Genomic DNA, 56,651 nt, shown 5'->3' on the forward strand with positions numbered 1-56,651 from the left:
GCCCTCGCCCGCGCGGCCCAGCCCGACTCGCCCGAGCCCGCCTGGACCCACGCGGCCCTGATCTCGGACGGCCGGACGGCAGACCCCCGGCGCCCCGCGGCGGTGCCCCCGGCCGGCACCGCGAGGCCCCTGCCCGTGCCGGGAACCGCGCGGTCCGCGTCCGTGTCCGGGTCGCAGGGCCCGTACCCGTTCACGGCATGACCCGCGCCAGATAGGGCGCCGTCACGCTGCCCGCCGTCCGGGCCACCCGCTCCGGCGGGCCGGCCGCCACGATCCTGCCGCCCCGGTCGCCGCCACCGGGGCCCAGGTCGATCACCCAGTCGGCGCCGGCGACCACCGTCATGTCGTGCTCGACCACCACGACCGTGTGCCCGGCGTCGACCAGCCCGTGCAGCCGGTACATCAGCACCTCCACGTCGGCCGGGTGCAGTCCGGTCGTCGGCTCGTCCAGCAGGTACAGCGTGTGGGCCCGGCGCCCGCGCTGGAGTTCGCTCGCCAGCTTGATCCGCTGTGCCTCCCCTCCGGACAGCTCGGTGGCTGGCTGGCCGAGCCGCAGATAGCCGAGGCCCACGTCGAGCAGGCTGCTCAGGCTGCGGGCGGCGGCCGGGGCGTCCGCGAAGAACTCGGCGGCGGCCTCCACGGTCAGGTCGAGCACCTCGGCGACGGTCCGTCCCCGGTACGTCACCTCCAGCGTCTCGGGGTTGTAGCGGGCGCCGCCGCAGTCCGGGCAGGGCGCGTACGTGCTCGGCAGGAACAGCAGCTCCACACTGACGAACCCCTCGCCCTGGCAGGTCTCGCAGCGCCCGCCGGGCACGTTGAAGGAGAACCGCCCCACCCCGTAGCCGCGCGCCCGCGCCTCCTCGGTGCCCGCGAACACCTTGCGCACGACGTCGAACAGGCCGGTGTAGGTGGCCAGGTTGGACCGCGGGGTGCGTCCGATGGGCCTCTGGTCGACCCGGACCAGCCGCCCGGCACCCGCCGGACCCTCCGTCAGCTCACCGATGAGCGTGGACTTTCCGGAGCCGGACACACCCGTGACCGCGGTGAACGCGCCGAGCGGGAACTCGGCCGTCACGGCACGCAGGTTGTGCCGGCTCACCGGCCCCACCTGCAACCAGCCGTGCGGTTGCCGGACCTCACGCGCCGGACCGGGTGCCTCGTCGAAGAGGAACGCGGCCGTCGCCGACTCCTCGACGGAGGCCAGCTCCGCCACCGGGCCGCTGTACAGCACCCGCCCGCCGTGCTCGCCCGCACCGGGGCCCACGTCCACCAGCCAGTCGGCGCCGCGCACGACCTCCAGGTGATGCTCCACCACGAACACCGAGTTGCCCGCGGCCTTCAGCCGGTCCAGCACGGTGAGCAGTGCCTCGGTGTCCGCCGGGTGCAGACCGGCGGACGGCTCGTCCAGCACGTAGACGACACCGAACAGCCCGGAGCGCAACTGCGTGGCGAGCCGCAGCCGTTGCAGTTCACCCGCCGAGAGGGTGGGGGTGGACCGGTCCAGGCTGAGGTAGCCGAGGCCCAGCTCCACCACGGGTGCGATGCGGGACTTCAGATCCTCGGTGAGCACCCGGGCGGCCGCCGTGCCGCCGTCGAGCAGCGCGGCGAGGTCGGTCAGCGGCAGCGCGGCCAGTTCGGCGATGGTCCGGCCGCCGAAGGTCACCGCGAGCGCCTCCGGCCGCAGCCGGCTGCCGCCGCAGACCGGACAGGGTGCGCTGGTCAGGAACCGTTCGGCCTTCGCCCGCAGAGTGGCCGACTTGGTGTCGGAGTACGTCTTCAGCACGTACCGGCGGGCGCTCATGTAGGTGCCCTGGTACGGCCGTTGGATGCGGTCCGCGTCCCGGACCGGGTGCACGGTGACGACCGGCTGCTCGTCCGTGAACAGGATCCACTCCCGCTGCTCGGCGGGCAGGTCGCGCCAGGGCCGGTCGACGTCGTAGCCGAGGGTGTCGAGGATGTCCCGCAGGTTCTTGCCCTGCCAGGCGCCCGGCCAGGCCGCCACCGCGCCCTCGCGGACGGACAGCGAGGGGTCCGGGACCAGGAGTTCCTCGGTGGTGTCGTGCACCTGTCCGAGACCGTGGCACCCGGGGCAGGCGCCGGCCGCCGTGTTCGGCGAGAACGCGTCCGAGTCGAGCCGTTCGGCGCCCGCGGGGTACTCCCCGGCGCGCGAGTACAGCATGCGCAGGGAGTTGGAGAGGTTGGTGACCGTGCCCACCGAGGAGCGCGACGTGGGGGCCGAACGGCGCTGTTGCAGCGAGACGGCGGGCGGCAGCCCGGTGATCTCACCGACCGCGGGCGCCCCGACCTGGTGGATCAGCCTGCGCGCGTAGGGCGCGACCGACTCGAAGTACCGCCGCTGCGCCTCGGCGTAGATCGTGCCGAACGCCAGGGAGGACTTGCCGGAACCGGAGACGCCGGTGAACACGGCCAGTACGTCCCGGGGGATGTCCACGTCGACACCCCTGAGGTTGTGCTCACGGGCGCCGCGGACGCGGACGTACGGGTCGTGGGGGCTGTGCATCGGGGAACTCTATCCGTCCCCGTGCGCCCCTACTGCGGAGGGTTGCCGCGATCCTGCGGCCGGGTGCCGAACTCGTCCCGCAGGGTGTCCTGCCCGGTGTCGACCTGGGACCGGTACTTCTTCCCGGTGCGCTGGTCGACGTAGTCGCCGCCCTTGTCGATGCCCTTGTCGGCCATGCCCTCGTGGCCCTTGAGCATGCCCTTGATCTTGTCCATGATGGACATGGCAGCCCTCCTCGTCGGTTGAGGCTCGCCCTCCCAGGTTCACCGTCCGCGCCCCGCACCGCATCTCGAGCGGCTCAGCGGGCCGCCGTGAGGAGCCCGGCGAGCCGCCGGTAGGAGTCCAGCAGGGCCGCACGGTCATGGGTGCTGGTGGTGACCAGCACCTCGTCGGCGCCGGTCTCCTTCAGCACCGTCTCCAGCTCGTGCGCGACCCGGTCCTCGGTGCCGGCGATGTGCCCGGCGAGCCCGGACTCGTACAACTCCCGCTCCCTGGCGGTCATCGCCCGCGCCTCGACCGACTCGGCGGGGAGCAGCGGCGGGAACGTGCCGTGCGTGCGCGAGTACGCCATCGACCAGGCCTCGGGCACCAGCAGCCGCCGGGCCTCCGCCTCGGTGCCGGCGACCGCGACGGTGCCGGAGATCACGACGTACGGCTCGGACGCCCAGCGGGAGGGCCGGAACAGGGAGCGGTACCGGTCGATGCCGCGGAGCATCCTCTCGCGGCTGCGCAGATCGCCGATGACCACGGGCAGACCGGCGAGCGCCGCGATCCGCGCACCCTCGCCCATGGCCAGCACGAACGGCGGCACCGTCAGCCCGTCCGCCGGGCGGGCGCGCACCCCGGCCGGTGAGCTGCCCGTGAACCAGCCCAGCAGCTCGCCGAGCTGCGCCGCGAAGTCCTCGGCGTCGCCCTTGTCCCGCCCGAGGGCCTTGCGCACCCCGTCCGTGAACCCCACGGACCGGCCGAGCCCCATGTCGATCCGCCCCGGGAACAGGGCCTCCAGCACTCCGAACTGCTCGGCCACGACCAGCGGCCGGTGGTTGGGGAGCATGACCCCGCCGGTGCCGACGCGGATCGTCCGGGTGGCGGCGGCGACCGCGGCGGCCAGCACGGTCGGCGCGGAACCGGCGACCCCGGGCACACCGTGGTGCTCCGACACCCAGAAGCGGTGGAATCCGAGCGCCTCCACCTCCCGCGCCAGCGCGACGGTGTCCCGCAGCGCCTCGGCGGGCGGCCGGCCCTCCCGGGTACGCGAACGGTCGAGGACGGAGAACCGGGTCCGGGCGATCACTGAACTGCTCACACACGCTTCAACGCCCTGGCGGGCCGGTGATTCCCGAGGACGTCCGACGGCCGCCCCGGGCGGCAGCCCGCACTAGGGTGGCCCGTGTGACCGACAGCAGCACGCGTCCGCTCGCCGTGTTCGATCTCGACAACACCCTGGCCGACACCGCTCACCGGCAGCACTTCCTGGAGGGCCGGCCGCGTGAATGGGACGCGTTCTTCGCTGCCGCGCCCCAGGACCCGCCGCTCGCCGAGGGGGTGGCGCTGGCCGTCGAGAGTGCCCGGGAGTGCGAGGTCGTCTACCTCACCGGCCGTCCCGAGCGGTGCCGTCAGGACACGCTGGCGTGGCTCGCGGACCACGGTCTGCCCGCGGGACGCGTGTACATGCGCCGCAACGCCGACCGCCGGCCCGCCCGGTTCACCAAGCTGGAGATCCTGCGCCGGCTCGGCCGGGACCGGGAGGTCCGGGTCCTGGTCGACGACGACGAGCTGGTGTGCGACGACGCCGAGCGCGCCGGGTTCACCGTCGTGCGGGCCCGCTGGGCCGGCAGGTCGGCCGCGCTGGAGGACGCGCAGGAGCGCGAGGGCCGCACCTGAGGCCGCAGCGGCGGCTGCGGGCGCCGGGCCGGCTCAGTCGCCGTCCTCGATGCGGAAGCCGACCTTCAGGCCCACCTGGTAGTGCTCGATCCGGCCGTTCTCGATCTGGCCGCGGACCTGCGTCACCTCGAACCAGTCCAGGTTGCGCAGGGTCTGGTCGGCTCGGGCGATGCCGTTGCGGATGGCCTGGTCGACGCCCTCGTGCGAGGTGCCGACGATCTCGGTGACCCGGTAGGTGTGGTTCGACATGCGGGTGCTCCTCTCGTCTCACGCCGTACTCCACCGTGCCGTATCGGCGCTCCGCCCGCACGGCGTCGCCCACGCGGCGTCGGTACCCCTTGACCCTCCGCATTGGTCCATACCAAAATCCAGGACACCCGTACGAGCACCCGTGCTCGTCCCCCCACGCCGGGCCCCCACCCCTGTCCGCACCACCCATGCCAGACAGAACAGGACCCCTCGTGAGACAGCGTCTGCTCGCCCTCATCTGCGTCACCGGCTCCCTCGTCAGCGCCTGCGGGATGCTGCCCGGCGGACACGAGCGGAAGACCGTCACGGTCTGGCTGATGAAGGACAGCGCGTCCAGGGACTTCCTGCGGCGATTCACCGAGGACTTCGAACGCACCCACGAGGACCTGCGGTTGGACATCCGCATCCAGGAATGGACCGGCATCGTGGAGAAGGTCCGCGGCACGCTCAAGGAGGACTCCGAGGGCGGCCCGGACGTCATCGAGGTCGGCAACACCCAGGTGCCGCTCTACGCCGACGGCGGCAGGCTCGTGGACCTCACGCTGGAGTCCATGCGCGACTGGGGCAAGGAGAAGTGGCTGCCCGGCCTCGCCCAGCCCGGCAAGGACGGCAACAAGCAGTACGGCATCCCCTGGTACGCGGCCAACCGTGTGGTCATCTACCGCAAGGACCTGTTCGAGCAGGCCGGTGTCACGGGCCCGCCCAGGACCCGCGACGCGTGGCTCGCCGCCACCGAGAAGCTCGACACCGGCGGCAACCAGGGCATCTACCTCGCCGGACAGGACTGGTACACGCTCGCCGGCTTCATCTGGGACGAGGGCGGTGACCTGGCCCGGGAGAAGGACTACGCGTGGCGGGGCACCCTGGACACACCGGAGGCGCTGCGCGGCATGGACTTCTACCGGCGGCTCCAGGCGCTGGGCGGGGGCCCCGTGGACGCCGACGAGGAACACCCGCCCCAGGCCGGGGTGTTCGCCCGCGGCAAGGTCGCGCAGATCATCGCCGTACCCGGGGTCGCCCAGTCGATCGTGCGGCAGAACCCGGAGCTGAAGGACAAGCTGGGCTTCTTCCCCGTGCCCGGCACGGGCGCCGGCCGGCCCGGCACCGTCTTCACCGGTGGCTCCGACCTGGTCGTCCCCGAGAACACCGACGACCAGTTCGCCGCGACCACCGTCGTCGCAGCGCTCACCGGCGCCAAGTGGGACACCGAACTCGCCCGCACGATGAACTACGTGCCCAACAAGACCACGCTGGCCGGTGCGGTCGCGGGCGAGGAGGGGGTCGCCGCCATGGCCGCGGGCGCGGCGCACGGCCGGGCGACCCCCAACACCCCCCAGTGGGCCGACGTCGAGGCCGACAACCCGATCAAGGAGTACATGACCCGGGTGCTCGAGGGAGCGGACCCGGCGACCGAGGCCCGCCGGGCCTCACGCGAGATCACCGGGGCGCTCGCCCCGGACGTGAACTGACCCGGTGGACCGCGCCCACCGGGCCGGGCTCACGGGACCTTCACCGGACCGGTTCATGGACCCGGTTCACGGGTCTGGGTTCACCGGGCCGGGTTCACGGGTCCGGGTTCACGGCAGCGGGTTCACGGCAGCGGGTTCACCGGGCGACGCTGAGCGACAGCGCGAAGCGGCCCTCCGCGTCCGTCCACCAGTGGGTCAGATCCAGTCCCACGGCGGCCAGTTCCGCGGTCACACCCTCCTTCCGGAACTTGGCCGAGACCTCGGTGCGCAGGTCCTCGCCCGCCGCGAAGTCCACGGCGAGGTTCAGCGCGGGCACCTTCACCGTCTGCGCGGTACGGGAGCGCAGCCGCATCTCGATCCACTCCCGCTCGGCGTCCCACAGGGCCACGTGGTCGAAGGCGTCCGGATCGAAGTCGGCGCCCAGTTCCCGGTCGACGACGGCCAGTACGTTCTTGTTGAACGCGGCCGTCACCCCGGCCGCGTCGTCGTACGCCCGGACCAGCACCCGCTCGTCCTTGACCAGGTCGGTGCCGAGCAACAGCCCGTCGCCCGGCGCGAGCAGGGAGCGCACGGAAGTCAGGAACCCGGTGCGTTCGGCGGGCAGCAGGTTGCCGATCGTGCCGCCGAGGAAGGCCACCAGCCGGGGCCCGGGCGTGGCCGGCAGGGCCAGCGGGGCGGTGAAGTCGGCGATCAGCGCATGGACGTCGAGGTCCGGGCGCTCCGCGACGAGGGCCTGACCGGCCTGGGTGAGGGCGCTCTCGCTGACGTCGACCGGGACGTAGGCGGCGAGCGGGAGCGCGTCGATCAGATAGCGGGTCTTCTCCGAGGAACCCGAGCCCAGCTCGATCAGCGTGCGGGCACCGCTCGCGGCGGCGATCTCCCCGGACCGGGCGACGAGGATCTCCCGCTCGGCGCGCGTGGGGTAGTACTCGGGCAGCTCGGTGATCTCATCGAACAGTTCGCTGCCGCGGGCGTCGTAGAACCACTTGGGCGGCAGCCACTTGGGGCTGTCGGTGAGGCCGTTCAGGACGTCGGCGCGCAGCGCGGCGTCCGTCGCGTCCTCGGGGAGGGTACGGGTGACGTGCAGGGGGCTCAACGACAGGGCTCCTTCGGTGAGGGGGGCGCTTCCGCCCGGGCGGGGCCGACGGCGGGAACGGTCGCCGGATCCTCCAGCGGGGCGAGCAGCACGCCGGCGCGGCTCGCGGTGAGCACGGTGCGGTCGGGGACCTCCTGCCAGAGGGGGTCGTCGTCGTACGGCTCGGAGGCGACGACCGTGCTCCGGCCGGGCTCCGTGCGGTACCAGAGGGTGTCGCCCCAGGCGGTGGCGGTGACGGTGGTGCCGTCGGTGAGCAGGAGGTTCAGCCGGGAGGCGGGGGCGGCCCGCGCGAACCGGCGGACCGTCTCGCCGAGGGCCCGCTCCGGTTCCTCCCCGCAGCGCAGCAGGTGCAGGACCAGCGCCCACACGAACGCCGAGTCGGTCCGGGCCTGCAACGAGAGCAGTTCGACCGGGGGCAGCGCGGGCACCAGGGGTGCCGCCGAGTCCGGCCAGCCCGCGATCGCGCCGTTGTGGCTGAACAGCCACCGGTCCGCCGCGAACGGCGCCGCCGCGGCCTCCGCGTCCGCCCCCGCGAGGGTCGCGTCCCGTACGGCGGCGAGCACGGCACCGGAGCGGACGACCCGGGCCAGGTCGGCGAAGGACAGGTCGGCCCAGATCGGCCCGGCCCGCCGGTAGCGGGCCGGCACCGGATCGTCCGGGGAGTACCAGCCCACCCCGAAACCATCGGCGTTGACCGTTCCGTACCGCTGCCGCCGCGGTGCCCACGACTGCCGGAACAGGCTGTGCGCAGGCTCCACCAGGTACCGGCCCAGCGGTGCTTCCGGTCCCAGGTAGGCGAGGTGACGGCACATCAGCAGGCCTCCGAGCGGGCGGTGCGGAACCCGGAGAAGATCTGCCGCCGGACCGGGTAGTCCCAGTTACGGAACGTGCCGCGGCAGGCCACCGGGTCCACGGCGAACGAACCGCCGCGCAGCACCTTGTGGTCGGAGCCGAAGAAGACCTCCGAGTACTCCTTGTACGGGAACGCCCGGAAACCCGGGTACGGCAGGAAGTCGCTCGCCGTCCACTCCCACACGTCGCCGATCAGCTGCCGCACGCCGAGCGGTGACGCACCGGCCGGATAGCTGCCGGCGGGGGCGGGCCCGAGGTGCCGCTGGCCCAGGTTGGCGTGCTCGGGCGCCGGGTCGGCGTCCCCCCACGGGTAGCGCATCGAGCGGCCCGTGGCCGGGTCGAAGCGGGCAGCCTTCTCCCATTCCGTCTCGGTGGGCAGCCGCCGCCCGGCCCAGCGGGCGTAGGCGTCCGCCTCGTACCAGCACACGTGCACCACCGGCTCGTCGGGCGGCACCGGCTCCGTGAGCCCGAACCGGCGCCGGAGCCACTGGCCGCCGTCCCGGCGCCAGAACAGCGGGGCGGTGATGCCGTGCCGCCGGATGTGCGCCCAGCCCTCCGGCGACCACCAGCGCTCACCGTCGTAGCCGCCGTCGTCGATGAACGCCTGGTACGCCGCGTTGGTGACCGGGGTGGTGTCGATCCAGAACGGTGCCACGTCCCGCGGATGCGCAGGGCGTTCGTTGTCCAGCGCCCACGGCTCGACGGAGGTGCCCATGGTGAACGGGCCGCCGGGCACGAGGACTTCGGCCGGGCCGGTGAACGGCGGGGCCGGCTCCGGATCCGGTGCGGTCAGGGCCCGGGGCCCCTTGCGCAGCTGATGGGTTATCAGCATGGTCTCGTCGTGCTGCTGTTCGTGCTGGGCGATCATCCCGAAGGCGAATCCGGCCTCGGTCAGCCGGGTGCCGCGGAAGTCCGCCGTCTCCAGCAGGTCCAGCGCCCGGCCGCGCACCTCGGCCGCGTACCGGCGGGCCTCCTCGGGCGGCAGCAGGGGCAGCTTGGGGCGCTCCGCGCGCGGGTGCTCGAACGCGTCGTACAGGCCGTCGATCTCGGGCCGCATCGCGTCCCGGCCGCCGACCGCCCGCAGCAGCCACAGCTCCTCCTGATTGCCGATGTGCGCGAGGTCCCACACCAGCGGCGACATCAGCGGGGAGTGCTGCGCGGTGAGGTCCGGCTCGCCGACGCAGGTGGTCAGCAGCGTGGTGCGGTCACGGGCGGTCGTCAGGGAGGTCAGCGCGCGCTTGCGCAGCGCCTCGGTGTCCGTCCCGGCGGTCTCGGTCTCGGTCTCGATGTCGGTCTCGGGGGCGGTCATGTGCGGACGTCCTTCCTCCCGTGGGCGGTGCGGGTGCCCCCGGCCGGGGCCGGCCGGGACCGGGGCGGATCCAGGGCGGGCAGCCGGTCCAGCAGGTCGTCGGCCGGGCAGCGGCCCCGGGCGACGTGACGGTCCCGGTAGGCCGCTACGGCGTCGATGACCCGGGGGGTGGCTCCGAGCCGGGGCAGCGCCTCCAGGGCCGCCCCGAAGCAGATGCCGGCGGCCTCGCGCAACTCCGGGTCGGCGAGCCCGAGCCGGGCCGCGTCGACCCACAGCGGGTTGTGCGGGGCGGGCCGGTTCAGGGCCCGTTCGGCCAGCGGTTTCACGGTCCGGTACGCGGTCTCGGCGGCATGCGGATCGTCGAACAGCGCCGCCGTCACCGCGAGCGGCACGATCCAGCCGTCCTCGCCGGGCTGCGCGTCGATCATGCGCAGCTCCAGGTGGCCGCGCGGCCGGACCGGCGGGAACAGGGTGGTCAGGTGGTACTCGAGGTCCGCCCGAGTGGGCGGCCGGGGCGACCCGGAGCGGGTCCACTCCCGGAAGGTGAGACCCTCGGGCACCTCCCAGGGCCCGCCGTCGTCCCGGCGGACGCACATCACCGGTGCGTCCAGCACATGCCGGGCCCAGGCGGCCCGTGGCTCGGCGTTCAGCGGGGGAGCGCCCGCCCGGCCCGCGCCGATCTCCGTCCACCGCAGCTGCCGGGTGGACTGCCAGCCCGTGGGACGGCCGCCGCTCAGCGGGGAGTTGGCGAACGCGGCCACCAGCACCGCGCCCAGCTGGTGCGCCAGCCACCAGCGCCGGACGTGCCCCAGCGGGCCGGGCTCCTCGTGGCCGGCGTCCACGCAGACCTGGACGGAGGCCGAGGCGCACATCATGTGCCGGCCGGCCGGACCGGTGCGGTCCAGGCAGACCTCCATGGCGTCGTAGCGCGGTGCGTGCAGGAACCTGCGGGGCGCGTGCCAGGGGTCGTGGCCGATGCCGGTGAGGCCGAGACCGTCCTCGGCGAGCACGGCCCGGACGGTGTCCAGGTCGGCGGAGACGGTGTCGACGCACTCCATCAGGGAGGCGGCGGGCGGCGAACTCAACTCCAGCTGGCCGCCGGGTTCGACGGTGAGCGCCGACCCCAGGGGTACGGTCCGCAAGGTGGCGTAGACCGCTTCGAGCCGTTCGGCTGTGACGGGGAGCCGCGGCAGCTCCAGCGAGTGGACCAGCCACTCCAGCTCCACACCTAGGGCGCGGGGCGGCCCGGTCTTGAAGCAGATGCCCCGGACCAGGGCCTCCACCTCGGCCTCGGTGACGGCGGTGCGGTGGCCCGTACAGTCACCGCCGTTCTGTGATTCGGACATGTTTCGGGATCCTCCAGAGAGTCCACCGTTCCACCGGCCCGGCAACGGATGATCCGGACCGGCACTCGTCCCACCCAAAACCCTCGCGCCGATTCGCACAAGGGTGCGCACCCCAACGTTCCGGATCGGTCACATCCGTTTCCCGCTGCGTTTCCGGAGCGTTCCGGGGGCGGGAAACTCCGTTGCACAGCATCACCAGCATCACCCAGGATGCCTGCGTGAGCACGACGAGCACGGCGGAGACCGCTCGGGCCGTGGTCACGGCGTCCACGGGGGTGGTGCCGTGAGCGCGCGCCTGCGCGGGATCGCCGCCAAGACGGAACGGATCGTGACGGCGGGCCGGTACCGGGCGCCGGACGGCCGGGAGGTGCCGGTCGCGGAGGCGGTCCGGGCCGCACGGGCGGGCACCCGGATGTTCGGTCCCGCCCCGGTGCCGGTCGAGCCGGCGGCCGGGCGGGACACCGTCTTCGAGGTCACCGGAGAGAGCAGCCTGGAGGCGGCCCGCCGGCTGGCCGACGCCCCGGTCGCCGTCCTGAACTTCGCCTCGGCCCGGAACCCGGGCGGCGGCTACCTCAACGGCGCCCAGGCCCAGGAGGAGGCCCTGTGCCGCGCCTCCGCGCTCCACACCTGCCTGCTCGAGGCCCGTGCCTTCTACGACCACCACCGCGCCGACCGCGACCCGTTCTACACCGACCGCGTCATCCACTCCCCGGCCGTCCCCGTCTTCCGCGACGACCGCGGCCGGCTGCTTCCCGGCCCGTACCCGGCGGGTTTCCTGACGGCCGCCGCCCCGAACGCGGGCGTGATCCGGCGTACGGCCCCGGAACGGGCCGCCGAGCTGCCCGGCGCCCTGACGGTGCGGGCGGAACGCGTGCTGGAGACCGCCGCGGCCCACGGCTACCGGCGGCTGGTGCTCGGCGCCTGGGGCTGCGGCGTCTTCCAGAACGACCCGGCGCAGGTCGCGGGCGCGTTCCGGGCGGCGCTGGGACCCGGCGGCCGGTTCGCCGGCACCTTCGGGCACGTGGTGTTCGGAGTGCTGGACCGGACCCCGGGCGCCGCGGTGCGCGAGGCGTTCGCACGGGCGTTTCCCGAGGCCCTGAGCGCCACCGACCGGGCCAGGGCGTAGCGCCGTGGCCGGCCGCCCTGCTCCGGGACGCGGGCCGGTCAGGTCCAGCCGTAGCGCTCGTGCAGCCGCTGTCGGACCAGGTTGAACCGCATGCGGTCCAGCGCACAGGCCTCGCGGCGCATGCCCTCCTCGTGCAGCCGCAGCACCCGGCCCACGTTCACCCAGGAGTCACGGCCCGCCCGGTCCCACGGCCCGCTGCCGATCGCCACCCACTCCCGGGCGCCCCTCGCGCCGCCCTCCCGCTCGGCGTCGTGCCGCTTGCTGGACAACTGCACGGCGAGGAAGGTACCCGCCGCCTCCCGGGCCACGACCAGGACGGGGCGGTCCTTGCCCCGGCCGTCGTTCTCCTCGAACGGCACCCAGGTCCACACGATCTCGCCGGGGTCCGGGTCGCCGTCGTGGGCCGGGGAGTACTCGGTGCGCACCCGGCCGACCTCGCGCGGGGCGGCCTCGGTGGTGGCGTGCGGGCCCCTGCGGCCGGGGACGTCCTCTTCGGTAAACGTGCTCACGCGGGCACCCTAGTGCCCCACCTCCCGGGCGTGACGGGCACCTGCCGCCCCCGGCCCGTCGACACGCAGGGCCGGGGCCCTGGTGAGGGACCCCGGCCCTGCGTCACCGCTTGCCGTCAGCCCTCCTGATCCACCCGTACCTTCTGCGGCGGTGGCGCGGCCACCCCGTTGGGGGACGGCGAAGCGCCGTTCAGGGACTGCCCGTTCTCGCCCATCGTGGCGAGCAGCTTGCGGGCCAGGCCCAGCCCCGTGCCGCCCATGGTGAGCGCCTTCGCGAACAACTCGCCCATGCCGTCGGCGCCGTTGAGCAGCACCATGTTGTCCACGTTGCCGAACGCGGAGGCGCCCGCCTGGACGATCTCCGGCCACTTCTCGGCGAGTTGCTGGGCGACGACCGCCTCCTGGTTCTCGGCCAGGGCCGCGGCCCGCGCCTTGATGGCCTCCGCCTCGGCCAGACCCTGGGCCCGGGTCGCCTCGGCCTCGGCCAGACCCTTGGCCTGCGCGGCGGCGGCCTCGGCCTCACCGGTGGCCCGGGTGGCGGCCGCGCTCGCCGCACCCCGGGTCTTGGTCGCCTCGGCCTCGGCACCGGCGGCGGCCTTCACCCGGGTCGCCTCGGCCGCCGCCGCCAGCTCGGTCTCCTTCGCCCGGGCCTCGGCCGCCGAGATCCGAGCGTCGCGCTCGGCCTCGGCCAGCGTCCGCGTCTCGTACGCCCGGGCGTCGGCCGGCTTGCGGACGTCCGCCTGGAGCTGCTGCTCCCGCCGGTGCGCCTCCAGTTCGGCGACCCGCGTCTCCTGGACGACGACCTCCTGCCGGGCCCCGGCCGCGGCGAGCGGGCCGGCCTGCTGGGCCTTCGCCGCCGCCTTGTCCCGCTCGGCCTGGTAGCCGGCCTGCAGGATCTCGCTGTCCCTGATGGCCTCCGACATCCGGGCCGCCGCCTGCTGCTCGGCCTCGGTGGCCAGCCGGTTCGCCTCCGCCTGCGCGATGCGCGCGTCCCGCTGGACGGCCGCCGCGTGCGGCATCGCCAGGTTCTGGATGTAGCCGGTCGGGTCCTCGATCTCGTGGATCTGCAGCGAGTCCACGATCAGCCCGAGCTTCTCCATCTCCGTGCCGCAGGCCGCCCGGGTCTGGCCGGTCAGCTTCTCCCGGTCACGGATCATGTCCTCGACCGTCAACCCGCCCACGATGGACCGCAGATGACCGGCGAACACGTTGTGCACCCGCTCGGACATCAGCCTCTGCTGGTCCAGGAAACGGCGGGCCGCGTTGGCGATCGACACGAAGTCGTCGCCCACCTTGAAGATGACCACGCCCCGCACCTTCAGCGGAATGCCCTGGTGCGTCACGCAGTCCACTTGCAGCTCGGTCTCGTTCAGATCCAGCGACAGCTTGCGCACCGCCTGAACACCGGGAAGCACGAGCGTGCCCCGCCCGGTGACGATGCGGAAGCCCATCCCCTCCTCCAGGCCCTCGGTGCGGTGCTTGGACCCGGAGATGACGAGCGCCTCGTTCGGCTCGGCGACCCGCCACATCATCTTGAACAGACCGATCAGGACGAGGACGGCAACGACTACCGCCCCCGCAACGACGCCGACCATCATCGGCATACGCCCCCTTTGCATGGTGCCCGTTCGGCACCGAACGAAGGGAGTGTGCGCCCGCCCGGGCGTGCGGTGAAGACGCCGGCGAAACCTTGTTGCAATCTTGACGCGCGCCCCCTCACCTGTGGGTACGCGCGCTCAACTGTCGTACGCCGCCGTGACGTAGACGGTCCTCGGCGGCAGGTGCTCCACCACCATCACCACCGTGCCCGGGGTGATCCGGGCCGAGCCGTCGGCCGGGTGCGCCAGGAAGTGTTCCGCGCCTCCGCGCACCCGCACGATCACCTCGCCCACCAGACCGGGCCCCACCGTCCCGGTCACCCGCCCCATCAGCCCGACCATCGACGCGTCGCCCATGGCCCCAGCGTACGGGCGGAACGCCGTCACGCGGCCGGCCGGTCCGCGTCCGCCCGCTGCGGCGGCCACCGTTCGTGCCAGCGCAGCTCCGCCTCCAACTGGGCGGCCAGCGACACCAGCAGGGGCTCGCTGCTGGCCGGGCCGAGCAGCTGCGCGCCCACCGGGAGACCGGGGCCGGCGAACCCGGCGGGCACGTTCACGCCCGGCCAGCCCAGCACGTTCCACGGCCAGGCGTACGGGCAGGCGGCGATCATCGCGCGGTCCGTGGCCAGTCCGCCCAGCCGGGCCAGGGCGCCGATGCGGGGCGGGGGAGCGGCCGTCGTCGGCGCGAGGATCACGTCGTACGACCGGAAGAACGCGCCGATCCGCCGGTGCAGCACCGTCTCGGCGCGCCGGGCGATCCGCAGCGGGGCCCCGGCGAGCAGCCGGCCGAGCCGCGCCGCGCCCCGGGTGCGCGGGTCGAGCAGCGTGGGGTCGGGGGTCTGACGGACCCGGTCGGCGATCCCCGCGGTGGCCCGTGGTACGAAGGTCAGCCCGATCTGCCCGTACGGCGGATCGGCCTCCTCGACGTCATGCCCCAGTCCGGCCAGCTTCTCGGCGAGTTCGAGGATCCGGGCGCGGATCTCCGGGTGCAGCCGGGCCGGTACGGCGGTGAACGGAGGCTTCAGGGACAGGGCGATGCGCAGCCGGCCCGGGTCGCGGCCGACCGCGTCGGCCACGGTCAGGGCGGGTGGCCGGTGCGGGTCCAGGTCGTGGTTGCCGCTCGCCGCGTCCAGCAGGAGGGCGGCGTCGGTAACGGTACGGGCGAGGGTGCCGTTGACGGTGATGCCGTGGAAGGACTCGCCGTGCGGCCAGGTCGAGATGCGGCCCCGCTGCGGCTTGATGCCGATCAGATGGGTCCAGGAGGCCGGGATGCGCACCGAACCGGCGCCGTCCGAGCCGAGTGCGGCCGGCACCAGCCCCGCGGCGACGGCCGCCGCCGAACCGCCGGAGGACCCACCGGGGGTGTGCCCGGTGTGCCAGGGGTTACGGGTCTCCCCGAAGGCCGGGCCCTCGGTGAACGGCCACTGCCCCAGCTCGCACGTGTTGGTCTTGCCGACGATCACCGCCCCGGCCGCGCGCAGCCGGCGTACCGCCTCCCCGTCCGTGGCCACCGGCGGAAAATCACCCGGACAGCCGAACGCGGTCGGCTCACCCGCCACGTCCATGTCGTCCTTCACCGCCACGGGCACGCCGAGCAGCGGGCGCCGCACACCGGCCGCCAACTCCCGGTCGGCGGCCTCCGCCTCGGCGAGCGCGGCCTCGGCGCGCACGATCCGGAAGGCGTTCAGCGAGGGCTGTGTGGCCTCGATCCGGGTCAGCGCCTGCTCCACCAGCGCACGGGAGGACACCTCCCCGTCGGCGAGGGCACGTCGGGTGTCCGCGAGGCCTGCGGCACGGTCGGGTGTCATGGGGGGAGCACCTCCGGGAGGCTCCGGGCACGATGTCTACCGAACGGTAACGTCAGATCGGGGCCGGCGTACGGGTTTCGCACAGGTGTCTTGCGGAAGCCGGTGCCGGCCGGCGGACCTCACTGCGCGAGCAGCCGGCGCAGCCACCCCGCGCGTGTCGCCCGGGCCGTGCGGGACAGGGCCGCCTCGGGGGCGAGGTTGTCGAAGCCGTGGCAGCCGCCAGGCCAGACGTGCAGCTCGGCCACCCCGCCGGCCCGCCAGACGCGGGACGCGTAGTCCACCACCTCGTCCCGGAAGGTCTCCGCCGAACCGACGTCGAGGAAGGCCGGGGGCAGCCCGGAGAGGTCGGCGGCGCGGGCGGGGGCCGCGTACGGGGAGACGTCGGGGCCGGCGCGGCGGTCACCGAGCAGAGCGGTCCATGCGGTCTCGTTGGCGGTGCGGTCCCAGACGCCCCGGCCGGCCATCTGGGTGCCGGAGACGGTGTCGTTGCGGTCGTCCAGCATCGGGGACATGAGCACCTGGCCGTGGATCCGCGGGCCCCGCCGGTCCCGGCAGAGCAGGGCGAGCGCCGCGCAGAGGCCGCCGCCCGCGCTGGCGCCCGCGACCACGATCCGGTCCGGGTCGCCGCCCAGTTCCTCCGCGTGCTCCGCGGTCCACGACAGCCCGGCGTACGCGTCCTCGACCGGTGCCGGGTGCGGGTGTTCGGGCGCGAGCCGGTACTCCACCGACACGACCACCGCGCCCAGTTCCCGTGCCCAGGCCAGCGGCTCGGTCACGCCGGCCCGGTTGGTGCCGGCCACCAGTCCGCCGCCGTGCGCGTGGTAGATCACCGGCAGGGCTGCCGTGGCCGGGGCAGACACCGGACGGCACACGAGGAGGGAGACGTCCGGTGCGCCCTCGGGCCCGGGAACCGTACGGTCCTCCGTCTCGAACGCACCGTCCAAGGTGAGGTCGAACAGCTCGACGGCCGTGCCCTCCCGGGCGGCATCGAGGTCGGCCAGGGTGAAACCGGGCGCGAGCACGCCCCGGAACCGCTCCAGCTCCGCGGCGACTTCCGGATCGAACGGCGGAGGGTCCAAGGCCATCGCTTCTCCTCCCGTGTGACGGCGTCCCCTGTGCGGTCATGATCCGCGTGTGCGGTCATGACCCCATTACCCCGTCGCGGACGAAGTGCGACCCACCGTCCTGATCAGGCGTGCCGGGGGGCGGCGCGGGAGTACGGCGAAGGGCCGGAGCCCGTGGGGCTCCGGCCCTGCAAGGGACCCGGGGGAGAGAAGGCGGCGCCGGCTCAGGGAGCGGGGCGCCGGCGGACCCACGCGGGTCAGGCGCCGGCGCACCCCTGAGGGCCGGCCCTCTCGGTCCCTTGGCGTCAGGCCGCGGCGTTCTCGCCCACGGTGCCGTGCAGACGGGCCACGACCTCGGTGAGCTGGGCGGCGACCTCGGTGTCGTCGATCGGGTGGGTCTCGGCGAAGCGGGTCAGGGAGCCGGGGATGGACAGCTTGATGTCCTCGATCACCTTGCCGCCGGCGACGCCCACGGACTTGCGGGCCTCGTCCTGGGCCCACACGCCGCCGTACTGGCCGAAGGCGGTGCCGATGACGGCGACCGGCTTGCCGCCAAAGGCGCCGGCACCGTACGGGCGCGACAGCCAGTCGATGGCGTTCTTCAGGACGGCCGGGATGGTGCCGTTGTACTCGGGCGAGAAGAGCAGGAAGGCGTCGGCGCCCTGAGCGGCTTCGCGCAGCTTCACGGCAGCGGCCGGGACGTCGCCCTCGACGTCGATGTCCTCGTTGTAGAACGGCACGTCGGCCAGGCCCTCGAAGAGCTCGACCTCCGCGCCCTCCGGCGCGAGCTTCACGGCGGCCTCGGCGAGCTGACGGTTGTGCGAACCGGCGCGGAGGCTGCCGACGAGCGCGAGGATGCGAACAGACATGGGAACTCCAAGGGGCTCAAACATCGCAGTGACGATCCGGACCGGGGTCCGGATAGTTTGTATCACCGTAAGCGGACCGCGGTCCAGTTTTGTTCCCGATGCTTTACGCTGTCTTCATGTCCAGCGCTCTGCCGCCCTTCCCGCCTCAGAAACCTCTCGACGTGTCCCCCTTGCTGGAGGTCGGCACGGCGCCCGGGGAACCATGCCTGCGTGCCGACGCGGCGCGCAACAGGGCCCGGCTGCTGGACGCCGCCGCCCGGCTGATCGCCGAGCACGGGGTGGCCGGCGTGACCATGGAGGCGGTGGCCGCGGCGGCCCAGGTGGGCAAGGGGACGGTGTTCCGGCGCTTCGGTGACCGCACCGGGCTGCTGATGGCGCTGCTCGACCACTCCGACCGGCAGTTGCAGGCCGACTTCCTGGGCGGGCCCCCGCCGCTGGGGCCCGGGGCGCCCCCACTGGAGCGGCTGCGGGCGTTCGGCCCGGCGGTGCTGTACCGCTCGGCCGAGCGGCTGGACCTGCAGCTCGCCGCCCAGCCGGAGCCGACCCGCCGCTTCTCCCACCCGGCGGTCCAGGCCCTGCGCATCCACGTCGTCATGCTGCTGCGGCAGATCGTGCCGCACGCCGACTGCGAGCTGCTCGCCCAGACGCTGCTGGCCTCGCTCGACCCCGCGCTGATCCACTACCACACCCGGCAGCGCGGGATGCCGCTGGAACGGCTGGCGACCGGCTGGATCGACCTGGTCGACCGGGTCACCGGCGCCGGGCCGCACCGCTGAGCCGCGGTCCGGCGCCCGGCCGCCCTACCGAGCCCTGCTCCGGCGCCCGGCCGCACCGCTGAGCCGTGCTCCGGCGCCCGGCCCCCTGCTGAGCCGTGCTCCGGCGCTCCGCCGCCCCGCTGAGCCGTGCTCCGGCGCCCGGCCGGGCTGATCGGCGGCGGCGGCCTGCGCCGAAAGGTTCCGGTGGGTGACGGTCCGGCGCCCCGCCCGAGCCGGGACCCCGTGCCTCTGCCAAGATGCGGTCTGTCATGGTGCAGATACCGAACACGCCCACGAGCGCCGACGTGGCCCGCCTGGCAGGCGTCTCGCGTGCCACCGTCTCCTACGTCCTGAACAACACCAGCGCCGTACGGATCAGCGAACCGACCCGTCGGCGGGTGCGCGAGGCCGCCCGGGAGCTGGGCTACGTGCCGCACGCCGCCGCCCGCAGCCTGCGCGCCGGCCACAGCCGCATGGTCCTCATGCCCGCACCGGCCGTCCCGGTCGGGCCGCTCTACGCCAAGTTCCTGAGCGAACTCCAGTGGGCGCTCGGCCGCCTCGACTACACCGTCGTCCAGTACGGCAGCGTCGGCCTGCAGGGCGACGAAGCCGCCCGGGCCTGGGCCGAGTTGCGGCCGGTGGCCGTCCTGGTGCCCGGTGCCGGCGTCGGCCCGGAGGGCGTCGCCGTCCTCAAGCGGTCCGGCGCCCGGGCCGTGGTGACCCTCGGCCCGGAACGCGTCGACGGAGCGCACGCCCTGCTGATGGACCACGACGCCGTCGGCCACTGCGCGGGCGCCCACCTCCTCGCCCGGGGCCGGCGCCGGATCGGCGTCGTCGTGCCCGGGGAGCCGGGCCTGGAGCCCTTCTCCCGGCCCCGGCTCGCCGGAGTCCGCCAGGCCCTGCACGGCACGGACGCGACCGTCACGGAGCTGCCGCTCGCCTACACCGAGGAGGCCGCCGCCGAACTGGCCGCCCGCTGGACGGGGACGGGCCTGGACGGGGTGTTCGCCTACAACGACGAGTACGCCATGCTGCTGATGCGTGCCCTCCAGGACGAGGGCCTGCGCATCCCGGAGGACGTGGCCCTGATCGGCGCCGACGACCTGATGCTCGGCCGGCTGCTGCGGCCCCGGCTCAGCACCGTCCACATCCGGCTGCCGTCGGGCCGCGACCTCGCCGAACTCGTCGACCGCGCCGTGCGCGACCCGGGAGCGGAGCCCGAGGTGCACACCGTGCTGGGCGCCACGGTGGTCCCGCGCGAGTCCAGCTGAGCCGGCCCCGGACCCCGCACGCTTCGCTTTCCGACCACCACCGCCACCGCTGCCGCGGCCGTCACTGCTCCTGCTGTGCCTGCTCCTGCGGCGCCTGCTCCTGCTCCTGCGGCGCCTGCTCCTGCTGGTCGGCGATGCTCTTGCGGACCTGGTCCATGTCGAGGTTGCGGGCCTGGCCGATCAGGTCCTCCAGCACCGGCCCGGGCAGCGCGCCCGGCTGGGCGAAGACCGCCACCTGGTCACGGACGATCATCAGCGTCGGGATCGACTGGATGTCGAAGGCCGCCGCCAGCTCCGGCTGCGCCTCGGTGTCCACCTTGCCGAACACCAGGTCCGGGTTGTCCTGGGCGGCCTGCTCGTACACGGGCGCGAACTGCCGGCACGGCCCGCACCAGGACGCCCAGAAGTCGATGAGAACGAACTCGTTCTCGGAGACCATCTGGTCGAAGTTCTCCTTGGTCAGCTCCACGGTGCTGGTCATGGCGTGATTCCCGCTTCCTGGTGTAGGGGGTGTGCCGCTGGCGAGAACACGGCCGCCGGGCCGCCTATTCCACCCGTGTCCGCGGTGTCCCGCGCGCGTACCCCCTGTGGCCGCCGCGCACACCACCCACCAGACTGGCCCCATGACGGATACGGAATCCAACGTGTACGACGTCGTGGTGCTCGGTGGCGGTCCGGTGGGGGAGAACGTCGCGGACCGCACCCGCGCGGCCGGCCTCACCACCGCGCTCGTGGAGAGCGAACTGCTGGGCGGCGAGTGCTCGTACTGGGCCTGCATGCCCAGCAAGGCCCTGCTCAGGCCGGTCATCGCCCAGGCCGACGCCCGCCGTCTGCCCGGCCTCGCGCAGGCCGCGCAGGGCCCGCTCGGCACCCCGGCCGTGCTGGCCCGCCGTGACGAGTTCACCTCCCACTGGAAGGACGACGGCCAGGTCGCCTGGCTGGAGGGGACCGGCGCGGACCTGTACCGCGGCCAGGGCCGGCTGGCCGGACCGCGTACCGTGACCGTCACCGGCCCCGACGGCACGGTCAGCACCCTCACCGCCCGGCACGCCGTCGCCGTCTCCACCGGCACCCGCGCCCAACTGCCCGACCTGCCCGGACTCGCCGAGGTGAAGCCCTGGACCAGTCGAGAGGCGACCAGTGCCCAGGCGGCCCCCGGCCGGCTGATCGTCGTCGGCGGCGGTGTCGTCGCCACCGAGATGGCGACCGCCTGGCAGGCGCTGGGCTCCCGGGTCACCCTGCTGGTCCGTGGCAAGGGCCTGCTCAACCGCATGGAGCCGTTCGCCGGCGAACTGGTCTCCGAGGCCCTCGCCGAGGCGGGCGTCGACGTCCGCACCGGCACCACGGTCGAGTCCGTCACCCGCGAGAACGGCACGGTCGTGGCCGTCACCGGCGCCGGCGACCGCATCGAGGCCGACGAGATCCTCTTCGCGACCGGGCGCGTCCCGCACACCGACGACCTCGGCCTGGAGACCGTCGGCCTGGAACCCGGATCCTGGCTCGACGTGGACGACAGCCTGCTCGTCACCGGCACCGACTGGCTGTACGCGGTCGGCGACGTCAACCACCGGGCCCTGCTCACCCACCAGGGCAAGTACCAGGCGCGGATCGCGGGCGCCGCGATCGCAGCCCGGGCCGCCGGCACCCCCCTGCTGGACGAGGCCTGGGGCGCCCACGTGGCCACCGCCGACCACCACGCCGTACCGCAGGTCGTGTTCACCGACCCCGAGGCCGCAGCCGTGGGTCTCTCGCTGGCCGAGGCGGAACAGGCCGGGCACCGCGTCCGCGCCGTCGACGTCGAGTTCTCCTCGGTCGCGGGCGCGGGCCTGTACGGCGACGGCTACAAGGGCCGGGCCCGCATGGTCGTGGACCTGGAGGACGAGGTCCTGCGCGGGGTCACCTTCGTCGGCCCCGGTGTCGGTGAACTCATCCACTCGGCCACCGTCGCGGTGGCGGGCCGGGTCCCGGTCGGCAGGCTGTGGCACGCGGTCCCGTCGTACCCGACACTGAGCGAGGTGTGGCTGCGGCTCCTGGAGGCGTACCGGGACAACTGAGCGGCGGTCTACGGCAGTTCGAAGCCCAGGGCCTCGGCCGCCGCCTGCGGCGCCGGCTGGGCCCACAGGGCGGCCACCGCCTCGTCGGTCGACAGCGAGCGCAGTTCCGCGCGGTCCAGGTACAGCGTGCCGTCGAGGTGGTCCGTCTCGTGCTGGACGATCCGGGCGGGCCACCCGGTGAACACCTCGTCCAGCGCGCGGCCGTGCTCGTCGGCGCCGCGCAGCCGCACCTCGGCGTGCCGGGCCACCACCGCCTGCCAGCCCGGCACGCTCAGACAGCCCTCGAAGAACGCGGCCCGGGCCGTGCCGACCGGCTCGTACACCGGGTTGACCAGCACCCGGAACGGCTGCGGGACCCGGCCGCGTACCAGCGCGACCTCCTGCGGCACCGGCGCCGGATCCTCGATGACCGCGATCCGCAGCTCCACACCGACCTGCGGCGCGGCGAGACCCACACCGGGCGCCGCGTGCATGGTGACGCGCAGGGCCTCGACGAACCGGGCCAGCAGCGCGGGCCCCAGCTGGCCGTCGTACGGCACGGTGGCGCGCCGCAGCACCGGCCGGCCGGCCGCGACGAGGGGCAAGGGACCGCCGGCGGCGAGGAGTTCCTCGACCCGCTCGGCGAGCGGTGTGTCATCACGGGGAGGTGCCATCGCGTCAGCATGCCACGGGCCCCCGCCCCCACCTGTGGCACAGGTCACCAACACCCCGGGGAACTCCATCCTTTCGCGGACCGACTACTGGACCGCCGTCGCGTCCGCGCCGACGGTCCGCCCACCGTACGAGTCCCCGGAGAAACCCGCCGATGACGACCGCTCCCCCGACCGCCCCGGCCGAGGCGTCCCGCCCCGCCGCCCGCAGCCGCTGGGCACCCCTGCGCCCCCTCGTGCTGCGCCTGCACTTCTACGCCGGCGTGCTCGTCGCGCCCTTCCTGCTGGTCGCCGCCGTCACCGGCCTGCTGTACGCCGGCTCCTTCCAGGCCGAGAAACTCGTGTACGACCACGAGCTGACCGTCCCCGTCGGCGAGCGCGAACTGCCCGTCTCCGCCCAGGTGGCCGCCGCCCGCAAGGCCCACCCCGAGGGCACCGTCGCGGCCGTGCGGCCGTCCCCCGAGGCCGGCGCCACCACCAGGGTGCTGCTCTCCGGCGTCGCGGGCGTCGACCCCGGACACACCCTCGCCGTGTTCGTCGACCCGTACACCGGCACGGTCCGCGGGGCGCTCGAACAGTACGGCTCCACCGGTGCGCTGCCCCTGCGCACCTGGATCGACGAACTGCACCGCGATCTGCACCTGGGCGAGACCGGCCGGCTCTACAGCGAACTGGCCGCCAGCTGGCTGTGGGTCATCGCGGGCGGCGGCCTCGTGCTGTGGTTCTCCCGGCGCCGCGCCCTGCGCAAGGTCCGCGGCACCAGCGGCCGGCGCCGCTCCCTCGGCCTGCACGGCACGGTCGGCGTCTGGACCGCCGCCGGGTTCCTGTTCCTGTCCGCGACCGGCCTGACCTGGTCGGCGTACGCCGGCGCCAACATCGACGAGCTGCGCACCTCGCTCGGCCAGGCGACCCCGTCCGTCTCGGCGGCCGTGGCCGGCGGCGAACACGCCGGTCACGGCACGGGCACGGCGGGCGGCGGCACCGCCGGGCACGGCGTGGGCCTGGACAAGGTCCTCGCGGCGGCCCGGGCCGAGGGCCTCGGCAACCCGGTGGAGATCGTGCCGCCCGCGGACGCGGACAGCGCCTACGTCGTCAAGCAGGTCCAGCGCAGCTGGCCCACGAAGGCGGACGCCGTCGCCGTCGACCCGGCCACCGGCCGGGTCACCGACGAACTGCGGTTCGCCGACCACCCGGTGCTCGCCAAGCTCACCCGCTGGGGCATCGACCTGCACACCGGCGTCCTCTTCGGCCTCGGCAACCAGATCGCCCTCGCCCTGCTGGCGCTCGCCCTCGTGCTCCTCGTCCTGTGGGGCTACCGCATGTGGTGGCAGCGCGGCCGGGGTTCCGCCTTCGGTCGGCCGATCCCGCGCGGGGCCTGGGCCGAGGTGCCGCCCCACGTCCTCGTACCGGCCCTCGCCGCCGTCGCGGTCCTCGGCTGGTTCGTGCCGCTGCTCGGCATCCCGCTGGCCGGGTTCCTCGCCGTCGACATCGTCCTCGGCGAGATCGCGCACCGGCGCGGCCGGCGCAGCTACGGGAGTGCCACCGGCGTGAAGTAGCGTATGGCGGCACGCCGGTGGAGGTGAGCCGGCGAGTGAGCCGAAGGGGCTCTCCAGGCCGGCTCCGGTGTCCCTGCGGCGCATCCACGCCGGCTCGGGTGTCCCTGCGGCGCATCGGGCCGGAGCCAGGGCCGCCGGAGGCAGAGACAGGGAGGGCGGACGGGACGGGAGGACGGCCGGGCCCGTCGGCGCGGCCAGGGGGAACCGGAGGGCCAGGTCCTCGGTGCCCTGCGCGAGGCGGACGGCCCCGTCGGCGCGGCCTGGGTGCAGCAGCGCTCCGCGGGCGCCCCGGCGCCGACCCTCCCGGCGCCGGTGGCCACCGGTCCGGTGCCGCGCCGGGTGGCCGCGCTGCTGGCGCCGCCACCCGCGGCCCGTAACTGGCCGTCGGCGTTCACCTCGGTCGGTCTCGCCGCCTGGGGCGCCGCCGCCGGTGCCCTGGTGTCCGCGATGTCGTCGGCGAACGCTGCCGTCACCCTGTTCCTGATCCTGCACACGGCGACACCCCTGTGACGCGCGGGGACGGTTGAGACGCACCGGGGCCCGGTCCCCGCCAGGGAACCGGGCCCGCACGACGGCTCACCCCTGCGGCCACGTCTGCGGAATCGTCGCCGGCGCCGGTGCCGCCGGCATCATGCCTCCGGGAAGTCGCCCGCGAGTGCCGAGGCGATCCGCAGGTGCGGCTCCGCCTCCGCGTGCCGGGCCTGCCGCTGGAGCGTGCGGCCGAGCATCAGCCGGGCGTAGCGCTCCACCGGGTCCCGCTCCACGACGGCCCGCAGCTCGGCCTCGGCGCGGCTCAGCTGGGCCGAGTGGTAGTAGGCCCGTGCCAGCAGCAGCCGGGGTCCGGTCTGCTCCGGCACCTCCTCGACCAGCCCGGCCAGCACGCGCGCCGCACCCGCGTAGTCCTTCGCGCCGAAGAACAGCTGCGCGCGCTCCCACCGCTCGGCGGCGCTGCCGTGCTCGTAGTACGTGGTCTCCCCCTGCGTCCCCTGCGTCTCCACTCGTGACCTCCTTCGGCGGCCACAACGGGACGCAGTTGTTCAATATTCCACTGACTCGGGGGTGTGCCGCCCTGCACCGCGCTACGAAGGCGCCGCCGCGGGCCGCACGACCGCCCGGCGCTCTGGACGCCAGGTGGCGACCAGGGCCGCCGCGAGCAGCAGCTCGGCGATGTCACCGCCGTAGTACATGATCTCGGCACCGCCCTGGACCTGGGGCACGGGCGCGTGGATGCGCACCCAGAACCCGCCGTACATCAGCTGCGCTACGACCGCGTGCACCGCGATGGCACACCCCAGGCAGACCAGCCGGACCCGCACCCCGGGCCGGGCAGGGGACGGGTCCGGGCCGGCGACGGAGTGCGCGAACAGGCAACCCGACAGCAGGAAGTGTGCGTGCAGTAGCCAGTGCCCGGCAGGTTCGGCCATGACGGAGTCGTAGAGCGGGGTGAAGTACAGGACCGGGAGGCTGCCCGTGGACAGCAGCAGGGCGACGGCCGGGCGGGTGAGCAGACGGGCCGGGCCGCTGTGCAGGACCGCGGTGACGCGCCGGGCGCGCGCCGCGGGCAGCACGCGCAGCAGCAGGGTGACCGGGGCGCCGAGCACGAGGGCGAGCGGGGCGTACATGCCGATGAGCAGGTGCTGGGTCATATGGCCGCGGAAGTCCTGGTGCGCCCAGGGCGCGAGGGGCGGCAGCAGCGCCGCCGCGAGCAGGGTCAGCCCCGCGGTGAAAGCGACGGTGCGCCAGGGGTTCCAGGGCCGGGCCGGATTCCTGCGGTTCGCCCGGTGCGCCAGCAGAAGATAACCGGCGGCGCAGAGCAGCAGGGGCAGCAGCGGCAACACGGCCGCCGTGGCGCCCCCGCTCTGCTGATGATGCATGGGCATCGTGCCGTGGTCCATCAGCCGGCGTCTCCCGTCCGGCCGGTGCGGGCGGCCGCCGGATCGAAGGACCGTCCGCTGCGCCGCAGGAGCCCGCCGCCGGCCAGCAGCAGCGCACCGAGGAGGAGGAAACCGAGGTCCCACCAGAGCCGGTGCGGCCCGTCGTGCACGTGGTGGATGCCCAGGACGTGATGGTCCAGCACGCCCTCGACGAGGTTGAACAGGCCCCACCCCGCCAGGATCCAGCCCCACAGCACGCGGGAGCCCCACACCTGGCGCCGGCCGGCGGTCACCCGGGCGTACAGGACGGAGAGTCCACCGAGCACGGCGAGCCAGCACACCGTGTGGAAGACGCCGTCCCACAGGGTGTTCATCTGCAGCCCGGAAACGGTGTGCGGGTCGTAGTACTTCACGCCGATGCGGTCGTGGTCGGTGCTGCTGAGCATGTGGTGCCACCGCAGGAGCTGGTGCAGCAGGATGCCGTCGAGGAATCCGCCGAGTCCCACCCCCAGCAGGATCCCGGGCAGTTGCAGACTGGCGGGTGCCCTTACGGCACGGGTGTCGCGCACGGTGGTTTCCATCGCTCCTCGTCTCGGTCGAGCGCTCGGTCGATTCCTTGGTCGATTCCTTGGTCGTTGCGGCTGACCACCGAGACCTATCAGCTTCCCGGCTCCGGCGCTGCGGCACGCTCGGCCATGTGCGAGCGGCGGGAAACGGACGGGGTCGCGGGACTCGGTGTGCCGGCGCGGTGACAAGTGGTCACCTGGCCCTGCCGGGGCGGGAGTCGCTCGGGGTTCTGCACGGCCGCGGCTGCACGAGAACCTGCTCTTCCTCGTCACCGAGAGGCCTCGCAGGCACCCCTCTCGGTGACCGGATACGGGCCGGGACGACCATGACACCCGGCGCCGCGCCGGCGGTCGCCGAGGGGACCCGCGCCGCTGCCGCGCGCCGGGGCCGGCAGGTGAGCGTGTACGCGTGCTGACGGTCCTCGGGCGCGGCCGACGCAACACCGGCCCGGCGGGCCCGTCGGCTCGCCGCGAGCGTCGTAGGATGCGCATCCGCGCCGTACCGGAAGCGGGCGCCGGAGCCCCACCCGGCACGCGGTTCGTCCCTCGTATCGGGCGAAATGCTGAAAAACCATAACTTGGACGGTTTGTCCTGCGTTTCACCGGATGCGGGTGAGTACCCGCGACCGTATCTGGAAGGCAGGGAACCGATGAAACGGGCTACCCGAAACAGTTTGATCGCCGTGGCCGCCGCCTCGGGTGCGATGGCGGTGACGGTGCCGGTGTACGCCGACTCCGCCGCGGACGGTGCCGCGGGCGGCTCGCCCGGGCTGATCTCGGGCAACGGCATCCAACTGCCGGTGCACGTCCCGGTGAACGTGTGCGGCAACACCGTGAACGTCGTCGGGCTGCTCAACCCCGCCGCGGGCAACCGCTGCGCCAACGCGGGCGGCGACGCCGTGCGGAAGGACGAGCGGGCCGAGACGCCTGCCGGGGCGGCCGAGACGCCTGCCGGGGCGGTCGCCCACGGCGTCGAGACGGACTCGCCGGGCGTCGTCTCGGGCAACGGGATCCAGCTTCCGGTCGATCTGCCCGTGAACGTCAGCGGCAACAGCGTGAACGTGGTGGGCATCGGCAATCCCGTCTTCGGGAACCAGTCCGTGAACACCCCGGCCCACCCCGACGAGCCCGGCCGCTCCACGCCGCCCCCGGCCGAGCCCACGCCGCCCACCCGTGCCGTGCCTCCGGCCCAGCCCAAGCCGCACGCGAGCCGGCCGGCGACGCCCGTGCCGACCCCGCCCACCGTGCGGCAGCGCACGCCCGGCACCCTTGCGCACACCGGAGCGGACGGCACCTGGGCGGCCGCCGCCGCGAGCATGGCGTCGCTGGTGGGCGGGGCGGTGCTGTACCGGCGCTTCCGTTCCCGGGCGACCGGCCGGCAGGGCTGATCCCGGCCGCCCCGCCGGCAGCCGCGGGGCGGCCCGTCACTGACGCACCGAACCGGCCACGGCCCGCTGCCGCGCGCCGTGGCCGCGACGGCCCGGGTCGGCCGGTGCCGTGCGGCGGAGTCCGGCCCCGAAAGGCCGGCCGCCGGACCGGACTAGGGCCCTTCCTTCGGATCAGGCCGGCTCCGGGCGACAACGCCGCAGATGTGCGTGCCAGACCCCGCGACTCCGGCAAGATCCGAAAGAGAGGCCCTAGCGGTGCTCGGGGTTCTCGTAGTCGTGACGGCAGCCGGCGTCCCAGGCGGTGCGCCGGTTGCCGTACGCGGGGAAACCGCCGGCGTCCTTCAGCAGCCGCGCCAGGTGGAGCAGGTTCCAGGTCATGAAGGTGGTGTTGCGGTTGGTGAAGTCGTTCTCCGGGCCGCCGGAGCCGGGGTCGAGATAGGAGGGCCCCGGACCGGCCTCGCCGATCCAGCCCGCGTCGGCCTGCGGCGGGACGGCGTAACCCAGGTGCTGGAGGCTGTACAGGACGTTCATCGCACAGTGCTTCACGCCGTCCTCGTTCCCGGTGATCAGACAGCCCCCGACGCGGCCGTAGTACGCGTACTGGCCCGCGTCGTTGAGCAGGCTCGAGCACGCGTAGAGCCGCTCGATCACCTGCTTCATCACCGAGCTGTTGTCACCCAGCCAGATCGGACCGGCCAGCACCAGGACGTCCGCCGCCATGACCTTCTCGTACAGCTCCGGCCAGGCGTCCGACCGCCACCCGTGCGCGGTCATGTCCGGCCAGACGCCGGTGGCGATGTCGTGATCGACCGCGCGCACGACATCGACCCGCACGCCCTGGGCCTCCATGATGCGCACGCTGCGGTCGACGAGCCCCTGGGTGTTGCTGCGCTCCGGCGACCGCTTCAGCGTGCAGTTGAACACCAGGGCGCGCAGGTCGTCGTAGCGTGCGGGCGGTGCGTCGTCGGGCGTCGGTTCGGCGGTCACATGCACTCCGGGGGGTCGTGCCACCGTGTCCGGCCCGGTGGCGCAGGACTTCCATCGTGCTGGCCGGCCGGCGGCGCCGGTGACTTCGGCACAGCCGCCCCGGAGCAACCACCCTGACAGCGCAACGGGCTCACCGGCCGGTGAACGGCAGACGGCCGGCACCCGGCGAGCAGCGGACGGCCGCTCACCACCCCGTGAACAGCAGGTGGTTGAGCAGGAGCGCGAGCACCGCCTGTGCGGTGAGCCAGATCCGCGGCCTCGGCAGCAGGGCGCAGGCCGGGAGCAGCCACATCGCGAACGGCAGCCAGATGCGTTCCGTCTCCGCCTTGCTCATCCCGGACAGATCGGCGATCAGCAGGGCCGACAGGGCCGCCGCCACCAGCAGCGCGAAGCGGATCTCCGCCGCGGGAGCCGTGCGGCGCCGGCCGAGCACCGCGCCGGCCCGCCGCAGCCCCGCCGCCGTGGCCAGACCGGTGATCAGCACCGTGCACGCCAGGTTGGCCCACACCCAGTAGCCGTAGGGGCGGGTACCGCCGACACCCTGGTAGTAGCGCGTGACCAGCAGCCGGTACCCCTCCCACCAGTCGAACCCGGCCAACGTGAACACCACCGGTACGACCGCCGCCCCGGCCAGGAACAGGAGCAGCAGCCCCGGTCGCTCACGGACCCGCCGCCTGCCCACCGCAAGCACCGCCGCGCCGATCACCGCGAAGAGCGTCAGACCGTACGAGAGATAGCAGGTCAGGCCGAACAGCAGCCCGCTGCCCGCCGCCCAGGCCACGGACCCGCCGGTCACCGCGAGGGCCAGCAGGGCCACCGCCCAGGCGGCGACCGCCGCGAAGTACCCGTCGGCCGAGGCGCCCACCCACACGGCGGCCGGCGCCAGCACCACGAAGGGCGCCGCCCGCCGGGCCAGCGACTCGTCGGCCAGGGCCCGCACCGCCACCAGCACCGCCACACATGCGGTCGCCCCCACCGTGATGCAGAACGCCCCGGCCCAGCCCCCGCCGCCCAGGCCGGCCCGGTCCAGGAGGACGAAGGTGACGGTGGCCGCCGGGGGGTGCCCGGCGATGTGCGCGGGCCAGGGCTCGGGGGTGCCGCTCACGATGTGATGGGTGAAGTCGCGCAGGGCGGCCGGGATGTCGTGGAACCGGCCGACGACCGTGAGGTACTCGTTGCGGCTGGTCAGCCGGCCGGCCACGCCCCGCTGCCAGCCGTCGACCAGCGCCAGCGACCACGTCCAGGCCACGGCCGTGCCCCAGGCCGCCGGCAGCAGGCCGCGCCACGGCAGCCGCTCCGCGACGGCCGGCCCGTACGCCACCACTGCGGCCGCCACCGCGGCGGCGGCCGCAGTGCCCGGGCCCAGGTGCGGCTCCCACTCGGCGAAGAGCGGCGGCCAGTGCACGAACAGCGTGCGGTAGGCGTCCTGGAGGTGCCGGCCGACGAGCACGGCGACGAGGACGAGCAGGGCGGCGGCGGCAGCGGCACTCAGGTCGGCGCGCAGGCCGGGCCACCGGTCCCGCAGACGCGGGCCGGGACACCGGTCACGGAGGGAAGGCTGGGTCACACCGGAACGCTAGGACGGCGACCGGGGGAAGAAACGGACCCGCGATGCGACGTCAGCGTTTCGTCATGGGTTGCGCGCCGCTCCACCAGCCGCTTCCGGCCTACCGTCGGATCATGCGAGACGACCGTCCACGGCTTCCCTCTTCGCCCGGCTTCTGGCGCAGTCCGCTGCGCGGCCCCTGGTTCACCTCGATGCTCGGCCTCGTGCTGCTCGTGGGTATCACGGTGCTGTTCGTGACGGGCCTGGTGTCGTACGCCGCGTACAACCCGGGCCTCGACCCGGTGAACGACCAGACCCCGGGCAAGGGCTTCCTCGGCTTCTACCTCTTCGCCTGGCCGACGAACCCGCACTGGCTGTACCGGGCCACCCAGGGCCTGCACGTCACCCTCGGCATCACCCTGATCCCGGTCCTGCTGGCCAAGCTGTGGTCGGTGGTGCCGAGGCTGTTCGCCCTGCCCCCGGCCCGCTCGCTCGCACACGCCCTGGAGCGCATTTCCCTGCTGCTCCTGGTCGGCGGCGGGCTGTTCGAGTTCACGACCGGCGTCCTCAACGTCCAGCTCGACTACGTCTTCCCCGGCTCCTTCTACCCGTTGCACTTCTACGGTGCCTGGGTGTTCTTCGCCGCGTTCGTGGCCCATGCGGTGCTGAAGGTGCCGACGGCCCTGCGGAACGCCCGCCGACGGCGTGCGGGGCAGGAGCCCGGGGCACACGCGGCGGCCGGGGAGCCGCTGACGGCCGCCGGGCCCGGGGGAGGGGACCTGGTGTCGCCCCGGCCGGACCCGCCGACCGTCTCCCGGCGCGGCGCACTGTGGTTCGTCGGGGGTGCCTCACTGCTGCTGTTCGCCACGACCGTGGGGCAGAGCATCGGGGGCGCGCTGCGCCGCACCGCCCTGCTCGCGCCGCACGGCGGAGCCGACCCCGGCAGCGGGCCGAACGGCTTCCAGATCAACAAGACCGCCGCCTACGCCGGGATCGACGCGGCGGAGACCGGCGAGGAGGCCTGGCGGCTCGTCGTCACGGGACGCACCGGGACGGTCCGCCTCGGCCGCGCCGACCTGCTCCGCATGCCGCTGCACAGCTCGGCGCTGCCCATCGCCTGCGTCGAGGGCTGGTCGACGGCGGACCAGTGGTGGCGGGGGGTACGCCTGCGCGATCTCGCCGCACTCGTCGGCCACGACGGCGACCCGCCGGACGTGTTCGTGGAGTCCCTCCAGCGGCACGGCGCGTTCCGCCGCGCGGCCCTGCGCGCCAACCAGGTCGCCGACCCGCGCTCCCTGCTCGCCCTGTACGTCAACGGCGAGGAACTGTCCCCCGACCACGGCTACCCGGCGCGGATCATCGTGCCCGCCGCACCCGGTGTGCTGAACACCAAGTGGGTGGCCCGGCTGACCTTCGGAGACCTGTGATGCGCCCGCGCCCGCCCCTCGGTAATCCCTTCCAGATCCTCCTGCTGGCCTGTTCGTTCGCGCTGGCCGGCTATGCCGGGGTACGACTGTTCGCCGACGACTGGACGGCCGTGGCCCTGTGGCTGGTGGGGGCGGCCCTGCTCCACGACCTCGTGCTGCTGCCGCTGTACTCGCTCGCGGACCGGGCGCTCGTACGCGGACTCGGCGCTGCCCGGCGCCGGGAGTGGACCATGTACGTGCGTGTCCCGGCCGCGCTGTCCGGGCTGCTGCTGCTCGTGTGGTTCCCGCTGATCAGCGGGATGGTGGACCGGCGGTACCGGACCGCCACCGGCCTGTCGGCGGACGGCTACCCGGCGCGCTGGCTGCTGATCACCGCGGTGCTCTTCGGCGGCTCGGCGCTGCTCCTGGCGGTGCGGCTGCGCAGGGCGACGAAGCGGCGCCCGCCGGCCGTCCACTGACCGGCGGGGACCCAGCCCTGGGCGTACCGCAGCAGGGCCGGGGTGCCGACCCGCGCCCACGGGAAGGCTCCGCCGCCGCCGGTACCGGCAGCGGTGACGTCGACGACCTGCACCTCGGCCAGTTCGTCGACGTCCACCGCGGCCGTCTCGGCGATCAGCAGGCCGCCGGGGCACAGGAGCCGGGCGACCCGGTCCAGCAGGGTGCGCGGGTCGCCGCCGATCCCGATGTTGCCGTCCATGAGCAGCACGGTGCCCCAGCGCCCCTCACCGGGCAGCGGCTCGAACACCGAGCGGCGCAGGGCCCCGCCTCGACCGACTTCCGGACCGCGCCGTTCCCGGTCTCGCCGCTCCTGGTCTCGCCGCTCCTGGTCCAGCCGCTCCTGGTCTCGCCGCTCCCGGTCTCGCCGTTCCCGGTCCAGCCGTTCCCGGTCTCGCTGTTGCCCGTCTCGGCGTTCGCGGCCTAGCCCCAGCAGGGGTGACCGGAGCCGCCGCACGGTGTGGTCGACGGCGGCCTCACTGACGTCGATGCCGAGGACGGTACGGCCCCGGGCGGCGAGTTCCACCACCAGCCGTCCCGGCCCGCAGCCGACGTCGAGCACCGCGCCCTCGCACCGGTCCAGCACCGTCCGGTCCACCGCGTCCGCCCGCGCGCACCACCGCTCGACCTCCAGCGGCAGCAGCCAGCCGTCGGCACGGCGCAGGAACAGCGGGCCGTGCCCGGCGCGCAGGGCGGCGGCGTACGGGTCCGCCCCGGCCCAGGCGACGGCCGGCGGGGCGCTCATCGCCCGGTCCCGGGTCCGGCGTGTGCCGCGCACCGGGCCAGCCGGGCGGCGAACCGGCCGAGCGGCGCCAGCGCGGCGACCGCCGCCGCGTCGGCCGCGGTGTCCACGTCCCGCAGCCGGGGCAGGTCCCGCACCCGCAGCCCGGCCGCCGTCAGCCGCCGCCGCTGGACGGCGCCCGTCCGCGGCGTGGACATCGGCACCCCGCGCAGCAGCGCCGGGTCCGGCTCGGCCAGCCCCAGCGCCCAGAAGCCGCCGTCCTCCGCCGGGCCGAAGCAGGCGTCGTAGTCGGCGAAGTCCACGGTGAGCAGCTCCGCGGTCACCTGGGGGGTGTCCATGCCGATGAGCAGGGCGGGCCCCGTGCAGCGCGCGAACGCGTCGGCGAGCCGGGCGTCCAGGCCGCCCGCGCACTGCGGCACGACGTCGAAGCCGGGCGGCAGCCACGGGCCGGGAGTGCCGTCGAGCACCAGGACGCGCCGGGTGGCGGGGGCGGCCGCGACGGCGTGCAGGGTGTCGGCGAGCGCCGCTTCGGCGAGCGCCGCCGCGTCGGCCGGCGTGAACGGAGGGGTGAGCCGGGTCTTGACCCGCCCCGGTACCGGTTCCTTGGCGATGACGAGCAGAGTGGTCACCGTACGGCCCTCCGGCCCGCCGGGGGTTCGGCCAGGACCCGGCTCATGTCCCGCACCGCGTGCCAGGTGCCGAGCCAGGTGCCGGTCACCTTGGAGGTGCCGGTGCGCGGCAGATAGGGCACGTCGTGCTCGGCGATCCGCCAGCCGGCGTCGGCCGCGCGCACCACCATCTGCAGCGGATAGCCGCTGCGCCGGTCACTGAGACCGAGCGCCAGCAGCGGCTCCCGGCGGGCGGCGCGCAGCGGGCCGAGGTCGTGCAGCCGCACCCCGGTACGGCGGCGCAGCATGCGCGCGAGCGCGAAGTTGCCGGCCCGGGCGTGCGCGGGCCAGGCACCCGGGCCCCGCGCCCGCCGGCGGCCGAGCACCAGATCGGCCTCGCCGTCGAGCACTTCACGGACGAAGGGCACGAGGAGACCGGGATCGAGGGAGGCGTCGCAGTCGCAGAAACAGACGACGTCGGCGGTGGCTGCGCTCAGCCCGGCGTGGCAGGCGGCGCCGAAACCGCGCAGCGGCTCGTGCACGACGGTCGCCCCGAGGGAGCGGGCGATGTCCGCCGAGCCGTCGGTGGAGCCGTTGTCGACCACGAGGGCGCGCCAGCCCGCCGGGATCCGGGCGAGCACCCAGGGCAGGGCCGCGGCCTCGTCGAGGCAGGGCAGCACGACGTCCACGCGCGCCGGAACTGAAGGTGTCGAGGGGGTCACGACGCTCACCCTACGAATGGGAACCGGGCATACCGGACAACCGCTCCTTACGAAACGCGGACGTCGGGGGCGCTGCCCGGCCCGGGGAGCGACACCCGCGACGGGCCGGTGCGAGGCTGGGAGCATGCAGCAGCCGCACGTGCCCACGAGGGGCGAGGCCACGGCCGGGACCGCACCCGGCAGTGCCCCGCCCCACCCCCCGTCCGCCCCCGGTACCGGCCGCGTCCTGGTCGTCGACGACGACGCGACCGTCGCCGAGGTCGTCGCCGGATACCTCGGCCGCGCCGGGTACGTCGTCGACCGGGCCGACGACGGCCCCACCGCCCTCACCCGCGCCGCCGCCCACTGGCCGGACCTGGTCGTGCTCGACCTCATGCTGCCCGGCATGGACGGTCTGGAGGTCTGCCGGCGGCTGCGCGAACGGGCCCCCGTGCCCGTCGTCATGCTCACCGCCCGCGGCGACGAGGACGACCGCATCCTGGGCCTGGAGGTCGGCGCCGACGACTACGTGACCAAGCCGTTCAGCCCCCGCGAACTGGTCCTGCGGGTGCAGTCGGTGCTCCGCCGCACCCGCCCGGGCGCCGGGAGCCGCCCGCTGGCCGCGGCCGGTCTCACCGTCGACCCCACGGCCCGCCGCGCCACCAAGGACGGCGCCGAACTCGCCCTCACCCTGCGAGAGTTCGACCTCCTCGCGTTCTTCCTGCGGCACCCGGGCCGGGCCTACAGCCGGGAGGACCTGATGCGCGAGGTGTGGGGCTGGGACTTCGGCGACCTCTCCACCGTGACGGTCCACGTCCGCCGGCTGCGTGGCAAGGTCGAGGACGACCCGGCCCGGCCGCGCCTGATCCAGACCGTGTGGGGCGTCGGCTACCGCTTCGACCCCAGTGGCCGGCAGGAGGAGCACTGACATGCGCGACACCCTCCTCATCGCCCTGTACGCCTTCGCCGGCGCCGCCGCCACGGGCCTGGCCGGGGCGGCGGCGCTACGGCTGCTGCGCCGCCGCTCGCTCACTCTGTCCCTCGCCGTGGTCGCGGCGGTCGGCGTGGGCGGTGTCCTCGCCGGCACCCTCGCGGTCGCGTGGGCGATGTTCCTCTCCCCGCACGACCTGACCGTGGTGACGACGGTCGTCGCGATGGCCGCCGTGGTCTCCCTGGCGACCGCGCTGATACTCGGCCGCTGGGTCGTCGCCCGCAGCCGTGAACTCGCCATGGCGGCACGCTCCTTCGGCGACGGCGGCGACTTCGCCGCGCCCGCGGCCCCGGCCACCGCGGAACTGGCCGAGGTCAGCCGCGAGCTGGCGGCCACCAGCGCGAGGCTCGCCGAATCCCGGCAGCGCGAACGCATGCTCGAGACCTCGCGCCGGGAACTCGTCGCCTGGATCTCCCACGATCTGCGCACCCCGCTCGCCGGCCTGCGCGCCATGTCGGAGGCCCTGGAGGACGGCGTCGCCGGCGATCCCGACCGCTATCTGAAACAGATCCGCACCGAGGTCGAACGCCTCAACGACATGGTGGGCGACCTCTTCGAACTCTCCCGCATCCACGCCGGCACGCTCCCGCTGAGCCCGTGCCGGATCTCCCTCTACGACCTCGTCGGCGACGCCCTCGCCGGAGCCGACCCGCTCGCCCGCGCCCACGGCGTACGCCTGGTCGGCGACCGGGTGGAGCCGGTGCCGGTCGAGGTCGACGCCAAGGAGATGAGCCGCGTCCTGGGCAACCTGCTGGTCAACGCCATCCGGCGGACGCCCGCCGACGGCACGGTCGCCATCGCCGCCGAACGCTCGCCCGACGGGGTCGTCCTCTCCGTCACGGACGGCTGCGGCGGCATCCCCGAGGAGGACCTGTCCCGCGTCTTCGACACCGGCTGGCGCGGCAGCCACGCCCGCACCCCTCCGGCCGGCGCGGGCCTGGGCCTCGCCATCGTGCGCGGCATCGTCGAGGCCCACCGGGGCCGGGCCTCGGTGCACAACATCCCGGGCGGCTGCCGCTTCGAGGTCACACTGCCGACGGCTCCGTAACCGCCACCCGGGCCCCACAACCGGCCCGGCACACACCGGCCGCGGCCCCGGAGGGCAAATGCTTCAGATGGGGCACGGGAAGCACCTGAAATCTGGCTGGTCCCTGCGGGCCAGTTCTGTGGGTACTACAGTTTCCTGTGTGCGACGCGTCACACAGCGTCGTGTGCCAGGCAGCCGGGGCAGGCATGCCTTTGCATCCGGCTTGTTCCAATTGGGGGGCACTGTGCGGGAAATGAGCAAGGGCTCGAACGTGGCTCTGACGGCCTTGAGCGAGAACGTCGGGTCCCTGATCGTCAGTCTGGGCTGGGGGAGCCCGTCTGGCGAAGGCGACGCGGACGTTTCCGTCCTGCTGCTGGACGCAAACGGCAAGGTCCGCAGTGACGCCGACTTCTACTTCTACAACAACCCAGTCGCTGCCGACGGAAGCGTGCAGCTTCTGGGCAAGACGCCGACGGTGGACGGGAGCGAGGACCGGATCAGCTTCGACTTGACGGCGGTATCGGCTGACGTCGACCGGATAGTCGTGGCTGCCAGCCGTTACGACGGAGCGCGCTTCGGGCAGCTTGAGAACGTGAGGCTGTCGCTGGCCGACGGGGCCGGTGAGGATCTCCTTCACTTTCCCGTCGATGATGTTGACTCGGTGAGTGCGATCATCTTCGGTGAGCTGTATCGACGCGGAGAAGAGTGGAAGTTTCGCGCTGTGGGCCAGGGCTACGAAGCTGGTCTCGCTGGTCTGGCCATGGACTTCGGCGTCGATATCGATGACGACGCGTCGACAGAGGAAGCACAGGTCGATGCGAGCGACGATCAGGCGGACATGACGGCTGCGGCCCCGGTCGGCGAGCCGGAATCACAAGGATCGCTGGGGGCCGTTCCGTCTCCTCGGCGACCTGAACATGGTGGCGAACCGCAGAAGCCAGCCGCTCGACCGCGCACGGCGAAGAAGAAGGTCACTCTGCCCAAGGCGGTCAGAAAGACCTTGGCGGAGAATGAATCGTGGAGGCAGGCCCGGCTGTTCCCGGTGTCGGCGCTCAAGAGTGACCGGGATCGTGAAATGCGGGCCACCTCCGTGCTGCTGTCCGTGATGGCCCAGGTGCCTGAACTGGGCAGGAGACTCACCGCCGCTTTCGGAGCGCCGGCGGGCCGCATGGAGACCTTCACCGAAGTCACACTGCCGCACGGCGATACGCCGCGACGGCCTGACGGGGTGATCCGAGTCGAGCGGGCCGGGAAGCTGTGGACGGCGCTGGTCGAGACGAAGACCAACGGGAACGCCCTCAAGCCCGATCAGGTACAGGCGTACATGGACATCGCCGCACGCCGTGGCTACGAGGCAGTGATCACGCTGTCAAACGATGTCGCGTTGGACGGCAGCCCGCTCGTCGACGTCAAGATCGACGGACGGCGCAAACACAAAGTGGCGCTCCGGCACCTGTCGTGGGCGGAAGTCGCGCACCAGGCGCAGATGCTGATCCGGCACGAGGGCGTCAGCAGCGGGGCGCATGCGTGGCTCCTCCAGGAACTTCTGCACTACTTGCAGCACGATAACTCCGGCTGCCACGGCTTCCAGAACATGGGCCCAGCCTGGGTGCCTGTACGCAACGGAGTCGACGACGAGACCTTGTGTCAGGGAGATGCACGCGCGCTGGAAGTCGTCGAGAGCTGGGAGCGGCTGATCCGTCAGGTGTGTCTCGGGCTGGGCGGTGAGTTGGGGCAGAAAGTACTGCCTGTCCAGCGCGCCAAGAGGGGAACGGATCCGGCAGCACGCCGGAGCAATCTCGCCGATCAGCTGTGCCTCGAAGGGCTGCTGCAGGCGGAACTGCGCATCGAGGGAACGCCCGGCGTTCTGGCGATCAGCGCGGACCTCCGTACCGGCAAACTGCGCACCTCCATTGAGATCTCGGCACCAGAGCAGGGCTACCCCTTGTCGTGGGCGAAACGGCTCGTTCGTGCGTTGGCCGAAGCGCCGGCGGACCTGCACATCGAGACCCTGGTCGAGGGGGGCACTGGTGGCCCCCGGGGCACCTTGGAGAGGCTCCGTCCTGAGCCGGCCGACCTGCTCCCGAAGGACAGCAGTGCCCAAATTACCGGCTTCCGCTTGTCATTGTTCAAGGGAATGGGAAGTAGCCGGGGCAACGCCGAGTCCGGCTTCATTCGAAGCGTCGATGAAGCGGTGCACCGCCTCTACACCGGCGTGGTGGTGCATTTGGATCGTGTGACACCTCGCCGAGCCCCCTCCAGGGAAAAGATGGCCACGGTCTAAGCCAGTGGTCACCGTGGCCAACTGGCCGGCAGCCGCTCTCAGACCCCTGGACCTGCCCGAGGGCCTTCGGGTTTGCCGGTGCTGACCAGGACAGATTCCCCATATCCTGTCCACGAATAGTCCACAGACCCCGTCCTGGGGCCGCTCACTGCTGCATTCGCGTGCATCACCGCGAAGACCCCGGCCTCAGCGTTTCGGCTGGTGACGGGGTCTTTGGGCACCTCATGCTTGTTGCCCCGGCAGGATTCGAACCTGCGCACAAGGCTCCGGGGGCCGCGCTGACCGAGACCCGTACGCGGCGGTCATGTTCGTGGCCGCGGCTCTGCGGGCCGGGTCAGTCGGCGGCCGCGAACTCGCGCATGCCCTCCGCGAAGCCGACCTCCGGCTTCCAGCCCAGTTCGGTTCGCAGCCGCGCGGAGTCGGCCGTGATGTGCCGTACGTCCCCGAGCCGGTACTCCCCGGTGACGACGGGCGCGGGCCCGCCGTGGGCGTCGGCCAGTGCGTGGGCCATCTCGCCGACCGTGTGCGGCTCGCCGCTGCCGGTGTTGTACGCGATGAGCGCGCCCGCCGCGGAACCGGCCTCCAGCGCCACGGCGTTGGCCGCGGCCACGTCCCGCACGTGCACGAAGTCCCGCCGCTGACGCCCGTCCTCGAACACGCGGGGCGCCGCACCGCGGGCGAGCGCGGACCGGAAGAAAGAGGCGACGCCCGCGTAGGGGGTGTCGCGGGGCATCCGGGGCCCGTACACGTTGTGGTAGCGCAGCGAGACGGCGGACCCGCCGGTCGCGCGGGCCCAGGCGGCGGCCAGATGCTCCTGGGCCAGTTTGGTCGTGGCGTACACGTTGCGTGGGTCGACGGGCGCGTCCTCGCCGACCAGCCCGGGAGCGAGGTCGGCACCGCACACCGGGCAGGCCGGCTCGAACCGCCCCGCGTCCAGGTCGGCGACGGCCCGCGGGCCCGGCCGTACGACCCCGTGGCGCGGGCACTCGTACCGCCCCTCCCCGTACACCACCATCGACCCGGCCAGCACGAGATGCCGTACGCCCGCCTCGGCCATGGCGGCGAGCAGCACGGCGGTGCCGAGGTCGTTGCGGGAGACGTACTCCGCCGCGTCCGCGAATCCCACCCCGAGCCCGACCATCGCCGCCTGGTGGCAGACGGCGTCCACGCCGGCCACGGCCTGGGCGACCGCGGCCGGGTCGCGCACGTCGGCGCCCGGATCCGTTCGTACGTCGAACACGACAGTCTCGTGCCCGCGCGCCGTCAGCGCCTCGACGACATGAGAGCCGATGAACCCGGCACCGCCGGTGACCAGTACACGCATACCCCCACGCTAGGCCTGCCCTGTCCCGGACCACCGGACCATACCCGGCACGTCACGACTCCGTAAGACGACCCCGCCCGGCGCCCGGCCGGCGTTTGACGCGCACTCGGTCTCCGCCTCGGGACGTTCAAGGTCGCAGGGCGTAGCAGCGCAGCACGTCGAGATCCGCCGTGCGGACGACGGACCAGCCTGCCGTGAGCGTCTCCGCCTCGGCGGCGGTGATCCCGAGGTGCTTGCGCGGATCGCTCGCAGGGCGGCGGCCGGCCACTTCGGTGACGACCCAGAAGGTTCCGCCGGGCGCGAGGACATGCCGCACGCGGTCGAGGAAGGCCGGCTTGTCGTCCAGCCAGCGGTAGACCAGACGACAAGCGACGACGGCGTATGCGGGGTCCGGCAGCGTCGCGATGTCATCGGTGGTGAAGTCCATGAGCCGCCAGGCCGGCCCGTCACCGAGTCGACCTGCCCGGCTGTTCTGGGCCGCGGCGATGGCGCTGGGCGCGAAGTCGATGCCGGTGGCGCGATAGCCGAGCTTGTGGCGGCGCCGAGGGCGGTCTCGACCATCGTCAGCTCCGCCGCCCATGCCAGCACCGGCCGCAGCCGCCCGGTCAGCCACGTCACCGTGACGCCCAGCAGGGCACGCAGCCCGGTGGCCGCGGCGATCACCGCGAGTTGCGGAGCCGCCTCCCACAGCCGGTCGGTGACGTCGCCCGACGAGATCAGCGCGGTGATCGTCCCGGTGACCGCGAGCAGCCCCAGGGCCGCGAGGGCCCCCGTGCCCACCTGACAGGCGAGCAGCCCCACCGTGGCCGCACGGTCCGCCCGCCAGGCCATCCTCAGGGAACGCAGGACCAGCGCCGGCGGCCGCCGCGCCATCGTCCCGGTCGTCATCTGTGCGCCGGCCCGGAGCCGGGACGCGTCGCGGTACAGGAACTCCTCACTCTGCGCGCTGCTCACGCCGTCCGGTGTGTGCGTGTCCGGTGCGTGCGTGTCCGCCGTGTCTGGTGCCTGCGTGTCCGCCGTGTACGTATCGGGTGTGGGCGTGTCGAGCGGGGGTGTGTCCGGTGTGTCGGGAGCGGGTGGTCCTCGAGTGCTGGCCGAAGTCAACGCGGTCCCCCTTGAACGGTCGTGCGGCTGGCTCGTGAGGCTCAACGACCCGGCCCCGATTTCGAACACATGTGTTTCAGTCGGACGGGAAACCCCGAATTCCCGCGCGCGCCGGAGCATGCGGGTGGCACCGACCCTTGCCGTACAAGGACCGGACTCCGCACGGGTGATGGCCGAAACGCCGAGCGTGCGGTCGGCCGCCTGTCCGCGCGTCGGAAGCCGGCCGGCGGGCGGCGTCCGTCATCCTGTCGGCACCCGGCCCTGTCCTGATCCCGCGTGCCGGGCCCGTCGGGGGCTGGCCGCCGCGGCCGCCCCCTCCCTACGGTGAGGGGGGCACCGCCTCCTCTCCCCACGGTGAGGGGGTACCGCCCCCTCGTGTGACGCCGTCGCGGGCCGCGCCGGACATCGGCCGGGCCCGGGAAGGAGACCGGCCGCATGACCCCTCCGCCGCAGGACCCGCACGCCACGCCGGATGCCGCCCCCGCCCCGTCCGCGCCCGCCCCCGCCCCGTCGGCGCCCGCCCCCACCCCGTCGGCACCCGCCCCCACCCCGTCACCCGTCCACACTCCACCGACTCCCGCCCACACTCCACCAGCGTCCCCCGCCACTCCGTCGGCGCCCACCTCCACCCCGTCGGCGTCCGTCGCCACCGCCGGCCCGGCGCTGCTCGACGAGGCGCGACGGCTGGCCCCCGAGGCCGTCGCCCTGCGCCGCGCCCTGCACCGCGGTCCGGAGCGGGGTCTCGAACTGCCCGCCACCCAGCGCCTGATCCTCGACGCGCTCGACGGCCTCGGCCTGGAGATCCGCACCGGCCGCGCCCTGTCCTCCGTCACCGCGACCCTCACCGGAGCCGCCGACGGCCCGACGATCCTGCTGCGCGCCGACATGGACGCGCTGCCGCTGACCGAGGACACCGGGCTGCCGTTCGCCTCCGGCGACCCCGGGCTGATGCACGCCTGCGGGCACGACGCCCACATGGCCATGCTGGTGGGCGCGGCCCGGCTGCTCGCCGGACGGCGCGCCACGCTGCCGGGACGCGTGGTGTTCATGTTCCAGCCGGGCGAGGAGAGCCATCACGGAGCCCGGCACATGATCGAGGAGGGGGTGCTGGAGGCCTCCGGGAGCCGGGCCGACGCCGCCTTCGCCCTGCACGTGCACCCCAACATGCCCGCCGGCGTGCTGCGGTTGCGTCCCGGACCGCAGATGGCAGCTTCCGACCGGTTCCGGGTGCTCGTGCGCGGGCGCGGCGGCCACGCCTCGGCGCCGCACACCGCCTGCGACCCGGTGCCCGTGGCCTGCGAGATCGTCCTGGCGCTGCAGTCGATGGTCACCCGCACCCTGGCCGCCGACGACACCGCCGTCCTCAGCGTGACCCGGCTGGACGCGGGCACCGCCACCGGCATCATCCCGGACACCGCCGAACTCGGCGGCACCCTGCGCACCCTGTCCGAGCCGACCCGGCAGCGGCTGCACGAGGCGATCGCCCGCGTCGCCCACGGCGTTGCCGCCGCGCACGGGGCGACGGCGGAGCCGACCATCGAGTCCGGCTATCCGGTCACCCTCAACGACGCCGAGTTCACCGGCTTCGTCCGGCGCACCGTCACCGAGGCCCTCGGCTCCGAGGCGGTGGACGTGCTGCCGACCGCGCAGCTGACGGCGGAGGACTTCTCCTACGTCCTCCAGGAGGTCCCCGGCGCCCTGGCCTTCCTCGGCGCGTGCCCGCCGGACCTGGACCCGCACGAGGCCCCGTCACTGCACTCGTCCCGCATGCGCATCGACGAGGACGTGATCACCACCGGTATCGCCTGCGAGGCCGCCGTCGCCTGGGCCTTCCTCAACGACCGCCACCCGGCCCCGGCCCGCCACCCGACCCCCACCCGCTGACCGACCCCGGCCCGCTGACCGACCCCGGCCCGTTGACCGCCTCCGACCCGCCACCACCCCAGCCCGTTGACCGCGCCCGCCCCACTGACCATGCCGTGCCCGGTGCCCGGTGCCCGGTGCCCGGTGCCCGGTGCCCGGTGCCCGGTGCCCGGTGCCCGGTGCCCGCTGCCCGGTGCCCGGTGCCCGGTGCCCGGTGCCCGGTGCCCGATGACCATGCCGTGCCCGGCGCCCGGGGACCACGCCCTGGCCGGTGCCGGTGCCGGTGCCGGTGCCGGTGCCCGTGCCCACGCCCTGGCCGGTGCCCGTGCACCCCGGCCTCACGGCACAGGGTGTGCGCAGTCCGTCCGGGGCGGCGGCGGTGTCGTGTCACCCGACTCCGCGTCGGCGGTGGTCAGCACCCTGACACTCAGGGCGCACTCGACCGCCTTCAGGGTGTGGAACACGATGTAGTCCCGGTGCCCCCCTGGGCTCGTACCCACGCCGAGCAGCATGCCGACGATCATCGCGCCGTACACCCTGTGCCCGTCGATCACCGTGTCGATCGGCACGAACACGGGCGCACCGGAGTCACCTTTCTGGGCGATGTCCTGGTCGGGCTTGTCCCCGACGGCCAGCCCCAGGGTGCACCGGTGCGGCGGGACCTCCTCGCAGTTCTCGCCGTCGGTCAGCGAAGTGACCTCGATGTCGCAGACGAGCCTGGTGTACGAGCCGCTCGTACACACCTTCTGGCCGGCGACGGGCGCGTCGGCCGTGCCGAGCACCCGGCGGGCGACGGGCGCGCCCGGGACGCCGCCGTCGACCCAGATGGTGGGTGCGTACACCTGGGGCCTGGCCCGGGTTCCGGTGATCAGCGAGGCGTCCACCTCGTCGTCCCAGAACGCCTTGACGAACGTGCCGAACCGGAACTCGCCCGAGGTGGCCTCCACCTGGATCCGGGCCGCGGGGCAGTGTCCCGCGGTGGCCATGGCGCGCTTGCCGTCCTGTTCCCTGCGCACGGCGAAGCCGGACGTGCAGTCGGCCCCGAGCATCGTGATCCGGGCGCCGCCGCGGTGCGGCTGCGGGTCGTTCAGGCGGCTCGCCGGGGCCGCGCCCGCGGGCGAGGACCAGACCAGCACGAGGAGCAACGCCATCATGCAGCCGGACATCGATCGTCCCCACATGCCGTCCCCCAGAACTCGAAGCAGAACTCGAAGTCGATCAGAACTCGAAGTCGATACGGCCGAGCAGGCCGACGTTCAGGTCGAAGTGGTCGGCGTGCACCAGGCGCCGGGCGGCGGGCACCGCCGTGCCGCTCACCGTGACGGTGTCGGTGGCCGTGTCCGGGTCGGTGCGGTACAGCTCGTGCTCCTGCACCAGCAGCCGGTACCGGGTCAGCACCTGCCCGGCCGGCGGTGCGATCCCGCCGGTCCAGGCGAATCCGCTCCCGTCGGACCGGCAGGTGAGCTGCACCGGGTCGCCGGCCTGCTTCCAGTCCATGTCGTCCTCGCCGACGGCCGCCCGGCTCTGCAGGGTCACGGTGACCCGGCGGCTCGCGGCGGCCGCGCTCACCCCCGTGCCGCCCGCCTCACCCAGCTCGTTGTACGTCGCCGGGCCGGTCAGCCGGACGGTGAGCCGGTCGCCCTCGCGGCGACCGGTGACGGTGCGCGGCGGGACGAGCTGTGCGAAGTCCGCCCGCTCCACCGTCGAAAGGTGCAGCGGATCGACCGAGTACGGCTGGTAGCGGGCCAGGGCGAGCCGCAGGTACGGGAAGTAGTGCGGGTGCGGTCCCGTGGTGCCGCCGTACGGGTCCACGTCGATGTCGGCGTACCAGAGCCGCCGTTCCTGGTGGTACTGCGGCGTGAAGGCCACCGCGTTCACCGGTACCGGTGCCGCGTCCGGTGATTCGGCGAGGCGCAGGCCGGTGGGGGCACGTTCCGCGTTCGGGAAGTGCCCGGCCGCCGGGGCGGGCAGGGGAGTGGTCTCGCCCCAGACGGGATCCACGCCCCAGCGCGTGGCGAAGGTGTCGGGCAGGGTGGTGCCCGGATCGAGGATCACGGCGAGCATCTCGTCGTCACCGGAGGAGAACCACGGTCGCTTCAGGAACACCCGCAGCCCGCCGGGCCGGCGGAGCTGGGTGACCGTGCCGTGCTCGCGGTCGACGGTGCGCTCCCTGCGGAACGTCGGCACCGTGTACGCCACCACCGGCGGCTCGGGACGGCGTGAACTCGGCACCGCCAGCGCGTCCGTGGCCGGACCGACGCGGGTGACGTTGGCACGGTCCTCGGTGAGGCTGGGGTGGAAGTACTCGCGGAACCGGGTGACGGCGGTCGGCGTGTAGCGGACGTTGCGGTGCCGGGTGTCACCGAACTCGTGGCGCCGGTCGACCTCGGTCAGCTCGTCGGTGTACCGCAGGTTGATGTCCTCCAGGTGGGTGTGGCCGTCGATCCGGGCGGGTGCCGGCCGGGTGACGTCGTCCAGCCACTCGCTCCAGTGCGCGTCCACTTCGACGTGCCCGCTGCTCTCGGCGTGACTGGTCAGCCGCCCGGTGACCCGGACGGCGCTCTGCCCGGCGGTGCGGTGGAGGACGAGCCCCGCGAGTTCCGGCCGGTGCACGGGCTTCTCCACGGCGTGCACGAGGGTCAGTTCGACCCACGGGGTGAGCATCCAGTTCTCGCCGTCCGCGCTGGCCCGGGTCACGAACTCCTTGTCCTGGTCGGGAAGTTCCGCCCAGAACGGGGACGCGGTCAGCAGGCTCCACTGGCGCAGCAGCGGCAGCTTCCGCGGGTTGAGGTAGCAGCTGAGCCGTACGGTGACGATCTCGCCCTTGGCCAGGAACACCTCCAGGACCCGTTCCAGGAGGCCGTCGTGCCAGCGCGGCTCGTCCGTGCCCTCCTTGACGCGCACCTTGAACGGTTTCGCCTGCGGCCACGGCCCGGGGAACGGAATCTTGCGGTTCTCGGTGTCTCCGGGCAGGCCGCGCAGCATGACGCCCTCGGCCAGTACGTCCGGGAGGTACGGCAGGATCAGCCGTTCGCCGCTGTGCACCACGTACTCGCCCTGTTCGAGTTCCGCGCCGCGCCGGGGCAGCGGCAGCCGGGTGAGCGGCAGCGGGTCGTGGACGTCGTGCTTGGCGATGTGGATCTCGCCCTCGCGCAGCAGGTCGTGCTCGAGGTGCGGCCAGTCGGCCTCGCGCACCACGGTGTCCAGGAAGGACCCGGACTCGCGGGAGGCCGCCGCGAAGTACTGTTCGCGCAGCCGCGCCGGTTTGTCCGCGCCGAACGCGGCGTCGAACACGCCGTGTTCCTCGGCCATGTGCAGGGCGGTCTTGGGCGGTGCGACGTGCCGTTCCGCGACCGGCTTGTACCGCCGGTCCAGGCCGTCCACCTCGGAACGGGCCTCGTGGTCGGGGACGTTCGAGCGGAGCAGCACGTAGGCGTCGGTGGAGACCGGCCGGTCGTCGTCCGTGACGGTGCTGCGGATGACCAGCCGCTCCGCCGACTCGCCCTCGCTGAACGGCAGCAGCGGCAGCACCACGGGCTGCGGCACCGGTTCCCAGCGGCCGTAGGTGATCGCGTCGGACCGTACCGTGTCGGGCGTGCTCGCCGTGTGGGGGAGGCTGTTGCCCGCCAGGTCGACGACCCTGGCCCGCATCCGGTAGGTCCGGCCGTAGCGCAGCACGGGCAGCGAGCCGGGCTCCGCGGTGAACTTGGTGTCCAGGGGGACGTCCGGCGACACCGGTGGGGCCGGGGCCTCCGGCTGGTTGTCCAGTCCGATGGTCCGGCCGGGGCGGGGGGCCGCGAGGCTCCACCCGTCCCAGCCGAACACCGCCTGGTGTCCGTACATCTGACGGTCGTCGGCGGCGTCGGCGGTCACCGCGCTGCCGCGGACCAGGCCCTCGTCCGGAGCGGCCTGGACCGGCACGGGCTGCCGGCCAGGCCGGCGAATGGTGTACCTGCCCCTGCGGCGCAGCAGTGAACGCCACTGGGTGACCTCGCCGGTGGCCGGATCGACGGTGCCGATGTCCACCCGGTAGCCGCGTACCAGGTGCTCGGCGGCCAGTTCCACCTCGCCGGTGGCCGCCTGCCGGCCGAGGTCGGCGCCGATCAGACCGGCCAGGTGCCGGTCGCGGTCGTTGTGCAGCAGGGTGATCCCGCCGCCGCGGGCTGCCGGGGTACCGGTGCCCACCACCTGGTCGGCGACCGACCCGATGCCCGACGGCACCGTGGAGCCCCACAGGGTGTCGATGGTGCGGGCGTAGTCGACGTGCCGGAGTGCGGCCCCGTCCACGTCGAGTTCGGTGAGGTGCCAGGTCTCGGGCGTGCCGAGGTTCAGCATCCGGCCGGTGATCACGTCCGCGGTGTCGCTCGCCGCCTCGAACACACTGCCCCGGACGTACCTGACCTTCGTCCAGGGGCAGTGGGGCTCGGCGTTGAGCAGGGCGGCGTCGGCGATCCGGTCGTCGAAGTGCACCTGGACCCTGGTCCCGCCGGTCACTGCGGCGGGCATCGTGAACTGCACGTCGACGACGAGACCGAACCTGCGCTGCAGTTCCGGATAGTCACCGAGCAGGCCGCACGCCTCGTGGAAGTCGACCCGGTGCTGTGGCACGGCGGCGCGTGCGGCCGGTGCCTTGCCCCGGTCGTAGAACCGGATCGCCTCGGCCAGCGGCAGCATCCGCTTGTCGTCACCGGTGTACACGGAGGTCGTACGGTCCATGTGGACCGGTGCGCGGCCGTCGTCGGCGACGGCGCGGGGCGCCGGACCGCCGCCGCTCGCCCGCAACGCCGCCTGCACCGCCGCGTGGCCGGTCCCCGGATCGCGGCCGAGGAGCAGTACCGGCTCGGAGATCATGTCGACCAGCCGGAACAGCGCCGGATGCTCCCAGCCGCGGTGGTCGGTGGGCGGTTCCTCGCACAGCAGCCGCTCCTGGCGGGCCCACTCCCGGCGGAGCCTGCTCCGCGTGGTGTCCACCGCGACCGCCTGGTACACCCCGGTCACCTCGTCGTGCACCAGCTTGCCCGGGTACGAGCGCAGGGTCCGCCGCTCGGCCGCGAACGCGCCGGCCGGCGGGGGCGGCGCCTTGGGCGGGCGGACGAAGGTGTCGCCGGGGAACAGGGCCGTCCACAGGGCGGGGTCGGCGCCCGGGTACCGGCCGGTCGGGCGCAGGTCCTTGACCACCGGCCCCTGCGCGGTGCCGAACCGGAGCCACAGCGAGGGCAGCAGCCCGGCGAGCCGCTCCGGCCAGTGCGCGAAGTACCCGGAGTCGCCGAGCCGGCTGATCTCCGTCAGCCGTGGGGCGACCAGGACGGACACGCGCACCGTGTCCCCGTCGGCCACTCCGTCGGGAAGCACGGTCCATCGGATGCTGTCCATGATCAGTCCACTCCCGCGAAGGCCGTGCAGTAGTCGAAGACCGGGTCGATGTGCGCACCTGTCGTGGGATCGTCGTACGGCGACATGAGGTCGGCGAACGACGGCGGTACGACGGCCGGGCCGGGCTCGGCCCCGAGCAACGCGGTGTGCGGCCCGCTGCCCGCGAACCTCCTCTCGCAGTGGATCGTCACCGATTCCTCGAAGAAACCGATCTCGATGCTGATGGTCAGGCTGGCCCGGCCGACCGCGTAGCCGTCCTCGTAGCCCAGTTCCATGTACAGCTCGATGGAGGCCGAGACGATGCCGAGGACGTCGACCTCGCCGCGCGCCCGCAGGTAGCCGACGAGTTTGACGGACTTGGCGGCCAGGTCGAGCCGGAAGTAGATGCCGGCCATCACCGACAGGCTGCCGCTGGCCACCCCGAAGTCCATCGACACCGCGGCCCCGAACTCCAGGGCGGCTTCGAGTACGGCGATGTCCTGGGGCGTCAGCACGATCCCGAAGTAGCCGCCGCCGCCGAGCATCGACACGGTCAGCCGGAAAGGTGCCTCACGCCGGCAGAAGGAGAATCCGGCCTGCAGCGGGGTGTCGCCGATGAACGGCACCGAGAACCCGGCGTTCAGCGAGAGGTTCTCCAGGCTGAACACGCCTACGGCCGCATTGGGCAACTGCATCGAGTAGGCGGCGTGGACGCCTCCGCCGTCGACGGTGACGGCCGGCGGGTCGCTGAAGCCGTCGAGGGGGATGAGCTTGCGCAGCGTCTGGACGAACGCCAGGTTCCCGACGAAGTCGACACCGCGGAACTTCACCTCCACATCGGGTTTCCGCCCGGCGCGCATGGTGAAGCGGATCCCGTCGAAGTGCAGCACGACCGCTTCGAAGTGCGGAACCATGCGCAGCTCGAACTCGCCGAGAGTGCAGGTGATGTCCGCGGCCTGCGGCTGCTGCGGGTGCAGAGAGCCGCGCAGATCGGCGGCGAGAGTCAGCTTGCCCACCGGCCAGAAGACCGCTTCCTCGGGCGTCGTGGGCGTCTCCGCGCCGGGGGTCCACGCATGGATGTCGGGCTGCCACTCCAGCCGGGAGTTGACGACGTCGGGCAACTTGGCGCCGAGGGCGGCGAGTTCGACCGCCTTCTTCAGCGCGAGTGCCTGTCCCACCGCGCTGTCCCAGGTCCCGGCCTGCTCGGCGATGCGGCTGAGCAACTGCCGGACGGCGAGGTCCACCGCGGCGGGCAGCGCGTCGCGCAGCGCGGTGAGCGCGTCGGAGAACGCGGTGAACCCGTTCTCCACTTCCTCGATGGTGGTGGGTTCGGGCGACTGCTCCAGCTGGCCGGTGATGAAGTCGACGAGCAACTGCGTGAAGGCGGCCGCGGCATCCGTCACCCGTACGACCGACTCGGCGATCTCCGGGAACTGTTCCTCGAGTCCGGTCAGCGGATCACGCAGCCCGCGGAGGTCGCCGAGGAATCCGGTGACCGCGTCGACCGTCGCGGTGAAGAAGTTCGGTGCCTTGAGGTTGTCCAGGCCGGTCTCGCTCATGATCTCGGCGAGCGGGAACATCCCGAACAGTTTCGCCCCGGCCAGCTCCCCGAAGTAGTCGAGCGGACTGAACCTGCCCTGGAGGAGCCTGGCCCACTTGTCCGCGCCCGCGGTGGTGCCGTCGGCGGGGCGGACGGGGCTCGCGGCCACCGGCCCGGTGAGCCGGGACAGGCCGGCGACCGGGAAGTTGGGCTGGGCGAGCGCCCCGGCGCTCTGGCCGCCGTGCCGGAAGGTCAGGTCGAAGGGTTCGGCCAGCTCGATGAACACCTGGCCCTTGTTGGCGTCGGTGAAGCCGCTCCGCGCGTAGGGCTCGGGGTAGAACACCGACCGTGCCCGGTCGCCGCCGTATCCGGTGCCGAACCGGCTCAGCGCGGGGACCACGGCCCGGGCCCAGCGTACGGTCGGCAGGAAGCGGGGGTGGTCGGTCGGGTCCAGGTCGAGGAGCGACGGGGCGGTGGCCGCGCCCCAGACCAGTAGCCCGGTCGCCAGGGTGGTGTCGCCGGGTTTCCGGCTGGGCGCGTACGCGATGTCCTGCCCGCGTACGTCGGCGACGACCCGGCCGACGCCGGCACGGCCCGTGTCCGGCGGCTCCTGCGTCGGCTCCGTGCCCAGCCCCTGGTAGTGCTCGACGACCTTCTGCACGTCGGCCTTGTTCTCGTGCACCAGCTTGCCGAGGAAGGCCATGGGGGTACGGAACTCCAGCGTGCGGCCGTCCAGATCGACCACGCTCACCTGGAACCGGAACGGATCCTCGCTTGCGGTCACCGGGAAGAACGCGAGCTTGTCACCGGGTTCGCCGCCCGGGTCGGTCAGCTCCGGAATCGTCTGCGGCGCTTCGAGATCCGGTGTGACCAGGGTGATCAGCCGGACACTGGTGAACGGGAAGAGCCGGTGCAGCCGCTTCTGGTCCTCGTTCTCCCCGGGCCGCCCGTAACCGCGCACCGGTTCGCGGACCATGATGAAGAACCGCTGGTGGAGATAGGCGGCGTTGTCCGGCCGCGCGTGGTCGAACTTCCGCTCGGTGACCTTCACCAGGTCGGCCAGGTGCCCGAACGGGAAGAGCCTGCCGCGGTACGTGACCCGGACGTAGTGGTCGCGGCCCAGCGCGGCACGGTGCCGCCACTGGGTGACGTCGAAGCCGGTGGGCGGACGGTCCCATCTGCCGAGCGCGTCCAGCCAGCCGCCCATCGCGGACAGCATCAGGTTGTCCACCTGCAGCGGCGCGGGCCGGAAGCCGTCCGGCAGACCGGTGCCGGAGGTGAGGTGCACCACCGAGGACCGGTCCTTGCGGTCCAGGGCCATGGTGAACTCGTTGCCGCCGGCGGGCAGCGGGTGCGGGTCGGCGGGGTCGAAGCCCGGGTCACGGGTCCACACCGCGCGGGCACGGGAGGCGAGCAGCCGGCTGTGCCACAGCTCGATGCGGTCGTCCGGCTGCGGGGGAGCGGTCGTGTGCGTCCAGGAGGCCGTCTGCGGCGGTGACAGCAGGAGCCGGTACGGCAGTTCGATGCCGGTCCGCGGATTCGCCGCGTCCGCCAGGGGGTTCTCCGGGCCGGGCCCGGAGGCCGGGGCCTCGGGCCCCACGGAGGCGGCCGGGAGCAGTCCGGCGTCCGCGGGACCGTCCGGCCCGTGCCGGGCGGTCAGTACCGCGACGGTCCGCGCCAGTCGAAGCGCCTCGAGAACATCGGCGGGCCGGCCGGCGACGACGTTCCGCAGACCGGCCGCCGCGTCCGCTTCACGCGCCGCGTCCACGACGCGCAGCGGGAGGTTCCGCATCGCGGTCAGGAGCCCGGGGTCGGTGTACTCGATGATGTCCTCGGCGCCCACGGCGAACACCAGCACGCTACGGCCGCTGATGCGGGAGGCGACCGGCGGCGGCTTGTGCGGTTCACCGCCGGACGCGGGAGCCTGCGGCGCGGACTCCGGAATTCCCGGGCTCACTTCCAGGAATGCCTGTTCGGCGACATGCTGTGGGCCGAACGTGACGACGAGAAAGGCGGGTCGAGCCGGATCCTGCCGGACGAGCCGCCGCGGGCCGAGCAGCGGACGCTCCAAGCGCAGCCCGGGAAAGCCGAATTGAAGATCGAGGAGATCGGTCGCCCGCAACAAACGGTACGGGCCTGGTGGTTGTGACGCGGCCATGCGCTTCCCCCGTCGCTGAATCGCGGGTCTTCGCAACACTGGTCAGGTGTCAGCAATGAGTGTTGCAGACGCAGTTCGCCCGTGTCACCGAACGGGGAGCCACATTACGGCCGTTCAACTGAGGTACCGATTCTTCATCCCGGCATCGCTCGATGCGGACGAATCATCGGCACGTCCCGGCGGAACGAATCATCGGCACGTCCGGTGAAACGCCGTGGGCGCCGTCCATTCCGTTCGAATTTCTTAATCCGTTCGAACGGCACTTCCGAATGCCGCCGCGTTTCCGGCACCCCGGAAACGCGGGCGGGGGGCCGCCGGACTCCGGCCGTCTCCTTCACACCCCGTGTTTCCATGGTCACGGACGGTGGTGCCGGTTCCGCCGAACCGGTCCGGGTGTGGGCTTCCTCGTTCTTGGACGACCATGGATGGAGGCAGGACGCCCGCCGGTGGAGCACGAGCCGAAGCGCCGGGCGGGAAGGACAATGAGGCATGGGCAAGACGGACTCCTCCCCGGCAGGGGACGGCCGGCCGGCGGCGGGTCCCGCCGCGCCGCCCAGTGGTCTGCTCGATCTCCTGAGCGTCGCCGCGGTGGTGCTGAACGCGGAGGGTCAGGTCGTCTTCTGGAGTTCCCGCGCCGACGACCTGTTCGGCTACACCGCCTCGGAGGCGCTGGGCCAGTACGCGGCCCAGCTGACGATCCACGAGGAACACCGGGACGAAGTGATCAAGCTGTTCGCCGAGGTCATGGAGTCCGGCACCGACTGGGCCGGGGTCTTCCCGATCCGGCACAAGGACGGCAGCACCCGCCTGGTGGAGTTCCGCAACATGCGGCTCCTGGACGACCTCGGTGACACCTACGCCCTCGGCCTCGCCGCGGACCAGGCCACCGTGGAGCAGGTCGAGCGGGACGCCGCCCTGGCCATGCGGCTGGTCTCCCAGTCCCCGGTCGGGCTGGCCATCCTGGACTCGGACCTGCGGTACGTGGCCGTCAACCCCGCCCTCGAACGCATCACGGGCCAGTCCGCGGCCGAGCGTCTGGGCCGGTCGGCCGGGGAGGTGCTGACCTTCCTGGACACGGACCCCGAGGCGCGCCTGCGCCACGTCCTGGAAACCGGCAAATCGGTCGTGGACCGGGACATCGTCTGCCGTCCCCCCGGCGACCCGGACCACGATCACGCCTGGTCCGTCTCGTACTACCGGCTCGAGGACTCCGGCGGCCGGGTCCTCGGCCTGGCCTACTCCGTCATCGACGTCACCGAGCGTCATCGAGCCGCCGCGGAGGCGGCGCGGGCCCGGCAACGGCTGGCACTGATCGCCGGCGCCTCCGCCTCCGTCGGCACCACCCTCGACCTGGACACGACCGCCCGCGAGCTGGCCGACGTCGTCGTACCGCTCCTCGCCGACGTCGCCGCCGTGGATGTGCTCGACAGCGCGCTGCAGGGCCGGGCCGCGGCGCACACGGGACCCTCCCGGTTCCGGGCGCTCGCCGTCCGCGCGGCTCACCCCACCGAGGCGGTCTGCGCGGCCGATCCGCTCGGGGAAATCACCGCCTACGACGACGACCGCCTGATCTCCCGGTGCATGCGCACCCGCGAACCGGTACTGGTGCCCCGCGTCACCCACCAGGATCTGTGGCGCATCGCCCGCCACGGCGACGCCGCCTCCCTGCTGGCCGCGGCCGGTGTGCACTCCTACCTCGCCGTACCGCTCGTGGCCCGGGGCGAGGTGCTCGGCGCCCTCGACCTCAAGCGCACCCGGAACCCGGTGCCCTTCGACGACGACGACGCGCTGCTCGCCGTCGAACTGGCCGCCCGGGCCGCGGTCTGCATCGACAATGCCCGCGGATACCGGATCCAGCGCCACGCGGCCCTCACCCTCCAGCGCAGCCTGCTCCCCGAGCCGGCGACGCGTGTCCCCGGCCTGGAGATCGCCTGCCGCTACCAGCCCGCCGGCGCCATGAGCGAGATCGGCGGCGACTGGTACGACGCCATCCCCCTCCAGGGCGACAAGACCGCCCTGGTCGTCGGGGACGTCATGGGCAACGGCATCAACGCCGCCGCCGCCATGGGCCAACTCCGCACCGCTACCCGTGCGTTCGCCGAACTCGACCTGGAGCCCGCCGAGGCACTGCGCCACCTCGATCACCTGACCGAGGGCATCGAGCAGACGATCACCACCTGCATCTACTGCGTCCACGACCCGCACCGCGGCCGCTGCCAGATCTGCCTCGCCGGCCACCTGCCACCGGCCCTCATGCGGGCCGGCCGGGCGGCACGACTGCTCGACCTGCCCACGGGCGCACCGCTCGGCGTGGGCGGGGTCCCCTTCGAGGTCGGCACCATCGCCTTCCGCCCCGGTGACCAGCTCGTCCTCTACACCGACGGCTTGGTCGAGACCCGGAACGAGCCCATCGACGCCCGGCTCGGCATCCTCCTCGACGTCCTCACCGCGACGCGTGGCCAGAGCCTGGAAGACACCTGCGATCACGTCCTCGAGGTGCTGCGTCCGCCCGGCGGCGAGGACGACGTCGCCCTGCTCATCGCCCGGGCCCGTCCCTGAGCCCCGGGCGGTCACGACACCTCCCGCCTCCCCGGCCCGCCATGACACCTCCCACCTCCTCGGCCGGCCGTGACACCTCCGCCTCCCCGGCCGGTCAGGCCGCCTCCGCCCGCGGTGATCCCCTGCGGGGAGGCGCCCCTCGGGGGCGCGGGCCGGCCGGCCCGGAGAGCGCTGGAACCGTCCGCCTCGTGGGGCCGTCTTGGGCGCTGACTGTGTACGGAGCGGGGATGTGGGGGGCGTTGTGACGCGGAGAGTGACGAAGGCGGGTCTCGTGGCGGTGGCCGTCGCGACGGTGCTGGGGGCCTCGGCCTGCGGCGGGGCAGCCGGCACGGTGGCCGGGCAGAGCGGCGGGAAGGTCCCCGCGCGCGGGACGGACGAGTCCGCGGCCTCCGCCGGGGACGCGGCGCCGGCCGGCTCGTCGCCGGCGTCTTCCGGTGCCGTCGGCACGATGTCCGGGCTCGCGCAGGCCGGGGCGTCGTCCACCACCCGGAAGGTGCCGTGGAACCTGGACATCCTGGACCAGCGGTCGCGGCCGCTGAACGGAAGGCTCACCACCACCGCCACGGGCAAGGGCGTGCACGTCTACGTGATCGACACCGGGATGGACATCACCCACAAGGAGTTCGGCGGACGCGCCCGTCTCGGCGCCGACTTCGTGGGTCCGAAGGACTCCGGTGACTGCTTCAGCGAGGCGGGCACCGGCCACGGCACGTTCGTCGCGGGCGTCATCGGCGGGGCGAAGTACGGGGTGGCGCCCAAGGCGGAACTCGTACGCGTCCAGGGCATCCTGTGCGAGAGCGACGGCGGCGGCTCCCCGGAAGCGGCCGAGGCGGCCCTGGTGAAGTCGGTCAAGTGGGTCACCGCGCACGCGCAGAAGCCCGCGGTGGTGAACATGTCGCTCAACCTCGACCACCGGTCCACGGCCCTGGAGTCCGCCGTGAAGAAGATGGTCGACGCCGGGATCCCGACGGTGGTGTCGGCCGGCAACTTCCACGACGACGCCTGCAAGCACTCCCCGGCCGGCGTCCCCGGCACCATCGTCGTGGCGGCCTCCACCTCGAACGACCGCGCGTGGAGCGACAGCGGCTCCTACGGCTCGGGCTACGGCCGGTGCGTGGACCTGTACGCCCCCGGCCAGAAGGTGACCGCCGCCCTCGCCGGCGGCGGTACGACCACGGAGGACGGCGGCGCGACGTCCTGGGCCGCGCCGCATGCGACCGGCGTGATCGCGCTGTACCTGTCGGCACACCCCCACGCCACGGCCAGGGAGGTCCACGTCTGGCTCGACCGCACGGCCACCCGCGGTGTCGTGCGCGGCGTCCCTTCCGGCACTCCGAACCGCCTGCTCAACACCGGCGGCCTCTGACCCGCCCGCTCAACACCGGCGGCCTCCGACCCGCCCCGGCCACCCCGGCTGAGAAGATCGTCCGAGACCTGCAGCGGATCCCGGAAGGAACCGACAGATCATGTACGTCCACGTGGCACGGGGCAGGACGGAGGCGTTCGGATGACCGGCATCGACGGACCCGTCCTGTTCCACACCACCGGCCGGGCCGCCCGCATCACCCTCAACAGGCCGAAGGTCCTCAACGCCCTCAACCACGAGATGGTCCGCCTCATCGACGAGGCGCTCAGGCGCTGGGAGCGCGACCCGGCCGTGGAGACGGTGGTCATCACCGGTGCCGGGGAGCGCGGCCTGTGCGCGGGTGGCGACATCCGCAGCATCCACGACGACGCCCGCGACGGCGACGGCACCGCATCCGCGGCGTTCTGGCACGACGAGTACCACCTCAACGCCCGGATCGCCCGCTACTCCAAGCCGTACGTCGCCGTCATGGACGGCATCGTGATGGGCGGCGGGGTCGGCCTCTCCGCGCACGGCAGCGTCCGGATCGTCACCGAACGGTCGCGGGTCGCGATGCCGGAGACCGGGATCGGCTTCGTCCCGGACGTAGGCGGCACCTACCTGCTGGCCCACGCCCCCGGCGAACTGGGCACACATCTGGCGCTGACCGGCGCACACATCGGCGCCGGTGACGCCCTGCTCTGCGGGCTCGCCGACCACTACGTACCCTCCGACGCCGTCCGGCACCTCGTCGACGACCTCGCCGACATGCCCGTACGCGAGG

48 protein-coding genes and 2 pseudogenes (2 of these 50 running past the window's edge) are annotated in these 56,651 nt (G+C 73.5%); 20 read left to right on the forward strand and 30 right to left on the reverse strand.

Annotated features, from left to right (window positions below; genetic code table 11):
* Positions 1-201 carry the 3' end of a lysophospholipid acyltransferase family protein gene (locus JK359_RS29890; RefSeq protein ID WP_201842220.1) on the forward strand. It extends 738 nt beyond the left edge of the window, so the window shows 201 of its 939 coding nt (coding positions 739-939); its start codon lies beyond the left edge, outside the window; it ends in the stop codon at positions 199-201.
* Here JK359_RS29890 and JK359_RS29895 read toward each other — a convergent pair.
* The 3 genes from JK359_RS29895 to JK359_RS29905 form a co-directional block, all read right to left on the reverse strand.
* Positions 191-2,521, reverse strand: a complete 2,331-nt coding sequence (locus JK359_RS29895; protein ID WP_201842222.1) for an ATP-binding cassette domain-containing protein — start codon at positions 2,519-2,521, stop codon at positions 191-193. The genes JK359_RS29890 and JK359_RS29895 overlap by 11 nt on opposite strands.
* A gap of 29 nt (positions 2,522-2,550) precedes the next feature.
* A complete protein-coding gene (locus JK359_RS29900) occupies positions 2,551-2,745 on the reverse strand; it encodes an antitoxin (protein ID WP_201842224.1) in 195 nt (64 codons plus the stop codon).
* A gap of 74 nt (positions 2,746-2,819) precedes the next feature.
* Positions 2,820-3,827 carry an LLM class flavin-dependent oxidoreductase gene (locus JK359_RS29905; RefSeq protein ID WP_201842226.1) on the reverse strand — a complete coding sequence of 336 codons (1,008 nt, stop codon included), beginning with the start codon at positions 3,825-3,827 and terminating at the stop codon, positions 2,820-2,822.
* 86 nt (positions 3,828-3,913) lie between these two features.
* Between JK359_RS29905 and JK359_RS29910 the strand changes: the two genes are divergently transcribed.
* Complete coding sequence (locus JK359_RS29910; RefSeq protein ID WP_201842227.1) at positions 3,914-4,405, forward strand: phosphatase domain-containing protein; 492 nt, start codon at positions 3,914-3,916, stop codon at positions 4,403-4,405.
* A 33-nt stretch (positions 4,406-4,438) separates the two neighbouring features.
* Here the strand turns inward: JK359_RS29910 and JK359_RS29915 are convergent, their stop codons facing one another.
* Entirely contained in the window at positions 4,439-4,654 is a 216-nt protein-coding gene (locus JK359_RS29915; protein ID WP_067043298.1) for a dodecin, read from the reverse strand.
* Between the two features lie 212 nt (positions 4,655-4,866).
* Here JK359_RS29915 and JK359_RS29920 point away from each other — a divergent pair, with 212 nt between their 5' ends.
* On the forward strand, positions 4,867-6,123 hold the full coding sequence (locus JK359_RS29920; RefSeq protein WP_201842229.1) for an extracellular solute-binding protein: 1,257 nt from the start codon (positions 4,867-4,869) through the stop codon (positions 6,121-6,123).
* A gap of 136 nt (positions 6,124-6,259) precedes the next feature.
* Here the strand turns inward: JK359_RS29920 and egtD are convergent, their stop codons facing one another.
* The 4 genes from egtD to egtA are packed head-to-tail and all read right to left on the reverse strand — an operon-like array spanning position 6,260 to position 10,726.
* Positions 6,260-7,219: an L-histidine N(alpha)-methyltransferase gene (gene egtD / locus JK359_RS29925; RefSeq protein WP_201842231.1), complete on the reverse strand. Its 960-nt coding sequence runs from the start codon at positions 7,217-7,219 to the stop codon at positions 6,260-6,262.
* Positions 7,216-8,031 (reverse strand): ergothioneine biosynthesis protein EgtC, encoded by an 816-nt coding sequence (gene egtC / locus JK359_RS29930; RefSeq protein WP_201842233.1) that lies wholly within the window; start codon positions 8,029-8,031, stop codon positions 7,216-7,218. Before egtC ends, egtD begins: the two co-directional genes overlap by 4 nt.
* A complete protein-coding gene (gene egtB / locus JK359_RS29935; RefSeq protein WP_201842235.1) occupies positions 8,031-9,380 on the reverse strand; it encodes an ergothioneine biosynthesis protein EgtB in 1,350 nt (449 codons plus the stop codon). Before egtB ends, egtC begins: the two co-directional genes overlap by 1 nt.
* Positions 9,377-10,726 (reverse strand): ergothioneine biosynthesis glutamate--cysteine ligase EgtA, encoded by a 1,350-nt coding sequence (egtA, locus tag JK359_RS29940; protein WP_201842236.1) that lies wholly within the window; start codon positions 10,724-10,726, stop codon positions 9,377-9,379. Before egtA ends, egtB begins: the two co-directional genes overlap by 4 nt.
* A gap of 283 nt (positions 10,727-11,009) precedes the next feature.
* On the opposite strand from egtA, the gene JK359_RS29945 reads away from it, so the two are divergent.
* On the forward strand, positions 11,010-11,852 hold the full coding sequence (locus JK359_RS29945) for a TIGR02452 family protein (protein WP_201842238.1): 843 nt from the start codon (positions 11,010-11,012) through the stop codon (positions 11,850-11,852).
* Positions 11,853-11,890: 38 nt separating this feature from the next.
* On the opposite strand, the gene JK359_RS29950 is transcribed toward JK359_RS29945, so the two are convergent.
* The 6 genes from JK359_RS29950 to JK359_RS29975 all read right to left on the reverse strand — a co-directional run bounded on the left by JK359_RS29950 (position 11,891) and on the right by JK359_RS29975 (position 17,700).
* A complete protein-coding gene (locus JK359_RS29950; RefSeq protein WP_201842240.1) occupies positions 11,891-12,361 on the reverse strand; it encodes a type II toxin-antitoxin system PemK/MazF family toxin in 471 nt (156 codons plus the stop codon).
* A gap of 116 nt (positions 12,362-12,477) precedes the next feature.
* A complete protein-coding gene (locus JK359_RS29955) occupies positions 12,478-13,965 on the reverse strand; it encodes an SPFH domain-containing protein (protein ID WP_201842242.1) in 1,488 nt (495 codons plus the stop codon).
* 132 nt (positions 13,966-14,097) lie between these two features.
* The gene (locus JK359_RS29960; RefSeq protein WP_201842244.1) at positions 14,098-14,316 is read right to left on the reverse strand and encodes an NfeD C-terminal domain-containing protein; all 219 of its coding nucleotides are present in this window, start codon (positions 14,314-14,316) and stop codon (positions 14,098-14,100) included.
* 26 nt (positions 14,317-14,342) lie between these two features.
* A complete protein-coding gene (locus JK359_RS29965; protein WP_201842246.1) occupies positions 14,343-15,767 on the reverse strand; it encodes an amidase in 1,425 nt (474 codons plus the stop codon).
* Between the two features lie 119 nt (positions 15,768-15,886).
* Positions 15,887-16,852, reverse strand: a complete 966-nt coding sequence (locus JK359_RS29970; RefSeq protein ID WP_201842248.1) for an alpha/beta hydrolase — start codon at positions 16,850-16,852, stop codon at positions 15,887-15,889.
* 284 nt (positions 16,853-17,136) lie between these two features.
* Complete coding sequence (locus JK359_RS29975; protein ID WP_201842250.1) at positions 17,137-17,700, reverse strand: NADPH-dependent FMN reductase; 564 nt, start codon at positions 17,698-17,700, stop codon at positions 17,137-17,139.
* A gap of 98 nt (positions 17,701-17,798) precedes the next feature.
* Between JK359_RS29975 and JK359_RS29980 the strand changes: the two genes are divergently transcribed.
* Both JK359_RS29980 and JK359_RS29985 read left to right on the forward strand, forming a co-directional pair.
* The gene (locus JK359_RS29980; protein WP_201842252.1) at positions 17,799-18,476 is read left to right on the forward strand and encodes a TetR/AcrR family transcriptional regulator; all 678 of its coding nucleotides are present in this window, start codon (positions 17,799-17,801) and stop codon (positions 18,474-18,476) included.
* A 236-nt stretch (positions 18,477-18,712) separates the two neighbouring features.
* The gene (locus JK359_RS29985) at positions 18,713-19,726 is read left to right on the forward strand and encodes a LacI family DNA-binding transcriptional regulator (RefSeq protein ID WP_201842254.1); all 1,014 of its coding nucleotides are present in this window, start codon (positions 18,713-18,715) and stop codon (positions 19,724-19,726) included.
* Positions 19,727-19,787: 61 nt separating this feature from the next.
* Here JK359_RS29985 and trxA read toward each other — a convergent pair whose 3' ends face one another.
* On the reverse strand, positions 19,788-20,207 hold the full coding sequence (gene trxA, locus JK359_RS29990; RefSeq protein WP_201842256.1) for a thioredoxin: 420 nt from the start codon (positions 20,205-20,207) through the stop codon (positions 19,788-19,790).
* A gap of 142 nt (positions 20,208-20,349) precedes the next feature.
* Here trxA and JK359_RS29995 point away from each other — a divergent pair, with 142 nt between their 5' ends.
* The gene (locus JK359_RS29995; protein WP_201842258.1) at positions 20,350-21,780 is read left to right on the forward strand and encodes a dihydrolipoyl dehydrogenase family protein; all 1,431 of its coding nucleotides are present in this window, start codon (positions 20,350-20,352) and stop codon (positions 21,778-21,780) included.
* 8 nt (positions 21,781-21,788) lie between these two features.
* On the opposite strand, the gene JK359_RS30000 is transcribed toward JK359_RS29995, so the two are convergent.
* On the reverse strand, positions 21,789-22,433 hold the full coding sequence (locus JK359_RS30000; RefSeq protein WP_201842260.1) for a peptide deformylase: 645 nt from the start codon (positions 22,431-22,433) through the stop codon (positions 21,789-21,791).
* Positions 22,434-22,585: 152 nt separating this feature from the next.
* Here JK359_RS30000 and JK359_RS30005 point away from each other — a divergent pair, with 152 nt between their 5' ends.
* Both JK359_RS30005 and JK359_RS30010 read left to right on the forward strand, forming a co-directional pair.
* Complete coding sequence (locus tag JK359_RS30005; protein ID WP_201842262.1) at positions 22,586-23,986, forward strand: PepSY-associated TM helix domain-containing protein; 1,401 nt, start codon at positions 22,586-22,588, stop codon at positions 23,984-23,986.
* Positions 23,987-24,262: 276 nt separating this feature from the next.
* Positions 24,263-24,496 (forward strand): annotated as a pseudogene (locus tag JK359_RS30010) (M56 family peptidase); the annotation flags it as partial.
* A gap of 119 nt (positions 24,497-24,615) precedes the next feature.
* On the opposite strand, the gene JK359_RS30015 reads toward JK359_RS30010, so the two are convergent.
* From JK359_RS30015 to JK359_RS30025, 3 genes are all read right to left on the reverse strand, one after another.
* Positions 24,616-24,984 carry a tetratricopeptide repeat protein gene (locus tag JK359_RS30015; RefSeq protein WP_201842264.1) on the reverse strand — a complete coding sequence of 123 codons (369 nt, stop codon included), beginning with the start codon at positions 24,982-24,984 and terminating at the stop codon, positions 24,616-24,618.
* An 81-nt stretch (positions 24,985-25,065) separates the two neighbouring features.
* Positions 25,066-25,866, reverse strand: a complete 801-nt coding sequence (locus tag JK359_RS30020; RefSeq protein ID WP_236678643.1) for a cytochrome c oxidase assembly protein — start codon at positions 25,864-25,866, stop codon at positions 25,066-25,068.
* 14 nt (positions 25,867-25,880) lie between these two features.
* On the reverse strand, positions 25,881-26,441 hold the full coding sequence (locus JK359_RS30025; protein ID WP_201842268.1) for a DUF2243 domain-containing protein: 561 nt from the start codon (positions 26,439-26,441) through the stop codon (positions 25,881-25,883).
* 635 nt (positions 26,442-27,076) lie between these two features.
* On the opposite strand from JK359_RS30025, the gene JK359_RS40240 reads away from it, so the two are divergent.
* Positions 27,077-27,814, forward strand: a complete 738-nt coding sequence (locus tag JK359_RS40240; protein WP_307788328.1) for a chaplin — start codon at positions 27,077-27,079, stop codon at positions 27,812-27,814.
* 249 nt (positions 27,815-28,063) lie between these two features.
* Here the strand turns inward: JK359_RS40240 and JK359_RS30035 are convergent, their stop codons facing one another.
* Positions 28,064-28,801, reverse strand: a complete 738-nt coding sequence (locus JK359_RS30035) for a flavodoxin family protein (RefSeq protein ID WP_201842272.1) — start codon at positions 28,799-28,801, stop codon at positions 28,064-28,066.
* A gap of 184 nt (positions 28,802-28,985) precedes the next feature.
* Positions 28,986-30,326, reverse strand: a complete 1,341-nt coding sequence (locus JK359_RS30040) for a hypothetical protein (RefSeq protein ID WP_201842310.1) — start codon at positions 30,324-30,326, stop codon at positions 28,986-28,988.
* A 155-nt stretch (positions 30,327-30,481) separates the two neighbouring features.
* On the opposite strand from JK359_RS30040, the gene JK359_RS30045 reads away from it, so the two are divergent.
* Both JK359_RS30045 and JK359_RS30050 read left to right on the forward strand, forming a co-directional pair.
* Positions 30,482-31,774: a molybdopterin-dependent oxidoreductase gene (locus JK359_RS30045; RefSeq protein WP_201842274.1), complete on the forward strand. Its 1,293-nt coding sequence runs from the start codon at positions 30,482-30,484 to the stop codon at positions 31,772-31,774.
* A complete protein-coding gene (locus JK359_RS30050; RefSeq protein ID WP_201842276.1) occupies positions 31,774-32,232 on the forward strand; it encodes a hypothetical protein in 459 nt (152 codons plus the stop codon). The genes JK359_RS30045 and JK359_RS30050 overlap by 1 nt, the downstream gene beginning before the upstream one ends.
* Here the strand turns inward: JK359_RS30050 and JK359_RS30055 are convergent.
* The 3 genes from JK359_RS30055 to JK359_RS30060 are packed head-to-tail and all read right to left on the reverse strand — an operon-like array spanning position 32,121 to position 34,350.
* Positions 32,121-33,014, reverse strand: a complete 894-nt coding sequence (locus JK359_RS30055) for a class I SAM-dependent methyltransferase (protein WP_236678644.1) — start codon at positions 33,012-33,014, stop codon at positions 32,121-32,123. The two genes, JK359_RS30050 and JK359_RS30055, sit on opposite strands and share 112 nt — an antisense overlap.
* Positions 33,011-33,640: a TIGR04282 family arsenosugar biosynthesis glycosyltransferase gene (locus JK359_RS39400; protein ID WP_307788329.1), complete on the reverse strand. Its 630-nt coding sequence runs from the start codon at positions 33,638-33,640 to the stop codon at positions 33,011-33,013. Before JK359_RS39400 ends, JK359_RS30055 begins: the two co-directional genes overlap by 4 nt.
* The gene (locus tag JK359_RS30060) at positions 33,637-34,350 is read right to left on the reverse strand and encodes a glycosyltransferase family 2 protein (RefSeq protein WP_307788330.1); all 714 of its coding nucleotides are present in this window, start codon (positions 34,348-34,350) and stop codon (positions 33,637-33,639) included. The genes JK359_RS39400 and JK359_RS30060 overlap by 4 nt, the downstream gene beginning before the upstream one ends.
* Positions 34,351-34,465: 115 nt before the next feature.
* Here JK359_RS30060 and JK359_RS30065 point away from each other — a divergent pair, with 115 nt between their 5' ends.
* The 3 genes from JK359_RS30065 (at position 34,466) to JK359_RS30075 (ending at position 38,622) form a co-directional block, all read left to right on the forward strand.
* Positions 34,466-35,248: a response regulator transcription factor gene (locus tag JK359_RS30065; protein WP_236678645.1), complete on the forward strand. Its 783-nt coding sequence runs from the start codon at positions 34,466-34,468 to the stop codon at positions 35,246-35,248.
* Between the two features lies 1 nt (position 35,249).
* Complete coding sequence (locus JK359_RS30070) at positions 35,250-36,359, forward strand: sensor histidine kinase (protein ID WP_201842279.1); 1,110 nt, start codon at positions 35,250-35,252, stop codon at positions 36,357-36,359.
* Between the two features lie 232 nt (positions 36,360-36,591).
* Positions 36,592-38,622 (forward strand): TerD family protein, encoded by a 2,031-nt coding sequence (locus tag JK359_RS30075; protein WP_201842281.1) that lies wholly within the window; start codon positions 36,592-36,594, stop codon positions 38,620-38,622.
* A 334-nt stretch (positions 38,623-38,956) separates the two neighbouring features.
* Here JK359_RS30075 and JK359_RS30080 read toward each other — a convergent pair whose 3' ends face one another.
* The 3 genes and pseudogenes from JK359_RS30080 to JK359_RS39405 form a co-directional block, all read right to left on the reverse strand.
* Positions 38,957-39,946, reverse strand: coding sequence for an NAD-dependent epimerase/dehydratase family protein (locus tag JK359_RS30080; protein WP_201842283.1), 990 nt, complete (start codon positions 39,944-39,946; stop codon positions 38,957-38,959).
* A 127-nt stretch (positions 39,947-40,073) separates the two neighbouring features.
* A complete protein-coding gene (locus JK359_RS30085; RefSeq protein WP_201842285.1) occupies positions 40,074-40,526 on the reverse strand; it encodes a class I SAM-dependent methyltransferase in 453 nt (150 codons plus the stop codon).
* Positions 40,460-40,900, reverse strand: a pseudogene (locus JK359_RS39405) (ABC transporter); the annotation flags it as partial. The gene JK359_RS30085 and the pseudogene JK359_RS39405, both read right to left, overlap by 67 nt.
* Before the next feature lie 585 nt (positions 40,901-41,485).
* Here JK359_RS39405 and JK359_RS30095 point away from each other — a divergent pair.
* On the forward strand, positions 41,486-42,934 hold the full coding sequence (locus tag JK359_RS30095; RefSeq protein ID WP_236678646.1) for a M20 metallopeptidase family protein: 1,449 nt from the start codon (positions 41,486-41,488) through the stop codon (positions 42,932-42,934).
* Positions 42,935-43,251: 317 nt separating this feature from the next.
* On the opposite strand, the gene JK359_RS30100 is transcribed toward JK359_RS30095, so the two are convergent.
* From JK359_RS30100 to JK359_RS30110, 3 genes are read right to left on the reverse strand one after another with little or no spacing between them, the layout of a single operon-like run.
* Positions 43,252-44,079 (reverse strand): chymotrypsin family serine protease, encoded by an 828-nt coding sequence (locus JK359_RS30100; protein WP_201842288.1) that lies wholly within the window; start codon positions 44,077-44,079, stop codon positions 43,252-43,254.
* Positions 44,080-44,131: 52 nt separating this feature from the next.
* The gene (locus JK359_RS30105) at positions 44,132-48,286 is read right to left on the reverse strand and encodes a hypothetical protein (RefSeq protein ID WP_201842290.1); all 4,155 of its coding nucleotides are present in this window, start codon (positions 48,284-48,286) and stop codon (positions 44,132-44,134) included.
* Positions 48,287-48,288: 2 nt separating this feature from the next.
* A complete protein-coding gene (locus tag JK359_RS30110; RefSeq protein ID WP_307788331.1) occupies positions 48,289-51,762 on the reverse strand; it encodes a hypothetical protein in 3,474 nt (1,157 codons plus the stop codon).
* Between the two features lie 24 nt (positions 51,763-51,786).
* Between JK359_RS30110 and JK359_RS39410 the strand changes: the two genes are divergently transcribed.
* The 4 genes from JK359_RS39410 to JK359_RS30125 all read left to right on the forward strand — a co-directional run.
* Positions 51,787-51,954 carry a hypothetical protein gene (locus tag JK359_RS39410; protein WP_236678674.1) on the forward strand — a complete coding sequence of 56 codons (168 nt, stop codon included), beginning with the start codon at positions 51,787-51,789 and terminating at the stop codon, positions 51,952-51,954.
* Positions 51,955-52,452: 498 nt separating this feature from the next.
* Entirely contained in the window at positions 52,453-54,522 is a 2,070-nt protein-coding gene (locus JK359_RS30115) for a SpoIIE family protein phosphatase (protein WP_201842294.1), read from the forward strand.
* A gap of 271 nt (positions 54,523-54,793) precedes the next feature.
* The gene (locus tag JK359_RS30120) at positions 54,794-55,888 is read left to right on the forward strand and encodes a S8 family peptidase (RefSeq protein ID WP_307788333.1); all 1,095 of its coding nucleotides are present in this window, start codon (positions 54,794-54,796) and stop codon (positions 55,886-55,888) included.
* 141 nt (positions 55,889-56,029) lie between these two features.
* Positions 56,030-56,651, forward strand: the 5' portion of a protein-coding gene (locus tag JK359_RS30125; RefSeq protein ID WP_201842298.1) for an enoyl-CoA hydratase/isomerase family protein. The gene runs 455 nt beyond the window's last position; only the first 622 of its 1,077 coding nucleotides appear in the window; its start codon is at positions 56,030-56,032; its stop codon lies beyond the right edge, outside the window.

It is taken from the genome of Streptomyces actinomycinicus (assembly GCF_016741775.1).
Classification (GTDB): domain Bacteria; phylum Actinomycetota; class Actinomycetes; order Streptomycetales; family Streptomycetaceae; genus Streptomyces; species Streptomyces actinomycinicus.

Excerpts from the sequence above, each read along its gene's own strand:
- JK359_RS39410 (WP_236678674.1), top strand. The coding sequence starts at position 51,787 with ATGCTGTGGGCCGAACGTGACGACGAGAAAGGCGGGTCGAGCCGGATC.
- JK359_RS30095 (WP_236678646.1), top strand. The coding sequence starts at position 41,486 with ATGACCCCTCCGCCGCAGGACCCGCACGCCACGCCGGATGCCGCCCCC.
- JK359_RS29900 (WP_201842224.1), bottom strand. The coding sequence starts at position 2,745 with ATGTCCATCATGGACAAGATCAAGGGCATGCTCAAGGGCCACGAGGGC.
- JK359_RS30055 (WP_236678644.1), bottom strand. The coding sequence starts at position 33,014 with ATGAGCGCCCCGCCGGCCGTCGCCTGGGCCGGGGCGGACCCGTACGCC.
- JK359_RS30020 (WP_236678643.1), bottom strand. The coding sequence starts at position 25,866 with ATGCCCATGCATCATCAGCAGAGCGGGGGCGCCACGGCGGCCGTGTTG.
- JK359_RS29975 (WP_201842250.1), bottom strand. The coding sequence starts at position 17,700 with ATGTCTGTTCGCATCCTCGCGCTCGTCGGCAGCCTCCGCGCCGGTTCG.
- JK359_RS29970 (WP_201842248.1), bottom strand. The coding sequence starts at position 16,852 with ATGGCCTTGGACCCTCCGCCGTTCGATCCGGAAGTCGCCGCGGAGCTG.
- JK359_RS30075 (WP_201842281.1), top strand. The coding sequence starts at position 36,592 with ATGAGCAAGGGCTCGAACGTGGCTCTGACGGCCTTGAGCGAGAACGTC.
- JK359_RS30105 (WP_201842290.1), bottom strand. The coding sequence starts at position 48,286 with ATGGACAGCATCCGATGGACCGTGCTTCCCGACGGAGTGGCCGACGGG.
- JK359_RS30045 (WP_201842274.1), top strand. The coding sequence starts at position 30,482 with ATGCGAGACGACCGTCCACGGCTTCCCTCTTCGCCCGGCTTCTGGCGC.
- JK359_RS29985 (WP_201842254.1), top strand. The coding sequence starts at position 18,713 with ATGCGGTCTGTCATGGTGCAGATACCGAACACGCCCACGAGCGCCGAC.
- JK359_RS30100 (WP_201842288.1), bottom strand. The coding sequence starts at position 44,079 with ATGTCCGGCTGCATGATGGCGTTGCTCCTCGTGCTGGTCTGGTCCTCG.
- JK359_RS30080 (WP_201842283.1), bottom strand. The coding sequence starts at position 39,946 with ATGCGTGTACTGGTCACCGGCGGTGCCGGGTTCATCGGCTCTCATGTC.
- JK359_RS30005 (WP_201842262.1), top strand. The coding sequence starts at position 22,586 with ATGACGACCGCTCCCCCGACCGCCCCGGCCGAGGCGTCCCGCCCCGCC.
- JK359_RS40240 (WP_307788328.1), top strand. The coding sequence starts at position 27,077 with ATGAAACGGGCTACCCGAAACAGTTTGATCGCCGTGGCCGCCGCCTCG.
- JK359_RS30115 (WP_201842294.1), top strand. The coding sequence starts at position 52,453 with ATGGGCAAGACGGACTCCTCCCCGGCAGGGGACGGCCGGCCGGCGGCG.
- JK359_RS29895 (WP_201842222.1), bottom strand. The coding sequence starts at position 2,521 with ATGCACAGCCCCCACGACCCGTACGTCCGCGTCCGCGGCGCCCGTGAG.
- JK359_RS30065 (WP_236678645.1), top strand. The coding sequence starts at position 34,466 with ATGCAGCAGCCGCACGTGCCCACGAGGGGCGAGGCCACGGCCGGGACC.
- JK359_RS29960 (WP_201842244.1), bottom strand. The coding sequence starts at position 14,316 with ATGGGCGACGCGTCGATGGTCGGGCTGATGGGGCGGGTGACCGGGACG.
- JK359_RS29995 (WP_201842258.1), top strand. The coding sequence starts at position 20,350 with ATGACGGATACGGAATCCAACGTGTACGACGTCGTGGTGCTCGGTGGC.
- JK359_RS29915 (WP_067043298.1), bottom strand. The coding sequence starts at position 4,654 with ATGTCGAACCACACCTACCGGGTCACCGAGATCGTCGGCACCTCGCAC.
- egtC (WP_201842233.1), bottom strand. The coding sequence starts at position 8,031 with ATGTGCCGTCACCTCGCCTACCTGGGACCGGAAGCACCGCTGGGCCGG.
- egtB (WP_201842235.1), bottom strand. The coding sequence starts at position 9,380 with ATGACCGCCCCCGAGACCGACATCGAGACCGAGACCGAGACCGCCGGG.
- JK359_RS29965 (WP_201842246.1), bottom strand. The coding sequence starts at position 15,767 with ATGACACCCGACCGTGCCGCAGGCCTCGCGGACACCCGACGTGCCCTC.
- JK359_RS30085 (WP_201842285.1), bottom strand. The coding sequence starts at position 40,526 with ATGGGCGGCGGAGCTGACGATGGTCGAGACCGCCCTCGGCGCCGCCAC.
- JK359_RS30070 (WP_201842279.1), top strand. The coding sequence starts at position 35,250 with ATGCGCGACACCCTCCTCATCGCCCTGTACGCCTTCGCCGGCGCCGCC.
- JK359_RS30050 (WP_201842276.1), top strand. The coding sequence starts at position 31,774 with ATGCGCCCGCGCCCGCCCCTCGGTAATCCCTTCCAGATCCTCCTGCTG.
- JK359_RS30000 (WP_201842260.1), bottom strand. The coding sequence starts at position 22,433 with ATGGCACCTCCCCGTGATGACACACCGCTCGCCGAGCGGGTCGAGGAA.
- JK359_RS30025 (WP_201842268.1), bottom strand. The coding sequence starts at position 26,441 with ATGGAAACCACCGTGCGCGACACCCGTGCCGTAAGGGCACCCGCCAGT.
- JK359_RS29955 (WP_201842242.1), bottom strand. The coding sequence starts at position 13,965 with ATGCCGATGATGGTCGGCGTCGTTGCGGGGGCGGTAGTCGTTGCCGTC.
- JK359_RS29980 (WP_201842252.1), top strand. The coding sequence starts at position 17,799 with ATGCTTTACGCTGTCTTCATGTCCAGCGCTCTGCCGCCCTTCCCGCCT.
- trxA (WP_201842256.1), bottom strand. The coding sequence starts at position 20,207 with ATGACCAGCACCGTGGAGCTGACCAAGGAGAACTTCGACCAGATGGTC.
- egtA (WP_201842236.1), bottom strand. The coding sequence starts at position 10,726 with ATGTCCGAATCACAGAACGGCGGTGACTGTACGGGCCACCGCACCGCC.